This window comes from Streptomyces sp. NPDC050619, from assembly GCF_040654815.1.
Classification (GTDB): Bacteria; Actinomycetota; Actinomycetes; order Streptomycetales; family Streptomycetaceae; genus Streptomyces.
Genome location: NZ_JBFAIR010000039.1, coordinates 55,160 through 112,830, shown reverse-complemented (window position 1 = coordinate 112,830; position 57,671 = coordinate 55,160). Strand labels below are relative to the sequence as shown.

The following is a 57,671-nucleotide window of genomic DNA, read 5'->3' as shown; positions in this document are numbered from 1 at the left end:
GACCCGCCATGCGGGGAAGTTGGACAGGCCGGCGTGGAGGATCTTGCCGGAGCTGACCAGGTCGTCCAGTCCCCGCAGGATCTCCTCCATGGGCGTGAGGTCGTCGGGGAAGTGGACCCAGTACAGGTCGATGTAGTCGGTGCCGAGGCGCTTCAGGCTCGCCTCCAGCGAAGTGACCATGTTCTTACGGCTGTTGCCCGTCCTGGAGATGCCGGGCCGCGGGGATGCCCCGTTGGTGAACTTGGTGGCCAGGACGAAGTGGTCCCGGTCGGCGGCGACGAACTTCCCCACCAGTTCTTCGGACTCGCCGAACTGGTAGTTGTCCGCGGTGTCGAGGAACGTACCGCCGGCCTCGGCGAACCTGTCGAACATCCGGCGCGCTTCGTCCGGCTCGGCACCCGCACCCCAGCCGGTGCCGAAGTTCCCCGTGCCGAGTGCGTACTCGGAGACGCGCAGTCCGGTCCGTCGTCCGAAGGTCGTGTAACGCATCAGGTCTCCTTGGTGCTGATTTCGCATCGATAGCTCGGGCGGGCCGTGGCTAAGTAAGACGATCGGTTTACTTAAGCCACTACCGTATCTGGCCCACCGGCTTATGTAAAACGATCGGTATCCTTAAGGGCGTGACCGAATCTCACCCCGTACGTCGGCGTCGTGGGCGTGGCGCCCGGGAGCGGATCCTCAAAACGGCGACCGAGCTGTTCACGGCGCAGGGGATCAACGCGACCGGGATGGACCAGCTGTCGACCGTCGCCGAGGTGTCGAAACGCACTCTCTACACGCACTTCCCCAGCAAGGACGAGCTCGTCGGGGCATACCTGCACTCCCTGGTGGACGATCTCCTGCCCGTCCTCCGGTCGCCCGCCCAACCGACACCGGCACCGACACCGAGCCCGCGTGAGCAGTTGTTGGCCGTCTTCGACTGGAAGCTGCCGGAAACCACCGCTCCGTTCCGGGGATGCCCGTTCCTGAACGTCAGCGTCGAGGTACCCGACCCCGGGCATTCCGCCCACCGGCTGGCAGCGGCGTACAAGCGGGAATTCGCCCGCCGCCTCACGGACATCGCACGGCAGGCCGGGGCCGCCGCCCCGGAAACCCTCGGTGAGCAGCTGGCACTGCTCTTCGACGGCGCGGCCGCACGAGGCACCGCACTCAACAGCAGCGACACGGGCGCGTGCGCGCGATCCATCGCGGAGGCGTTGGTCGATGCCGCCCTCGTCGACGTCGGCCCGTCATCTCGTCGGAGGTCAGCCAGCATGTCCCCGCGGAACTGAAAGCAGCCCACCGACCCGCTGGTCCGCGTCACCGCGTCCTGCGGCTGCGGCAGCGCCTCAAGGTCCTCATCAAGCCCTGACCACAGGGCGCAACCCGCCACCGGAGAAGCGGCGGGGCCAGGGCCTGTCCCGCGCGGAAGCGCCCCGGCCATGTCGGCAAGTCGCTCCTGAGGAACCGTAAAGGGGGAGAAAAGTCTCCCTGCCACGAGCGTGGGCGGTGGTGCAAGACTGCCGATCTGAGCAGCCGCCACCGTCAAGGCGCGCGGTCGCCAGGGTCCCCGCGGTGATGAGGATCCCCCCTCCCGCTGTTGTGTACGACTGACCCGTTCTGTGATGCGAAGGCGTACGTATGTCTACTGAACTCCCTGAATCTGCCGTTCCACCCCCCACTGGATCCAGCGAGTCCTCCCCGGCCCCCACCCGGCGTACCTTCATCGCCACCAGCACCGCGGTCGGCGGTGCCGTCGTCGCGGGCGGCGTGGTCGCGGGCACGTTCCTCGCCGACTCGGATGAGGCGACGGCCGCGGAGAGCCCGCCCTCCAGCCGTGTCTCCCTGACGGTCAACGGCACCCGCCGGACCGTGACCGTCGACAACCGCACGTCGCTGCTGGACCTGCTGCGCGAGCACTTCGGGCTGACGGGTTCCAAGAAGGGCTGCAACGCTGGGGCCTGCGGCGCGTGCACGGTCCTCGTCGACGGGAGCCGGCACAATGCCTGCCTGACGCTCGCGGTGCGCCTGGAGGGCGCCGAGGTCACCACGGTCGAGGGCCTGGCCGACGGCGACGAACTGCACGCACTGCAACAGGCGTTCGTCGACCAGGACGCCTTCCAGTGCGGCTACTGCACTCCCGGCCAGATCGTGTCCGGTGTCGGCTGCATCCGGGAGGGCCACACCGGCTCGCCGGAGGAGATCCGCGAGTGGATGAGCGGCAACATCTGCCGCTGCGGCTGCTACGTGAAGATCGTGCGGGCGGTCGAACAGACCGCTCGCGGGAAATGAGGTTGAGCAGCCATGCATCCCTTCGCCTACACGCGAGTCTCCGACACCCGCGATGCCCTCAACGCCGGTCGCCACGGCGGGCGTTACATCGCCGGGGGCACCACGCTGGTCGACCTCATGCGCGAGACCGTAGAACGCCCCGGCACGCTGGTCGACATCAGCGCCCTGCCCCTGCGCGAGGTCACCGTCACCGAGCGCGGAGGCCTGCGTATCGGTGCGCTGGTGCGGATGGCCGAGGCCGCCGCCCATCCCAAGGTGCGCGCCCTGTACCCCGTCATCTCCCAGGCGCTGGAGCTGAGCGCATCCGCCCAGCTGCGGAACATGGCGACCATCGGCGGCAACATCATGCAGCGCACCCGGTGCACGTACTTCCGTGATGTGACCGCCGACTGCAACAAGCGTGAGCCCGGATCGGGTTGCGCGGCGCGGGAGGGCTTCAACCGCAGCCACGCGATCCTCGGCACCTCCGACTCCTGCGTGGCGACCCACCCCTCCGACGTCGCTGTGGCCTTCGCGGCGCTGGAGGCCCGGGTGCACCTGCTGGGCCCGGACGGGGAGCGGCAGGTTCCCTTCGCCGGCTTCCTGCTGCGACCGGGGAGTACCCCTCAGCATGAACAGGCCTTGCGACGAGGTGAGTTGATCACCGCAGTGGAGATCCCGGCTCACCCGCGTCCGCTCAAGTCCGGCTATCTGAAGGTCCGCGACCGGCAGTCGTACGAGTTCGCCCTGACCTCGGCGGCCGTCGCGCTGCACATCCGGGGCGGGCTGATCCGGGAGGCGAAGGTGGCCGCCGGCGGCGTGGGCACGGTGCCGTGGAAGCTGCCCGCCGTCGAGCGGCACCTCATCGGTGAACGCCCCTCCGAGTCCCTGTGGGCCGAGGCCGCCGAGCAGGCGACGGAGGGCGCCCGCCCTCTCCAACACAACCGTTTCAAGGTCGAGTTGCTTCAGCGGACCGTCGCACGCCAGCTGCGCATCGTAGGAGGTACCAAGTGAGCCCCCAGCCGCAGGCAGCCGTGGGTGCGCCGCTGTCGAGGGTGGATGGCCGGCTGAAGGTCACGGGTAAAGCGCTGTACGCCGCCGAGGAGGACATCGACGGAGCCGTGCACGCCGTCATCGTCGACGCCGCCATCGGCCGCGGCCGCATCACCTCGATCGACACCGGCGCCGCCGAAGCCCACTCGGGCGTGCTGCGGGTGATCAGCCATCGCAACGCGCCGAAGCTGCCGTACCGCGACAACCCCGGGTCCAACAACCTGCCCGGGCGCAGGCTGCGGGTCTTCCAGGACGACAAAGTCCTCTTCCACGGTCAGCCGGTGGCCGTCGTGGTCGCCACCACGCTGGAGGCCGCGCAGCACGGCGCGAGCCTGGTCAAGGTCGACTATGACGCCGAACAGCCCTCGACCGACCTGCACGAGGCCGAGCCGGACAAGCCGACGAACTACGCGCGCGGCGACGCCGAAGCCGGCCTGCGTTCCTCGGCGGTACGGCTGGATGTGACCTACGAGCTGGCGCGCAATCACCACAACCCGATGGAGCCGCACGCCACGATCGCCCGCTGGGACGGTGACAGGCTGACCGTGTGGGACAAGACCCAGTGGGTGATGGGCACGCACGACGAGCTCGCCGCCGTGTTCGACCTGCCCGCGGAAGCGGTGAGGGTCATCAACCCGTTTGTCGGCGGCGGTTTCGGCAGCGGGCTGCGCTGCTGGCCGCACACGGTCGTCGCCTCGGTGGCCGCGCGGGAGACGGGCCGTCCGGTCAAGCTGGTGCTGAGCCGTCGGCAGATGTACTTCGGCACCGGCTTCCGGCCCTCCTACGCATACCGTCTCCGGCTGGGCAGCGACCGGCGCGGCCGGCTGTCCGCCGCGGTGCATGACATCGACGCCGAGACATCGTCGTACGAGACGTTCACCGAGGCCGTCATGCCCGCGGGGCAGATGCTCTACAGCATGCCCGACGTGAGCCAGGCGTACCGGACGGTGCCGCTGGACGTGAACACCCCGATCTGGATGCGCGGCCCCGGTTTCGCCTCGGCGTCGTTCGTGATCGAGTCGGCCATGGACGAACTCGCGCACGAGCTCGGCCTCGACCCGATCGAGTTGCGCCGGCGCAACGAGCCGAACGAGGACGAGTCGAACAACCTGCCGTTCTCCACGCGCCGGCTCCGGGAGTGCTACACCGTCGGCGCCCGTGAGTTCGGCTGGCACCGCCGCAGCCCCGAGCCCCGCTCGACGCGTGACGGGGACTGGCTGATCGGCCTGGGCATGGCCGCCGGCGTCTACGACCCCGCGCGCTCCCCGGCGCAGGCCCGGGCCCGCCTGGCTGCCGAAGGCACCGCGGTGGTCGAGACCGCCGCCAGCGACATGGGGCCGGGCACGTACACCTCCCAGACCCAGGTGGCCGCCGATGCCCTCGGGCTGACCATGCGTACGGTCACCTTGCGGCTCGGCGACTCCCGCTTCCCGCCGACCCCGCCGCACGGCGGCTCCCAGACCATGGCCAGTGTCGGGTCCGCCGTCGTCGACGCGTGCGACCAGGTGCGGCGGCAGGCGATCAGGCTGGCCGTCGAGGACCGCGAGTCGCCGCTGTACGGCGTGGACGCCGACGACGTGGTGGTCCGCGGCGGCCGGCTGCACGTGCGGGGCAATCCGGCGCGCGGTGAGACCTACCGGAGCCTGCTGGCCCGCAACGACCGCTCCCACCTGGAAGCCCTCGGCTCCTACAACGGGCCGCCGAATCCCGCGTGGCGCTCCTACTTCGCCTACAACGCCACCTTCGCTGAGGTCGCCGTCGACGCGACCCTCGGTCTGGTCCGGGTGCGGCGGATGCTCGGCGTGTACGACGCCGGCCGCATCATCAGCCCCAAGCTCGCCGACAGCCAGGCCATCGGCGGCATCGTGGGCGGTATCGGCACGGCCCTGCTGGAGCACACCGTCACCGACCACCGCGACGGGCGGATCGTCAACGCCAACCTGGCCGACTACCTCGTACCGGTGAACGCCGATGTCCCCGAGGTCAGGGCGATCTATCTGGACGGCGAGGACAACGACGGCAACGCGCTCGGCGTGAAGGGGCTGGGCGAAGTCGTCCAGGTGGGTGTGGCGGCCGCGATCGGCAACGCGGTCTTCAACGCCACCGGCCGCCGGGTGCGCGAACTGCCCATCACCGCCGAGGCGTTGCTCTGACACGGGCAGTCCTCTCAGGGACGGGCCCATCGACCGGCCCGGCAGCCCGTACCCCCGTCGCTGCCGGACCGCCCAGGGCCGTCGCCGCGTATGCGCTCCCCGTCCGGCGCGGCGGCGGCCCGCCCCACCCCCTCGCACGGCGAACCACGGAGAACGACCCATGCTGAACATCGCGGACACACTGGACCACTGGTGCCGTGAGACACGCGCCTTCGCCCTGGCCACCGTCGTCGACGTCCGTGGCAGCGCGCCTCTGCCCGTCGGTACGTCGGTCGCGGTGGACGAGGACGGCAACGCGGTCGGCAGCATCTCCGGCGGCTGCGTCGAGGGAGCGGTCTACGAACTGTGCCGACAGGTGCTGCATGACCGGGGCGCGCCGCACCGCGCCTGGTTCGGCTACTCCGACGACGACGCCTTCGCCGTCGGCCTGACCTGCGGCGGCGAACTCGACGTCCTCGTCCAGCGCATGGATCCCGCGACTCGGCCGCACCTCGCCGCTGCCCTTGCCGAGGTGGTCCGGGGCGGACCGGTTGCCGTGGCACAGGTCGTGGAGGGTCCCGACGCACTCCTCGGTTCCACGTTGAGTGTGTTCGGCGACGACGGCCGGATCGCCGGCGGGACCGTGGACGGGGGGCCGATGGACCGGGCGGTGGCGGACCGGGCCGGGGCGCTGCTGCGGGCGGGCCGCACCGCTCTCGTCCCGCTCGGCGGCGACGCGGACACCTGCCCGGAGCAGCTGTCCGTTCTCGTCCACGTGGCCGCCACTCGTCCGCGCATGCTGATCTTCGGGGCCGTCGACTTCGCCGCCGCCCTCAGCCAGGTCGGCCGCTTCCTGGGCTACCACGTCACCGTGTGCGACGCTCGCCCCGTCTTCGCCACCGCGGAACGCTTCCCGCACGCGGACGAGGTGGTGGTCGACTGGCCCCACCGCTACCTGGAACAGACCCACGTCGACGCCCGTACCGTCGTGTGCGTCCTCACGCACGACGCCAGGTTCGACATCCCCCTGCTACGCCTGGCACTCGACCTGCCTGTCGGCTACGTCGGTGCGATGGGCTCACGGCGCACCCATGAGGAACGGCTGCGGCTCCTGCGTGAAGCCGACGTCACGCAGGACCAGTTGGCCCGACTGCGCTCCCCGATCGGCCTCGACCTCGGAGCCCGCACGCCCGAGGAGACGGCTGTGTCGATCACCGCGGAGATCATCGCCCACACCAACCAGGGCACGGGCCTGCCCCTGACCCGGATCACCGGCCCGATCCACCGACCAGCCGGGCGCGTCGACCAGCGGTCGGCTGTACCTGGCGGGAGTTCGTGACCGGCGGCCAGTGACAGCCGCACGGCGTGTCCTGTGTTCAGCCGCCTGTGATGCGCGCGTTGACGCGGCGCATCCAGTCCCGGTCGGTGTTCCACATGGGGTGGTGAGGTGCCGCGTTCGAGGTCGGAACGACACCCTTGAACCCGGCCTCCAGGCAACGGTCGACGACGAACTCCGCGATGTCCTTGCCGACGGCGTCCTCCTCGAAGCGGGTCAGCAGAGGGGTGTATCCCACCACGCCCTCGCCGAGGACGGCCGGGATCCCGCGGCGGCGGGCGAATCCGGCGACGGAGTCGACCCACAGGGCCAGGGTCTGCCGCATGGCCTCGCGGTGCGGAAGGTAGTTCTCGTACAGCCACAGGTCCCAGCGGTCGGGGTCGACCCAGTCGTGCGCGTAGAACAGTTCGCGCGGGATCCCGGTGGCCGCCAGCCGCCAGGGCTCGTCGGGCTGGTAGTCGGCGAAGGCGGGGGCGTCCGGGCGCAGCATGCGGGCCAGTTCGGGGGTGGGCCAGGTGGCCGAGGGGGGCGCCTGCTCGGTGCCGTGGCCGAGTCCGGCGGCCTGGTACAGCGCGCCGAGGACACCGTAGACGTAGAAGTGGAAGTGGGCGATCTGCGCCTGTTCCGGCAGCTCGTCGAGTTCGCGTGGCCAGGGCTCTCCCAGCGAGTACGTGACGGGGATGCCGGGGTGGCGCGCCCGCAGTAGCTCCACGGCGCGGCCGAGCGGGCCGCGCAGCCGGGAGTAGTGGGTGCCGCCGTCGTCCGGAACCAGGGAGCAGTTGTCGACCTCGTTGTGCACCTCGACGTAGGCGACCCGGTCGTCCAGTCCGCGCTCGGTGAGGAAGTCGGCCCAGGCACTTCCGCTTCGACCCCCGCGACCGCGGACTCGGCGAGGGCTGGCAGTCCCCGCGCCTCGACGACAGCGCATGGGACTTCATCGACGTCCCGGCGGCCTGGGACCTGCTGAACACGCCCGGATTCGCCACGGAGACCGCCACCTTCGGCACGGGCACGGCATGCGCCGACGGCTACGCCTGGTACCGCACCACCGTCGACGTTCCCGCGTCCTGGCCTGCCCGCCACGTGCGCCTTGCCTTCCTGGCCGCCGGCTACAGCGCCGACGTCTGGCTCGACGGCACCCACCTCGGCCAGCACGAAGGAGCGAACTCGCCCTTCGCGCTTCCGGCGGCGAGGGCGCTGCGGCCGGGGAAGCGGCAGACGATCGCGGTGCGAGTCTTCCGCCGGGCGCGCTACGTCGACTACACGGACCCGACCCCGCAGCCGGTCACCGACGACTACGAGATCCCGTACCAGCCGGTCGACCACTGGCCCTACGCGGGACTGACCCGGTCCGCCTGGATCGAGGCGGTTCCCCAGGTCACCATCGCGAAGCTGCTCACGGCCGGAGTGCGAGAGAGGCTGGAGGCACGGGCGGTCGTCGAGAACCACGGCACCACCGACTTCGAGGGCTACCTGACCCTGGACCCCGGTCGAGGGAGCGGCGGGCGACCGGTGGTCGTCGCGGCGCGGATCGCGGCGGGATCGGTCGGTGTGGTGCCCGTCTCGGTCTCCGTGCCCGGCGCGCCACGATGGGCCCCCGGCTCGCCGCACACGCTCACGGCCCGCGCCACGCTGAGCACCACGAAAGCCGGCGGCCCGCGCGTGGACGCCCTGTCCGCCGTCTACGGAATGCGTGACCTGTCCGTGGCGGGCGCGCAACTGCGGTTGAACGGCAGGCCGTTGTTCCTGAAGGGCCTCAACTGGTATGAGGAGACCAGCGAGCACGGCAGGGCGATGACCCCTGCCGAGTACGACAGGGAACTGGGCCACATCACCGCCCTGGGCGCCGACTTCATCCGCAACTGCGTCTACAACCGCCACCCGTACGTCTACGACTGGGCGGATGAGCACGGCGTGTACGTACAGGAAGTCCCACAGGATCGAGGCGATGACGCCGGGGACGCCGTACGGCAGGAAGTAGGCGGCACGCAGGACGTCCGCCCAGCGGTGGGAGAGCGTGTCGAGCGCCAGGGCCAGCGCGGTGGACAGCAGCAGCATCACCGGGATCTGCACCATGCCGAAGAGCAGCACCCGCGCGAAGCTCTCCAGGAAGGCCGACTGCTGAAGGGCGAGGGAGTAGTTGTCCAGCCCGGCGAAGCCGACGGTGGCCGGACCCAGGCCCAGCGAACCGGAGCGGACCGGGGTGAGCAGGCTCTGGTAGACGGCGTAGCCGAGCGGGAGGACGAAGGTGAACAGGAAGAGGGCGACGAAGGGGAGGAGGAACCCCCAGGCGGAGCGATCCGGGCGGGCGGAGCGCCCGCCGCCCGGTGCGGACTTCCTCGGCCGGCTGATCGCGGTGCTCATCGCGCGCTCCTCGCCTTGAGGCCTTTGGCCAGCAGGTTGTCCACGGTGCTTTGCTGAGCGTCGGCCAGCGACGAGGCGAGGGTGCCGTCCCCGGCCATGGCGGCGCCGAAGGAGTCCCCGAGCGCGGCGAAGTCGGCGTCCGTGGTGGGGGACCACTTCCAGGAGGTGTCGATGGCCCGGTCGGACGCGGTGAACACGTCGTTGTACCGCTGCCCGCCGAAGAACGGGTCGGGCTTGTCGAGTGCCGATCCGCGGAAGATGCCGGTGGCGGCGGGCCAGCCGTAGCCGACCGAGATGTTGAGGTCGACGGCCTTCGGGTCGGTGTTGACCCAGTGCGCGAACCGCAGTGCCTCACGCGGGTGGCGACTGCCCTGGAGGACGGCGGTGGACGATCCGCCCCAGTTGGCGGAGGCGTTCTCTCCCGGGGTCCACTGCGGCAGGGGAGCGCCCCGCCACTTCCCCTTGGTGCCCGGTGCGTTGCCGCGCAGCAGGGCGTCGCCCCACTGCGGCCCGACCCAGGCGGAGATCTGTCCGGTCTGGATCTGCCGGTACCAGGCGCTGTTCATGGCGACGACCCAGTCGTCGCCCTGGGCGCGTATCCAGCGTGCGCCGCGCTGCCAGCACATCGCGGCGAACCAGCCGGGCTGGTTGGGGTTGAACGTGGACAGCCGGGCGCCGCCGCCGCGGGCCTTGACCACGCGGGCGGCCTGTTCGAACTCAGCTCAGGTGGCGGGCGTTTCGATGCCCCACTTCTCGAAGAGGTCCTGGCGGTAGAAGAGCCCCATCGGGCCCGAGGCCTGCGGGATGGTACGGACCCGCCCGCCGAAGACGCCCTGGTTCCACTGCCACGGCACGTAGCTGTCGCGCAGCTCGTCGGCGCCGTACGCACTCAGGTCCGTCAGGCCGTTGACCAGCATGAAGCCGGGGAGCTCGTGGTACTCGACCTGCGCCAGGTCCGGGGGGTTCCCGGCGGTCAGCGAGGCGTGCATCTTCTGGTAGCCGCCCTGCACGTTCTGGGGGATGGTCTGCATCTCGACGTGGATGTCGGCTCCGTCGTTCCGACGGTCTGGCCGCAGGGCGGTCAGTGCGGGGGCGGCGGTGAGCGCCGCTGCCGCCCCGGCACTCCACCGGAGCGCGGACCTCCGCGAGGGTGGTGAGGTATTCATGTACGTCCCTTGTGTCCCTTTGTTACGGCCACGAACCGTCCGCTCTCGCCCGCCGGTCAGTCTTGAAGCGCTGTCGCACGCTCGTCAAGATATTTCCATTATTAATGGAAACAGCTAGGGTGACTCAGGACGAAAGGAGAGGGCTGCGATGACGGAATGCGGCAGGCTGACGGGGCGCGTAGCGGTGATCACCGGAGCCGCCCACGGGATCGGCGCGGCCACGGCCCGCAGGCTCGCGGCCGAGGGCGCGGCGGTCGTGATCACGGACGTGGACGACGCGGCCGGCAAGGCGCTCGCGACGGGCATCGTGGAGAGCGGGGACCAGGCGGAGTACGTACGCTGCGACGTGACCTCCGCCTCCGACTGGGAGCACCTGGCCCGCCACGTCGACCAGGTTCACGGGCGCATGGACGTGCTGCACAGCAACGCCTTCGCCCAGCTGAACAAGCCCGCCCACGAACTGAGCGAGGCCGAGTGGGACGGTCAGATGGCCGTGCTGCTCAAGCCGGCCTGGCGAGGGATGAAGACCTTCGCCGGCATGCTGCGCGAGGCAGCGGGGTCCGTCGTCCTCACCTCCTCGGTGCACGCGGTCATCGGTCTGCCCGGCCATGCCGCATACGCCGCGGCGAAGGGCGCGCTGTGCTCGCTGGGCCGCCAGCTGGCCGTCGAGTACGGTCCGTACATCCGCGTCAACACGGTGCTGCCCGGTCCCATCCTCACCGCGGCCTGGGACTCGATCCCCGAGTCGGAGCGGGCGCGCAGTGCGGCGGCCACGGCGGCCAAGCGGTTCGGGCAGCCGGAGGAGGTCGCCGCCGCGGTCGCCTTCCTGGCATCCCCCGACGCCTCCTATGTCACCGGCGCGAGTCTCGTCGTCGATGGAGGATGGAGCGTCATGAAGGAGTCCTCGTGAGCGACGCGCACCGTGCGGAGCCTGAGCGACCAGGACCAGAGCGGAAACGGAGAACGTGGTGACGCATCCCGGCAAGGGGCTGCACGGCCAGGCGGTGGAGGAGCTGGGCCGACGCATCATCCGCGGCGACTACCCCCCGGGCTCCGTGGTGGACCCGATCAAGTTCGAGACGGAGCTCGGCGTCAGCAAGACCGTGGTGCGCGAGGCGATGCGGGTGCTGGCCTCCAAGGGCCTCCTCGAATCGAAGCAGAAGCGCGGTACCACCATTCGGCCCCGTGCCGACTGGAACCTGCTCGACAGCGACCTGCTGCGCTGGCAGGGCAGCAGCGCTCCGACCGATGACTTCCTGGAGGACCTCGCCGAGGTCCGCGCCATAGTCGAGCCCGCCGGCGCCCGGCTCGCCGCGACCCGCCGCACCGAATCCGACCTGGTGGCGATACGGCTGGCGCTCGACGCCATGGCGGCGGCCGGAACGGACGCGGACGCGATGGTGGAGGCGGACCTCGCCTTCCACCGCGCTCTGCTGGACGCCGCCCACAACGAACTGCTCAGCCGCATGGAGGTCGTCATCGAGGCCGGCCTGCGCATCCGTGACCGGATCGTGCACGGTGCCCAGCACTTCTCCGACTCCGTACCGGTGCACCGGGAGCTGCTGCGAGCGATCGAAGCGGGCGATCCCGACGCCGCCGTGTCCGCCGTCGAGTCCCTGCTCACGCAGGCGTCCAAGGACTTGGCCGCCGCCGTGCAGCCCAAGGACGATCGCGACGAAGCCGCCACCGAGCCCCCGCAGGAGTAACCCCTTTGAAAATCATGAAAATCACCGGACTTGAGACGTTCCTGGTGGCGCCGCGCTGGCTGTTCCTGCGCATCACCACCGACGAGGGTGTCACCGGCTGGGGCGAGCCGGTGGTCGAGGGCCGTGCGGAGACGGTACGCGCCGCGGTCCACGAACTGGCCGACTACCTCGTCGGCCGGGACCCGCTGCGCATCGAGGACCACTGGCAGGTGCTCACCAAGGGCGGCTTCTACCGCGGCGGTCCGATCCTCTCCAGCGCCGTCGCCGGCATCGACCAGGCGTTGTGGGACATCGCCGGCAAGACCTACGGCGTCCCGGTGCACCGTCTCCTCGGCGGCCCGGTACGCGACCGCGTGCGGATGTACGCCTGGATCGGCGGAGACCGCCCGAGCGACGTGGCCGAGCTGGCCAAGGAACAGGCGCAGGCCGGCTTCACCGCGGTGAAGATGAACGCCTCGGCCGAACTCGCCGCGATCGACACCCCGGCACGTACCGCCGAGATCGTCGAACGCGTCGCGGCCGTGCGCGAAGTGCTCGGCGACGAGCGGGACATCGCCGTCGACTTCCACGGCCGCGTCTCCACCGCCATGTCCCGCCGCCTGCTGCCTCTGCTCGAACCGCTGCACCCGCTGTTCGTCGAAGAACCCGTCCTGCCGGAACACTCGGCCCACCTGCGCGGCCTGGTGGAGTCCACGAGCATTCCGCTCGCGACCGGCGAACGCCTCTACTCCCGCTGGGACTTCCGCGAGGTCATGACCAGCGGCATCGCCGTCGCCCAGCCCGACCCGTCGCACGCCGGCGGCATCTCCGAGGTCCGCCGCATCGCGGCCATGGCCGAGACGTACGACGTCGCCATGGCTCCGCACTGCCCGCTCGGCCCGATCGCGCTGGCCGCCAGCCTTCAGATCGCCTTCGCGGTTCCCAACTTCCTCATCCAGGAACAGAGCATGGGCATCCACTACAACCAGCAGCGTGACCTGCTGGACTACGTGATGGACCCGGAACCCTTCCGCTTCGACGGCGGCTATGCCGTCGCCGGCTCCCGCCCCGGACTGGGCGTCGAGATCGACGAGAAGGCCGTACGCCGCGCCGCCGAAACCGGACACCGCTGGCGCAACCCCGTATGGCGCGGCGCCGACGGATCGTTCACCGAATGGTGACCGACCGACCGTCCACACAATCACCCGCTCAAGGAGAGCACCGTCCCATGAACCTGGTGGAATCGCTTGGAGTTCACCGCCTGCTGGCGATCGTCCGAGGCAAGGACAGCGGCGCGGCTCTGCGCACCGTACTCACCCTCGCCGAGGAAGGGGTCGCGGCCATCGAGGTGTCGCTGACCACCGCCGATGCCCTGACGGTGATCAAGCAGGCGCGAGCCGAACTGGGCCCCGACGCAACTCTCGGCGCCGGAACCGTCCGCTCGGCCGCGGACGCCGCCCGCGCCGTCGACGCCGGAGCGTCGTACCTCGTCACCCCCGCACTGGTCGACGGGCTGGAGCCCTACGGCATACCCGTGCTGATGGGAGCCCTCACCCCGAGCGAGATCGAGGCCGCCCTCGCCAAGGGCGCCGACGCGATCAAACTCTTCCCCGGCTCCCTCGGCGGACCCGGCTATCTACGGGCCCTGCGCGACCCCTTCCCCGACGTGCCCTTCGTGCCCGTCGGCGGAGTGGACGCACAGGCCGCCCGCGACTACCTGGACCTCGGCGCCATCGCCGTCGGCGTGGGCTCACCACTCGTCGGCGACGCGGCCGACGGCGGTGACCTGGGCCAACTCCGCGGCCGTGCGACCGAGTTCCGCAAGGTGGCCGCAGGGGAGACGCCGTGACGACACCGGATCGCCAGGCCGCGCCCGAAGTGGTCACCTTCGGCGAGACGATGGCGGCACTACGGGCCCACAGCACGCTACGGCTGGGCGGAAATCTCGGCCTGTCCATAGCGGGAGCCGAATCCAACGTCGCCATCGGCCTCGCCCGGCTCGGACACCGAGTGCGCTGGGCCGGCCGGGTCGGTGCGGACGAACTCGGCGCGCTGGTGCTGCGCACACTGCGCGCCGAGGGCGTCGACACCGCGTACGCGGTCACCGACGACACCGGACGGCCCACAGGACTGCTGTTGACCGAACCCCGGCTGGGCACCCTGACCCGGGTGAGCTACTACCGCGCCGGTTCGGCGGGTTCGGCCGTCTCAGCGGCAGAGGTACTGCCCGCCCTGGCGTCCGGATCGCGCATCCTGCATCTCACCGGCATTACGCCGGCGCTCAGTTCGTCGGCGGCCGAGGCGGCTCTGGCGGCCGCGACGACGGCTCGCGCTGCCGGCATCACCGTATGCCTCGACGTCAACTACCGCTCCCGGCTGTGGACCGCTGACCGGGCGCGCACGGTGCTCCGGCCTCTGCTGGACCGCACGGACCTGCTCATAGCCTTCGAGGACGAGCTGCCGCTGATGCTGGGACGGCCCGACGCGGGCGAGCCCGAGGGCGTGCAGAGCCTCCTGGCCGCAGGAGTCAGCGAGGTGGTCATCAAGCGTGGCGCACGCGGGGCGACCACCTACACCGTCGGCGGCACGACCGACCGCTCGGCGCGAGAGGTCGACGCGGTCGATCTGGTCGGCGCGGGCGACGCCTTCGTGGCCGGATACCTGTCGGCACTCCTCCACGGCGCCGACATCCCGGCACGCCTGCACCGAGCCGTCACCACCGCGGCCTTCGCCGTCGGCACCCCGGGCGACTGGGAGGGCCTGCCGACGCAGGACGAACTCAGCCTGCTCGACCGACCGGACGGCACCACGATCCGCTGACGAGGAGAGCGACGATGACGTCCGCAGCGGCCGGCTCTTCGAACTGCACGACGGCACCGACCCGACCCCGTACCAACTGGCCCGACTCGAAGTGCCGCTCGGCGCCGTCGCACCGGTACACGACCAGCCGGACACTGGATCACCGCCGCGGACACCGGCATCGCGCTGCTCACCGCCGACGGCAAGCTGGAATGGCTGGACCGTCCCGAGGACCGCACCCCCGCGCCCAGCCGGATGAACGACGGCGTCGCGGACCCCGCCGGCCGCTGCTGGGCCGGCAGCATGCCCTACGACGGCACCCCCGGCGCGGGCTCGCTGTACCGCACGGACCCCGACGGCACAGTGGAACGCGTCCTCGACGGCCTCACCATCGTGAACGGACCGGCGTTCAACGCCGACGGCACGGTCCTCTACCTCGCGGACAGCGCGGCCGGCACCATTCACCGCCGGCGGGTCGACCCGGCCACGGGCGACCTCGGCGGGCATGAGATCTTCGCCCGCCTCCGAAGCGGCTGTGATGCGGACAAGTCGGGACGCCGGCCTCCCCGCTGATGCGATGGCGCAGAGTGGCGAGAGAGCGGAGCGGCACCGGAGATGTGGGCTGCGGGGCGGGCACGGCCGGCGTCGGGAGCAGGTGCCCGTCCAGGTGGTACCGGCGGACCGCGCCACCGCCCCACACGGCGACCCACAGGCAGTCCTCGTCGTCGACGGTCATTCCGTCGGGCCGTCTGCCTGCACCCCTCGGACTCCCGCCTCCTGATCACCACCGCCGGGCATGGCTTGCACCGGCCAACGGCGGCCTCGGGTGCGGTGCTCAGCGCCCGGGTAGGGCGGTGTTCACCGTGCGGCCGGGCTGCCCGGACTCCCGCACCAGGAGCGGGCTTGCGGTGACCGGGCTGTTGCGCCTGCCGGCGTTGGGACTTCACCCAGACCCTTCACCCTTCCAGCCCGTGGGCGGCGGGAGTCGTCGATGTGTGACTCACGTCTGCTCCGCGAAAGGACGTGTGGTCCCGCCCGCACCCCCGTGACCTGCGGGCTCTTTCGCTTCCGGGGCGCGGGGAACCAGCCCCACCAGCAGGGCGCCGATGACGCCGGGTACGGCGAGCGCGTAGAAGTTCCACTGGAACGCAAGCCCGGCTCCGATGATGAGCCCGAGCAGCGGCGGGGCGAGCATCGAGCCGATGCGGCCGAAGCCCAGCGTCCAGCCCATCGCTGTGGCGCCCATGCGTACCGGATAGTGCTTCGAGACATAGCCCCGACACCGCCCAGTGCGACGGCCGCGTACAGCACCGTCGTGGGCAGCCGCAGGCTGAGGAGTATCACGGACACGCTGAAGCGGGACCCGGTGGCCCTCCAGGCCGAGGGAATGGGTGAACTCGCCGTGCACCGGCGGCCCGGCTCACCCTTGCCGACGGACCGGTGGGCGGTCGACAACGCGCGGAGCGCCTTCGCGTTCGTCCTGCGTGCCGTACTCGCCGACGTCGCCGACTCCCCGGTCGACGACAGTCAACTCGTCCCGGTGGGCGGCACTTTGCAGAGGTTTCAGGCCCTGCCGGCAGGTGCTGTGGACGGAACAGCTGTGGACGGAAACGCTGTGGACGGGACCACACTCCACCCGCCCGTGGTCGTAACCCCGCGCACCACAGCCACCACACGGCCCATCCGCGCCTACCTCGAGGTCTGCCGCCTGAGCACGGTGGAGCTGCTGACCGCCGGAGCGCCGGGCATCGAGGCGGTGGCCGACCTGCGCCGCCGCTTCACTCCGGCCTGGCAGCCCTCGTGCCCGCTCCAGTCGCTGATCGGTCCTCCCCTGGAGCGCTGAGGAGATCGACACCGTCGTCGGGCGATATCCGAGTGAGTGGATACAGTGAAACCCCTCCTTGGAGCGGGATGTGCAGGGGCGGACCCGTCGGGGACTGCCCCTTACCGTTCTTCGCGTACAGAAGCTGCATACACCTGGGTAAACTCCTGGCATGACCAGGAGGAGGGGCCAGACCCCCGAGGAACCACGGCCGGCGGACGACGGCAGCGACAGCGGCGACACGCGGGTCACATTTGAGCCGATGGGTGGAACACCCGTGCAGCCCGGGGGTGGACGCCGACTCGCCCTGGACGTCCACGGACGCCTGCGGGAGATGATCCTCAGCGGTGAACTGCCGCCGGGGTCGGCGCTGCTCCAGGCCGAGATGGCACGGAATCTGGGCGTCAGCCGCACGCCGATGCGTGAGGCGTTCCGGCTGCTCCAGGAAGAAGGGCTCATCGACGCACGGCCCGACCAGCGAGCGCGCGTGCGGTCAGTGGACCCCGAGGACCTGGACGGTGTCTACGGCGCTCGCATCATGCTCGAAACGCTCGCTGTGAGCGTGACGGCCAAGTCGCTCGGGGCTGGGGACCTGGAGCGCATGGGCGAAGCCCTGAAGCGCATGCGGGAAACGGCGGGCAACGACCGGCCGGACGAGTGGCATGCCGCGCACAGGGAGTTCCACGGGATCGCGACCCGGGCCGTGGGGCCGCGGCTGCGGCGCATGCTCGAGTCGCTCGGCGAACACAGCGAGCGCTACATCCGGCTGGCCCAGCTGGGCGCACCCAGCTCATGGGGCCGGGCGCACACGGAGCACGAAGCGCTGCTGGAGGCGCTGCGCCTGAGTGACCCCAACGAGGCGGCACGCGTGGTTGCCCGTCATCTGGCACGCACCGCTTTGAACGTGCTGGCGGACATCGCCCCGGAGTACGAACCCGAGGCCACGCGGACCGCGCTGGGAATCGCGGGCAACGGTCAGTCCTGATGCCGCCTCAGCCCGGCTGGGCCGGCTCTGGTCGCGGTGACACAAGCACGAACCTGTGCCTGGCCACGGGTGTCAGGGCCTGCCTTATGCGTCCCAGTCCCCGGGACCGAGGGTGAGTGCCACCCGCCCGAGGCTGTTGTCGTCCTCCATGTAGCGGTGGGCGTCGGCGGCGCGGGCGATGGGGAACGTACGGTCGAGGACCGCGCGGAATCCGTGCTCGACCTGGATCCACAGTGCCTTGACCGAGGCAGCGTTTCCGGTGCGTACGCCGATGATGCGGTGGCAGTCGGAGTACAGGCGCCGCAGATCGATGCGGACGTCGCCGCCGAGGAACGCGCCGGAGGTGACCACGGTGCCGCCGCGGGCCAGGGTGTCGAGTGTGGCGTCCCAGATGGCGGGGTCGCCGAGGTTGTCGACGGCGATGTCGACGCCGTGACCGCCGGTGGCCTCGCGCACGCGATCGACGAAGTCCTCGGCGGTGGTGTCGAGTACGACGTCGGCGCCCGCCGCGGCCAGAGCCTTGCGCTTTTCCGGCGAGCGGGAGGTGGCGATGATCCTCGCGCCGAGGTGCTGGGCGTAGGCGCCGGTGGTGGAGCCGAGGGCGGAGGCGGCGCCCTGGATGAGCACCCACTGCCCGGGGCGCAGCCCCGCCTGGGCCAGCTGGTTGGCGGCCACCGCGCCGACGAGTGCCAGGGAGGCGGCCATCGCGGCCGGAATGCCGTCCGGGACCCGGTGGACGTTGCGGGCGGGCACCGCACAGTATTCGGCGTAGGCGCCGGGGCGATGGGTGCCGATCACGCCCAGGTCGGGGCAGACTTCCTCGCGGCCCGCCACGCAGAACGCGCAGCTCCCGCAGGCGACCGCGGGAAACACGGCCACCCGGTCCCCGACCCGGACGGACTCCACGCCGTCGCCCAGTGCGGCGACGACGCCCGAGTGGTCGGCGCCCAGCACATGGGGCGGCTTGATCTTGGCGTACGGGTGGTTGCCCGCCCGGGCCGTGAGGTCGAGCAGCCGGCCCAGGCCGACTGCCGCGACCTGCACGAGGACCTCGCCGGGGCCGGGGCGGGGAGTGTCGGTCGTGGCCTGTTCCAGGACGTCGGGTGGTCCGAACCGGTGGAACACCATGGCCCGCATCGCATCCGGCACGGGCAGCGGTTCCGGCCAGTCGGGTTCGGCAGCCGTGTCGTTCATGACGCCACCACCGTGTTCTCCAGACGGCCGATGCGCTCGATCTCGACGACGACCTCGTCCCCGGCGGTCAGGAACTCCCCACGCGCCACTCCGACGCCGGCCGGTGTGCCCGTGAGGATGACGTCCCCGGGTTCGAGTCGGGTCAAGCGGCTGGCCGCCGCGACCACTTCAGGTATCGGTACCATCATCCGCTGCGTGGACGAGTCCTGCTTGACCACGCCGTTGACACTCAACCGGATCCGCAGGTTCTGCGGGTCGGGGACCTGCCAGGCGGGCACGATTCCGGGGCCGAGCGGGCAGAAGCCGTCCTGTCCCTTGTGGCCGACCCAGTCGTACGCGAACGGCTCGCCGATCGGCTTCGCGGCGGTGAGCCGGTCTCTGGCCGAGATGTCGTTCGCCGCCAGATAGCCGGCCACATGATCGAGGGCCTGCGCGGGCGAGAGGTCGCGGCCGGTGCGGCCGATGACGACGGCGAGTTCCGCCTCCCAGTCGACGCGGGCGCCCGGGTAGGAGGGCAGCGGCACCGGGTCTCCCGGCCCCGTCACGGTGGTCGTGGGCGGCTTGAGGAAGAAGAACGGTTCACCCGGCTCGTCCGGGAGTTCGACGCCCATCTCGGCGCAGTGGTCCCAGTAGTTGGCGCCCGCGCACAGCACCTTGCCCGGAAACGTCAGCGGGGGAGCGAGCCGGGCGCCGGCGACGACGTCCGACAGGGCCGGGGTCCAGTCCCGAAGCAGCGGTGCGAGCAAGTCCCAACGGCCCAGCACCTCCATCAGCGTCTGGCCTTCGGTCCCGGGCGGCCCGTGGACGACGCTCCCGCCGGCGCTCACACCGACGGCGACCTTTTCCGAGTCGTCGACCCGGTACTGCACCAGCGACCATTCAGGCAATCTCATGTCTTCCTCCAACAGGCGGCTCTCTCAGTGCAGCAGAACCATAGTGGATACACATTGAGCTGAGAAGGGCGGGCTGTGCTCCAGGTCTAAGAGGAGTTTCCGCAAAAAGGTTTCATTGGACACCTGGACGTATGGACTGAAAGGTGCACACACTTAGGGAGGTGCGGCTCGTGAGGGACGCGAGTCCATCGGAACCATGAGGAGTGCACATGTTGCGTGTAAAAGGTCTCCTGCACTACGGGCTCCAGGTGCCCTCGCTGGATACCGGCGCGAGCTTCTACAGCGCGTTCGGACTGGAGACGGTGGAGCGTGGTAACGCGGTGGTGATCCGCTGCGACGGCCGGGAGCAGGACCAGACGGTGCTGATGGAAGGGCCGGTCAAGCGGATGCACCACGTGGCCTTCGCGGTAGAGCCGGACTCCCTTCCGCAGTGGCAGCGCCACATCGAGGGCATGGGGCTGAAGCTGCTGGACGCGCCGGCCGAGGTGCCCGGTGGACTGTGGTTGCGCGATCACGAGGGCAATCTGATCAACCTCCGGGACGAGGGGATCGCACCCTGGCGCGAGTTCGGTACCACGGACGGACAGGACGCCAACGTCGGCGACCGTGTCCGCAGGGTCGACCAGGCCCGCTGGCTGAACGCGGACGAGAAGCCCCGCCCCCAGCGCCTCGGACACATGCTGATCTTCAGCTCCGATCTGGACGCCTCCGAAGCCTTCTACGCCCGCGCCCTCGGACTCCGCCTGTCGGACCGCATCCCCGGCATCGCCACCTTCATGAACTCAGGGCCCGGCGACCACCACGTCTTCGGTTTCGTCCCGGCGGCCCACCCCGGTCTGCACCACTCCAGCTGGATGGTGTCCGACATCGACCGGATCGCCATGGGCGCGCGGAACATGGCCGCCGCGGGCTACTCCAAGGGCTGGGGCCTGGGCCGCCACACCCTCGGCTCGAACCTCTTCCACTACGTCCAGGACCCCTGGGGCAGCTGGATCGAGTACTCCAGCGACATGGACCGCATCACCGAGGACTGGAAGCCGAACGACTGGGACTGCCCGGCCGCCGTGTGGTGCCCCGAGATGCCGTCCGACTTCATCACCAACCAGGAAGAGAAGCCCGCCTGAGCTCGTAAGAGCTGCCTGGCTTCACCGGAGGTCACGAAGGTGCCCCTGGTGCCGGCCAGGAATCCTGGTCACACTGCAGGGGTGACGGCCTACCCGACAGGTGACCCGGGGCTGTTCGGACCGGACTCGGTGACCTGGCAGATGCACGGCGACCCGATGATGTGGGTCGCCGGCGTCCGCGCGCTCTACTTCCAGGCGCTGCACCCCCGAGCGGTGCGCGGCGTCATGCAGAACTCCGACTTCGAGCGGGACGCCTGGGGCCGGCTGATGCGCACCGCGAGCTTCGTCGGCACCACGACCTACGGCACCACCGAGGCCGCCGAGAAGGCGGGCGCCCGGGTCCGCAAGATCCACAGCATGCTGTCGGCGACCGATCCCGACACCGGCGAGCGCTACGGCGTCGACGAACCCGAGCTGCTGCTGTGGGTGCACTGCGCCGAGATCGACTCCTACCTACACGTCGCGCGCCGCTCCGGCTTCCCGCTCACCGACGCGCAGGCCGACCGCTACATCGGCGAACACCGCGTCAGCGCCCGCCTGGTGGGCCTCGACCCCGACGCCGTACCGGCCGACCAGGCCGAGATGAACGCCTACTTCGAGAAGGTGCGGCCGGAACTCGCCGCCGGAGAAGAGGCACGCGCGGTGGACGACTTCCTCCTCCGCCCGCCGACGCATCCCCTGCTCGTCCCGGCGCGCGAGGTGCTGTGGCGGCGCGTGGCGCATCTGGCGTACGCCGCCCTGCCGCCGTACGCCCACGAGCTGTACGGCAGAGCGGCTCCCGAACCCGCCACCGTCACCCGCCAGTTGCGTGCCACGGGCACCCTGCTGCGCCGCGTTCCCGCACGTCTGCGCTGGCAGCTCCCGCCCAAACACATCCTGCGCGCCATGGCCCGCCTCGGCCCGGGCTCCCGCCCCGCACCGTACAAACTCGGATGACAGCTCGCCATACTGGACGAGCCAGGGGAGGGCGGGTGACGTAGCGACGGGGGCGGGCGCAGGAGATGGGGGACAGCAGGATTGTCCAGGGCCGGTACCGGCTGCTCGATCTGATCGGGCGCGGCGGCATGGGCGAGGTGTGGCGGGCGCGGGACGAGTCGCTGGGCCGGCAGGTCGCCGTGAAGTGCCTCAAGCCGCTGGGCGGGCATCACGACCAGGCCTTCACCCGGGTCCTGCGGGAACGGTTTAGGCGCGAGGCCCGGGTCGCCGCCGCCCTCCAGCACCGCGGAGTGACCGTCGTCCACGACTTCGGCGAGTTCGACGGCGTCCTCTACCTGGTCATGGAACTGCTGGAGGGCCGCAACCTCAGCCAGCTGCTGGAGGACAACAAGCAGCACCCGCTGCCCGTACCCGATGTCGTCGAGATCGCCGACCAGGTCGCCGCCGCGCTCGCCTACACGCACCGGCAGGGCATCGTCCACCGCGACCTGAAGCCCGCGAACATCGTGCGGCTGACCGACGGCACGGTGAAGATCTGCGACTTCGGCATCGCCCGCCTCGGCCACGACATCGGCTTCACCTCCCGGCTGACCGGCACCGGCATCGCCATGGGCACCCCGCACTACATGTCGCCGGAACAGATCAGCGGCACCGAGGTCGACCAGCGCAGCGACCTGTACTCGCTGGGCTGCGTGCTGTACGAGATCGCCACCGGGGCACCGCCGTTCGACCTCGACGACGCCTGGGCCATCCTCGTCGGCCACCGGGACACGCCGCCCCGGCCGCCACGCAGCCACCGCTCCGACCTGCCCGAATACCTGGAGAAGGTCATCCTCGACCTGCTGGCCAAGCGGCCCGAGGAACGCCCCCACGACGCCCGTGAACTGGGGCGGCGGATCGGACTGGGCCGGGCCACACCGACGTACGTGCCGACCGTGGTGACCCAGCGGCCGCAGCTCCGCCCGCCCGAGCCCGCGCCCTTGCGCGAGGTGCGCCTGCCGTCCTGGACCCGGGGCATGACCACCGGCCACAAGGCCACCGGCGCCGGACTGCGCGTCACACCCCCGGACGCCGGAGCGGGCCTGACCGGCGAGTGGATCCCGCGGCCGGCGGCCGGGCGGCCCGAGGAACCCGTCCCCGAGCAACCGTCCGCCCCCTCCCCGGAGGCGGTCACCGCGCTGGCCGGGCGGCACAACGCCGGGCTCAGCCTGGGACGGCTGGGCCGCTGGGCGGAGGCCGGCGAGGTGCACCGCGCGGTCGCCGCCGAGCGTGAGCACCTGCTCGGCCCCGAGCACCCCGACACCCTCGCCAGCCGCTACGAGGTCGCCTTCACCCTCAGCCGCACCGGGCGCGCCGCCGACGCCCTGCGCGAGTACAAGCACGTCGCCCGCGCCAGGACCGCCGCCCTCGGTCCCGACCACCCCGACACGCTCGCCGCCCGCCAGGAAATGGCCTATGTCCTCGGCCAGTTGGGCCGTCACTTCGACGCCCATCAGGTCTACACCTCCGTGCTCGTCGCACGCGAGCGCATCATGGGCACCGACCACCCGGACACCCTGCGCTGCCGCCACAACCTCGCCTTCAGCCTGAGCCGGCTCGGCCGCCTGGAGGACTCGTACCGCATGGCCTGCGACGTGGCGGCCGCCCGCGCCCGGGTGCTCGGCCCTCAGCACCCCGACACCCTGGTCACCCGCTACGAGGTCGCCTACGCGCTCGGCCAGCTGGGCCGCTGGCCGGAGGCCCTGAAGACCTACCAGGAGGTCGCCGAGGCCCGTGCCCAGGCCCTCGGACCCGACCATGCCGACACCCTCGCCGCCCGCTACGAGGTCGGCATCAGCCTGGGCCGGCTCGGCCGCAGCGCGGAGGCGCTCCAGCTGTACCGCGACCTGATCGACGACCGCACCCGCGTTCACGGGCCCGCCGACCCCGAGAGCCTGCGCGCCCGCCACGGTCTCGGCGTCAACCTCGGCCGCCTCGGCCGCTGGGAAGAGGCCCTCGCGGAGTCCCGCGACGTGTGCGCGATCCGCGAGCGCGTTCTCGGCGCCGACCACCCGGACACCCTGGTCAGCCGCCGCGAGATCGCCGTCGGCCTAGGCTGGCTCGGCCGCTGGCCGGACGCGCTGACCGAGTACCGGCGCGTGGCCGCCGCCCGCGAGCGCGTCCTGGGCCCCGACCACCCCGACACCCTCGCCAGCCGCAACGACGAGGCCCACTGCCTGGAACAGCTCGGACGGGGCGCGGAAGCGGTGGAGCTGTACCGGAGAGTGGCCGTCCTGCGGCAGCAGCGCGCGACGGGCGGGTGGTGACAGAGGGACCCGAGGCGGTCCATCTCTGGCCGACGTAGATCATCCCGTGTTACCAAGAACCATGCCTGCACACGAGGGACACCCGGGACACCGGACGTACGACGCCGTCATCGTCGGCGGCGGCCACAACGGCCTCGTCGCCGCCGCCTACCTGGCCCGGGCCGGCCGGTCCGTACTGGTCCTGGAGCGGCTGGACCACACCGGCGGCGCCGCCGTCTCCACCCGCCCGTTCGCCGGCGTGGACGCACGCCTGTCCCGCTACTCCTACCTGGTCAGCCTGCTGCCGAAGAAGATCGTGCGCGATCTCGGCCTGGACTTCCGGATCCGCACCCGCACCGTCTCGTCGTACACCCCCGTCGAGCGGGCAGGCAGGCCGACCGGACTGCTGGTCGGCGGCGGCGAGCGACGCACCCGGGAGGCGTTCGCGCGGCTCACCGGAGGCGAGGGCGAGTACCAGGCCTGGCAGCGCTTCTACGGCATGACCGCCCACGTGGCCCAGCGGGTGTTCCCGACGCTCACCGAGCCGCTGCCCGCGCGTGACGAACTGCGCCGCCGGATCGACGACGAGGACGCCTGGCGGACCCTCTTCGAGGAGCCGATCGGGGCGGCGATCGAGGACCGCTTCGCCGACGACCTGGTCCGGGGCGTGGTGCTCACCGACGCCCTCATCGGGACGTTCGCCGACGCCCACGACCCCTCGCTGCGGCAGAACCGCTGCTTCCTGTACCACGTGATCGGCGGCGGAACGGGTGCCTGGGACGTGCCCGTCGGCGGGATGGGCGCCCTGACCGACGCCCTCGCCGCCGCGGCCCGCGAGGCGGGCGCCGTCCTCGCCACCGGACACGAGGCCGTGCGGATCGACACGGACGGACGCGGCGCCGAGATCACGTACCGGACCGCCGAGGGCGAGGGCACCGCCGCCGCCCGGCACGTCCTGGTCAACGCCTCCCCACGGGAACTGGCGGCCCTCACCGGCGACCAGCCGCCCGCCCCCGCCGAGGGCGCCCAGCTCAAGGTGAACATGCTGCTCAAGCGGCTTCCCATGCTCCGTGACGACTCAGTGGACCCGTACGAGGCGTTCGCCGGCACCTTCCACATCGCCGAGGGCTACGAACAGCTGGCCGTCGCCCACGCCCAGGCCGCGGCCGGCGCTCTGCCCACCGCCCCGCCCTCCGAGATCTACTGCCACTCGCTCACCGACCCGACGATCCTCGGCCCGGACCTCGTCGAGCAGGGCTACCAGACCCTCACCCTGTTCGGCCTGCACACCCCCGCCCGGCTCTTCGACCGGGACAACGACGCCGTACGCGAAGAGCTCCTGAAGTCGACGCTGGCCCAGCTGGACGCCCACCTCGCCGAGCCCCTCGCCGACTGCCTGGCCACCGACGCCGACGGGCGGCCCTGCATCGAGGCGAAGACCCCGCTGGACCTGGAGCGGGACCTGCGGCTGCCCGGCGGCAACATCTTCCACCGCGAGCTCTCCTGGCCCTACGCACAGGAGGACACCGGCCGCTGGGGTGTGGAGACCCGGCACCCGAACGTGCTGCTGTGCGGGGCGGGCGCGGTGCGCGGGGGAGGGGTGAGCGGGGTGCCGGGGCACAACGCGGCGATGGCGGTGCTGGAGGCACTCGGCGGTTGAAGCTCAGGCCCGCATGCCTCCGTCGACCCGCAGAACCGTCCCGGTGACGTAGGAGGCGCGGTCGCTCAGGAGCCACAACGCGGCCTCGGCGACCTCCTCCGGGGCGGCGGACCGCCCCAGCGGAGTCTGCGCGTTGAGCTGCTCGACGATGCCGGGGGAGTTCGACTCCCACTCGTCGATCATCTCGGTCAGCGTGGTGCCGGGCGCGATGCCGTTGACGCGGATGCCTTCGGGGCCGTACGTGACCGCCGCCGACGCGGTCAGGCTGTTCAGCGCCCGCTTCGCCGCGCCGTACGCGGGCAGCGCGGGGTTGGCCCGCAGACTGCCGACGCTCGATGTGTTGACGATCGCCCCGGTCCCGGCGGTGGCGCGGATCGCGGCGATCTCGGCGTTCATGGCCAGCCAGGGGCCCTTGAGGTTGACCGCGTAGACGTGGTCGAACTTGCTCTCCGGCAGCTGGTCCATCGGGCCGGGCCGCTGGATCGTGGCCGCGTTGTTGAAGGCGACGTCGAGTCGGCCGTACAACTCGACGGCCGCGTCGACGGCGGCGCGGACGCTCGCCGGGTCGGCCATGTCGCACCGCACGTACTCCGCGGTGCCGCCGGCCGCACGGACCTCCTCGGTCACCGCCTTGAGCTGGGTCTCGGTCCGGGCCGCGAGGAGCACGCGGGCGCCCTCCCGGGCGAACAGCCGCGCCGCCGCGGCGCCGATGCCGCGCCCCGCACCGGTGATGAAGGCGACCTTGTCGGTCAGCAGGCCCGAGGTCGTGGTGGTGGATGTGATCGGTGTGTCGGTCATGCCGAGGAGCCTGCGCCCGGCCGCGTGGCGTATCCAGGCATCGGCGGTACCTGGCTGGGCGTCCGGCGGACGCCGCACACTGGGAACGTGGATCGACAAGAACTCGCCGACTTCCTGCGCAGCCGACGCGAGCGCATCACCCCCGCCGACGTGGGGCTGCCCGCCGGGCAGCGCCGCCGCACCCCGGGCCTGCGCCGCGAGGAGGTGGCACACCTGGCGTTCATGTCCACCGAGTACTACACGCGCCTCGAACAGGCCCGCGCCCCGCACCCCTCCCGCGAGGTGCTGGCCCAACTCGCCCGCGCCCTGCGCCTGTCGGACGCCGAACGCGACCACCTCCACCACCTCGCGGGTACGCCCCCGGGGCCGCCGCCCGGGCCCTCGCGCGAGGTACGGCAGAGCATCGCCGATCTGCTGCACCGGCTGCCGCAGGCCGCGGCGATCGTGGTGTCGGCGACGTACGAGGTCATCGCCTGGAACGAACTGGCGGCCGCCCTCATGGAGGACTTCTCCGCCCTGCCGCGCCATGAGCGCAACCTGGCACGGCGGGCCTTCCTGGAGCCGTACCCCAGCGGCCGACGGCTGTACAGCGTGTCGGACGCCGACGAATTCGCCCGGACGGTGGCCCAGCACCTGCGCGCCGCCGCGGGCCGCTACCCCGACGACCCGGAAGTGACCGGACTGGTCGACGAACTCCTGGCCGGGAGCGAGGAGTTCGCCCGGCTGTGGGCCGCCCACGACGTGGCCTCGCGCCCCACGCTCTGCAAGACCTTCGACCACCCAGTCGTCGGCCCGATCAGCGTCAACTGCGACGTCCTGGACATCGCCGACCGGGACCAACGGGTCGTCATCTACACCGCCGCCCCGGGCTCTCCGTCCGAGGAGGCGCTCCGGCTGCTGTCGGTGGTCGGCACCCAGCGCCTGGACGTTCCCGGCTGAGCGGTCAAGTCCGTGGCCGTCAGTCCGTCAGCCCGTGCCCGTCAGTCCGTGTCCGTCAGCCCGTGGCGGTCGTCAGCCCGTGCCCGTCAGTCCGTGTCCGTCAGTCCGTGGCAGTCGTCAGTCCGTGCCTGTCAGTCCGTGGCGGTCGTCAGTCCGCGGACGTCAGCCCGAGACCGTCAGTCCGTGGACGCAGTCCAACCCCTCGCCTCGATCCGCGCCGCGTCCGCCGGGCGCGCCTCGTCGAAGAGGACGGCGTCCGCCGCCTCGACGCGCAGCCCGTCGACGTAGGCACCCCGGCCGACGTACAGCCGATCGGTCGCGTACCGCCAGCGCAGCGCGACCTGCCGGGCCGCCGGGAGGTCCGCCGCGAGACTGTGCCAGACGCGCCCCGACCAGCCGGTGACGGTGCCCGCCGGATGCTCCTGTGGACGGTCGCGGCGACGGGCGGTCGTGAACGGGACGGCCCGCCAGGTCGTGCCGCCGTCCGTCGTGACCTCCAAGGCGAGGACATCGGCCTGCGGTTCGGTGTCCCACCACAGCGCGCAGCGCAGCCGGGCGCCGCCCGAGGACGTGTCGAGCGCGGGCAGCGCGAGCGTGGCGGTCGTGGAACTGGCCATGCCCGAGAACCATGCGGTACGTCCGTGCGCGGGACGGACCGTCACGGCGCGCGCCATGTCGTTGCCGGCGGCGACCCGGGGCGCCGAACCCGACCGCCAACTACGCACCGGATGCACCGAGTTGCCGAGCACGACCAGGAAGGAGTCGGTCGTCGGGTCGAGCACCAGCGAGGTACCGGTGAAGCCGGTGTGCCCCGCCGTGCGCGGTGTGGCCATCGCGCCCATGTACCAGTGCTGGTAGAGCTCGAAGCCGAGGCCGTGCTCGTCGCCGGGGAAGGCGGTGTTGAAGTCGGTGAAGAGCAGCTCCACCGACTCCGGCCGCAGAATGCGGGTTTGGCCGTAGGCGCCGCCGTTGAGCAGCGTCCGGCCGAGGACCGCCAGGTCCCAGGCGGTGGAGAACACCCCCGCGTGCCCCGCGACCCCGCCGAGGCTGAACGCGTTCTCGTCGTGCACCTCGCCCCACACCAGTCCGCGCTCCAGACCCGACCAGGGTGCCCGCGCGTCCTCCGTCGCGGCGATCTTCGGTTTCCAGGATGCGGGCGGGTTGTAGCGGGTGCGGCCCAGGCCCAGCGGGCCGGTGACCTCGTCGTGCAGAAGCGTGTCCAGGGCGCGGCCCGTGATCTTCTCCAGCACCAACTGGAGCGAGATCAGGTTCAGGTCCGAGTAGAGGTACGTCGAGCCCGGCGGGTTGAGCGGCGCCTCCTTCCAGATGAGCTGGAGCTTCTCCTCGTACGTGGGGACGCTGTACAGCGGGATCCAGGCGCGGAACCCCGAGGTGTGGGTGAGGAGCTGACGGATCGTGATGTCCTGCTTGCCCGCGCCGCCGAAGTCCGGTAGATACGCGGCGACCTTCCCCTCCAGATCGAGCGCGCCCCGCTCGATCTGCTGCACGGCCAGGAGCGAGGTGAACAGCTTCGACACCGAGGCGAGATCGAAGACGGTGTCCTCGGCCATGGGGATCTGCTGGTCGGCAGGGAACTCGACGCCGGTGTCGGTCTTCTCGTCGTACGACGCATAGCGCACCGCCATGCCGATCGGCTGATGCAGGGCCACCGTGCCGCCGCGCCCGGCGAGCAGCACGGCGCCCGCGTACCAGGGGTGCTTGGGGGAGGGGCCGAGGAACGTCTCGGCGTCGGTGACGAGTTGACGCAGCGGGGCGGGGAGCAGGCCGGCGCGCTCGGCGGAGCCGTGGCGCAGGACGCGCTGAGCGCTCGACGCAGTGGCGGCCGCCGGTCCCGCCGGGAAGGGGGCGATGGCGAGGGCGCCGCCCAAGGCGAGGACTCCGCGGCCCAGTTGACGACGGGTGCATCCGTTCGTGCTGTCCTCGGCCATCGAGATCCTCCCGTATGAATCTTGAAAGTATCATTCCCAGTCTTCATGAGCGCAGAAATCTGACGGAGCATCAGAAAACCTCTTCCGTCGTCCGGAGGACTGCGGCATCCTGCGCCCATGCAGACGGAGCTGAGCAAGAAACTCGGAGTCGAGCACGCCGTCTTCGGCTTCACGCCGTTCCCCGCCGTCGCCGCGGCCATCAGCCGGGCCGGCGGCTTCGGGGTGCTCGGCGCGGTCCGCTATACGGCCCCCGACGACCTCAAACGCGACCTCGACTGGATCGAGGCGCACGTCGACGGCAGGCCGTACGGCCTGGATGTCGTCATGCCCGCGAAGAAGGTCGAGGGCGTGACCGAGGCCGACGTCGAGGCGATGATCCCCGAAGGGCACCGGCAGTTCGTCAAGGACACCCTCGCCAAGTACGGCGTGCCCGACCTCGCCGAGGGCGAGGCGTCCGGCTGGCGCATCACCGGGTGGATGGAACAGGTCGCCCGCACCCAGCTCGACGTCGCCTTCGACTATCCGATCAAGCTGCTCGCCAACGCCCTCGGCTCACCACCCGCCGACGTGGTGTCCCGCGCCCACGAGCAGGGCGTGCTCGTCGCCGCGCTCGCGGGCAGCGCCCGGCACGCGCGCAAACACGCCGAGGCGGGCATCGACATCGTCGTCGCCCAGGGATACGAGGCCGGCGGCCACACCGGCGAGATCGCCTCCATGGTGCTCACGCCCGAGGTCGTCGACGCCGTGGCCCCGCTGCCCGTACTGGCGGCCGGTGGCATCGGCAGCGGTCAGCAGGTGGCTGCCGCGCTAGCCCTCGGGGCCCAGGGTGTGTGGACGGGCTCCATATGGCTGACCACCACAGAGGCCGACCTCCACTCGGCCGCCCTGACCCGCAAACTGCTCGCCGCCGGCTCCGGCGACACCGTCCGCTCCCGCGCCCTGACCGGAAAACCGGCCCGCCAGTTGCGCACCGAGTGGACCGAGGCCTGGGACGACCCCGACGGTCCCGGCACCCTCCCGATGCCCTTGCAGGGCCTGCTCGTCGCCGAGGCGGTCTCCCGCATCCAGAAGCACGAGGTCGAGCCGCTGCTGGGCACGCCGGTGGGCCAGATCGTCGGCCGGATGACCAGCGAACGCAGCGTGCAGGCCGTCTTCGACGACCTCACCCGGGGTTTCGAGCGGGCCGTCGACCACATCAACCGCATCGCCGGAAGGAGCGGCCAGTGACGAGCACACCTCCCGCGGGCTTCTGGGCCCAGGCCACCGCCGACCCCGACCGTACGGCCCTCATCGCGCCGGACGGCGAGGTGTGGAGCGCGGGCCGCCTGCACGCCGCGGCCAACCGGCTCGTGCACGGCCTGCGCGCGGCCGGGCTGGAACGCGGCGACGCCTTCGCGGTGGTCCTGCCGAACGGACCCGAGTTCTTCACCGCGCATCTCGCCGCCACCCAGGCCGGGTTCTACCTGGTCCCCGTCAACCACCACTTCGTCGGCCCCGAGATCGCCTGGATCGTCGCCGACTCCGGAGCCAAGGTGCTCCTCGCCCACGAGCGCTTCGCCGACCCCGCCCGCCAGGCCGCCGACGAGGCCGGCCTCCCGGCCGGTCAGCGGTACGCCGTCGGCACCATCGACGGCTTCCGGCCGTACGCCGAACTCCTCGACGGGCAACCCGAGTCGGCGCCCGCGGACCGCACGCTCGGCTGGGTGATGAACTACACCTCGGGCACCACCGGCCGCCCGCGCGGCATCCGGCGCCCGCTGTCCGGCAAGCTCCCCGAAGAGGCCTATCTGGGCGGCTTCCTCGGGATCTTCGGGATCCGGCCGTTCGACGACAACGTGCACCTCGTCTGCTCGCCGCTCTACCACACCGCCGTACTCCAGTTCGCGGGCGCGTCCCTGCACATCGGCCACCGTCTGGTGCTGATGGACAAGTGGACGCCTCAGGAGATGCTCCGCCTCATCGACACCCACAAGTGCACGCACACCCATATGGTCCCGACCCAGTTCCACCGGCTTCTGGCCCTCCCGGACGACATCAAGGCGCGCTACGACGTCTCGTCCATGCGGCACGCCATCCACGGCGCCGCCCCCTGCCCCGACCACGTCAAACGGGCCATGATCGACTGGTGGGGGAACTGCGTGGAGGAGTACTACGCGGCCAGCGAGGGCGGCGGGGCCTTCGCGACCGCCGAGGACTGGCTGAAGAAGCCCGGCACGGTCGGCAAGGCCTGGCCCATCAGCGAACTCGCGATCTTCGACGACGACGGCAACCGGCTCCAGCCCGGCGAACTCGGCACCGTCTACCTGAAGATGAACACCGGCGGCTTCTCCTACCACAAGGACGAGGCCAAGACGCGGAAGAACCGCATCGACGACTTCTTCACCGTCGGCGACCTCGGACTGCTCGACGAGGACGGCTACCTCTTCCTCCGCGACCGCAAGATCGACCTGATCATCTCGGGCGGGGTCAACATCTACCCGGCCGAGATCGAGTCCGTCCTGCTCGCCCACCCCGCCGTCGCCGACGCCGCCGCCTTCGGCATCCCGCACGACGACTGGGGCGAGGAGGTCAAGGCCGTCGTCGAACCGGCCCCCGGCCACGAGCCCGGTCCCGCCCTCGCCGCCGCGCTCCTCGACCACTGCGCCGAGCGACTCGCCGGCTACAAACGGCCCAAGACCGTCGACTTCATCGCCGAGATGCCACGCGACCCCAACGGCAAGCTGTACAAGCGGCGGCTGCGCGAGCCGTACTGGGAGGGGCGCACCCGGCCGGTGTGACGCGGGCCGACTGACGAGAACCGGCCATGTGTCTCAGTGGCGAACGGTGTGGTCCCGCCACATGGGTGAGGTGACCACCCCGTCGTCACCAGCGCTCCCCTCAGCCTTGACCTCCTCCGGCGTCGGCCCGAGGATCATGTGTCATGACGCCCGGACACGGCAGCACGGTGGACGGGGTGCTGCGCCGCAGCGCCCGACGCACTCCGGCGCGCGTCGCGGTGGAATACGCCGACCGCGCCTGGACGTACGAAGAACTCGACGAGGCCGTCTCCCGCGCGGCGAGCCTGCTGCGCGGGCAAGGCCTCGACCCCGGCGACCGGGTCGGCGCCTACGGCCACAACTCGGACGCGTATCTGATCGGCTTCCTGGCCTGCGCCCGCGCGGGCCTGGTGCACGTACCGGTCAACCAGAACCTGACCGGCGACGACCTCGCGTACATCGTGGGCCAGTCCGGCAGCGCCCTGGTCCTCACCGACCCGGACCTGGCCGGTCAACTCCCCGACGGCGTCCGTACGTTGCCCCTGCGCGACGCCGACGGCTCACTGCTGGCACGGCTGGCGGCCACACCCGCGTACGACGGTCCCGAGCCGCGCGGCGAGGACCTGGTGCAGCTGCTGTACACCTCCGGGACGACGGCTCAGCCCAAGGGCGCGATGATGACGCACCGCGCCCTGGTGCACGAGTACCTGAGCGCGATCACCGCCCTCGACCTCAGCGCGGGCGATCGGCCGGTGCACTCGCTGCCGCTGTACCACTCGGCCCAGATGCACGTGTTCCTGCTGCCGTACCTCGCTGTGGGGGCGACCAACGTCATCCTCGACGCGCCGGACGGCGACCGGCTCTTCGACCTGATCGAGACCGGCCGCGCGGACAGCCTGTTCGCCCCGCCCACGGTATGGATCGGCCTGTCCAACCGCCCCGACTTCGCCACCCGCGACCTCGGCGGACTGCGCAAGGCCTACTACGGCGCGTCGATCATGCCGGTGCCCGTCCTGGAGCGGCTGCGCGAACGGCTCCCGAAACTGGCCTTCTACAACTGCTTCGGCCAGAGCGAGATCGGCCCCCTGGCCACGGTCCTCGCCCCCGACGAGCACAAGGGCCGGATGGACTCCTGCGGCCGGCCCGTGCTCTTCGTCGACGCCCGCGTGGTCGGCGAGGACGGCAAGGACGTTCCCGACGGCACACCGGGCGAAATCGTCTACCGCTCCCCGCAGTTGTGCGAGGGCTACTGGGACAAGCCCGACGAGACGGCCGAGGCCTTCCGCGACGGCTGGTTCCACTCCGGCGACCTCGCGGTGCGCGACGCCCACGGCTACTTCACGATCGTCGACCGCGTGAAGGACGTCATCAACTCCGGTGGAGTACTGGTCGCTTCACGCCAGGTCGAGGACGCGCTGTACACGCACGACGCCGTCGCCGAGGTCGCCGTGATCGGCCTGCCCGACGAGCGGTGGATCGAGGCCGTCACGGCGGTGGTCGTCCGGCGCGGCGAGGCCACCGAAGCGGAACTGATCGCCCACGCCCGCGAGAATCTCACCCACTTCAAGGCGCCCAAGCGCGTGCTGTTCGTGGACGAGCTGCCGCGCAACGCGAGCGGGAAGATCCTCAAACGGGAGCTCAGGGACCGGTTCACCGACGCCTAGCGGGGCCTGTGACGCATTGCGGGGCCTGTGCGACGACGGATCACCGGTCCGCCGCCATCGCCACCTCCCGCGCCCACCGGTAGTCCGCCTTGCCGCTGGGCGAGCGCCGGAGGGTCTCCGCGATCACCAGCTGGCGCGGGATCTTGTATCCGGCCAGACGCGAACGGCAGTGCGCCTGGATGTCCTCCAGGGACGGCCGGGCCGCGCCCCCGCGCAACTCCACGACGGCCGCCACATGGTGGCCCCACTTGGCGTCCGGCACACCGGCCACCAGCGCGTCGTACACGTCCGGATGCGACTTGAGCGCCTGCTCGACCTCCTCCGGATACACCTTCTCGCCGCCCGTGTTGATGCACTGCGAGCCGCGGCCGAGGACGGTGACCACGCCCTCCTCGTCGACGGTGGCCATGTCCCCGAGCAGCGCCCACCGTTCGCCGCTCTTCTCGAAGAAGGTCTCGGCGGTTTTGCGCGGGTCGTTGTAGTAGCCGAGCGGCACATGGCCGCACTGGGCGACGCGGCCCACCTCCCCGACGGCGACCGGCTCGTACGTCGCCGGATCGACCACCTGCGTACGGGAGTTGACGCGGATGCGGAAGCCACGCTCGGGGCCGGAGTCCTCCGTCGCCGTGCCGTTGAAACCGGACTCCGAGGAGCCGAAGTTGTTGAGCAGCATCACATGCGGCACGAGCGCCTGGAACTGCCTGCGCACCGTGTCCGACATGATCGCCCCCGACGACGACACGCTGAACATCGACGACATGTCGGTGCCCTTCAACGGGCCTTCGAGGGCGTCGATCAGCGGACGCAGCATCGCGTCGCCCACCAGCGACATGCTGGTGACCTTCTCCTTCTCGATCGTCCGCAGCACCTCCTCGGGCACGAACTTGCGGTGCAGCACGACCCGTTGGCCGAAGTTGAACCCGATGAACGCCGTGAGGGTCGAGGTGCCGTGCATCAACGGGGGAGCGGGGAAGAAGGTGATCCCCGCCCCGCCGGCCGCGACCCGTTCGGCCAGCTCCTCCGGCTTCTTGACCGGCTCACCGGTCGGCGCGCCACCGCCGAGCCCCGAGAAGAACAGGTCTTCTTGACGCCACATCACACCCTTGGGCATCCCGGTGGTGCCCCCGGTGTAGATGATGAACTGGTCATCGCCCGAGCGCCCCGGGAACCCGCCCTCCGGGGACGCCGCCGCCTCGGCATCGCCGAAGGCCACGGCGGGGAGATGGTCCGCCTCCGGCGCCCCGACCCGCACCAGGTGCCGTAACGCGTCCGTGTGCGGCAGCGCCGCCGCCACCCGGTCCGTGAACTCCGCGTCGAAGACCAGGGCCACCAGATCGGCGTCCCGGTAGAGATAGACCAACTCCTCTTCCACATAGCGGTAGTTGACGTTGACCGGGACGATCCGCGCCTTCAGGCAGCCCAGCACCGTCTGCAAGTACTCGACGCCGTTGTACAGATGAAGGCCGAGGTGCTCGCCAGGGCGTATCCCGCTGTCCAGGAGGTGGTGGCCGATGCGATTGGCGGCCGCGTCCAGTTCGGCGTACGTCAGACGGCGCTCCGCGCCCGTGCCGGGGTGGTCGATGTACACGAGCGCCTCGCGGTCGGGGACCACGTCGACAACCGATTCGAACAGGTCGGCAAGGTTGTACTCCACCGCTCCTCCTGACCTCGGACGGCATGGCTCTGCGACGGTTCGCGGTCATCAGAGCAAAGGGCGCCGCAACTGTGAAGGGTCCGCGTCGAAGAAATCTGACTGAGTGTCAGAAAACTCTTGAAGTGCCTCGTCGCCTCCTGCAACCTGTTCTCGTTCTTTCAGAGGGGAGATGGGCGATGGGTGGGACCGAACACCTCACCGTGCGGCGCGAGGGCGCCACACTGGTGCTCACGCTCAACCGGCCGGAGGCCAAGAACGCGCTCTCGCTGTCCATGCTGGTCGGCCTGTACGACGGCTGGGTCGAGGCCGACGAGGACGACGCCGTGCGCTCGATCGTGCTGACCGGCGCGGGAGGTGCCTTCTGCGCCGGGATGGATCTCAAGGCCCTGGCCGGACAGGGCATGGAGGGAGAGCACCACCGCGACCGGCTCAAGGCCGACCCGGACCTGCACTGGAAGGCGATGCTGCGCCACCACCGCCCCCGCAAACCCGTGATCGCCGCCGTCGAGGGGTACTGCGTCGCGGGCGGCACGGAGATCCTCCAGGGCACCGACCTCCGGGTCGCGGGCGAGTCGGCGACCTTCGGCCTGTTCGAGGTCAGGCGCGGTCTCTTCCCGATCGGCGGCTCCACGGTCCGCCTCCAGCGCCAGATCCCGCGCACCCACGCCCTGGAGATGCTGCTCACCGGCCGCCCCTACAGCGCCCGCGAGGCCGCGGACATCGGCCTGATCGGCCACGTCGTCCCCGACGGCACGGCACTGGCCAAGGCCCTGGAGATCGCCGAACAGATCAACGCCTGCGGACCACTGGCCGTCGAGGCCGTCAAGGCCTCCGTGTACGAGAGCGCGGAGCTGACCGAGGCCGACGGACTCGCCGCCGAACTCGAGCGGGGCTGGCCGATCTTCGACACCGCCGACGCCAAGGAGGGCGCCCGCGCCTTCGCGGAGAAACGACCGCCCGAGTACAAGCGCGCCTGACCCCGCCCTCAGAAGGAGACAACCAGGATGCCCGAAGTCCTCGAAGCGCCGCTAGTCGTCGAGTTCCCCTTCACCCGCTCCCTCGGCCCCGTCCAGAGCGCCTTCCTCACCGGCCTGCGCGACCGCGTCGTCCTCGGCGTGCGCACCGGCGACGGCCGCGTCCTGGTCCCACCCGTCGAGTACGACCCCGTCACCGCCGAGGAGATAGGCGACGGCGGCCTTGTCGAGGTAGCCCCCACCGGCACCGTCACCACCTGGGCCTGGAACCACGCCCCGCGCCGCGGCCAGCCCCTGTCCACCCCGTTCGCCTGGGCCCTGGTCCGCCTCGACGGCGCGGACACCGCCCTCCTGCACGCCCTCGACGCCCCCGGCCCCGACGCCGTGCACACCGGAATGCGCGTGCGTGTCCGCTGGGCCGAGGAACGCTCCGGCGCCATCACGGACATCGCCTGCTTCGAGCCGTACGAGGGTGAGCCGGCCGAACCAACGGGCCACAGCGGCGAGTTCGCCGACCCGGTCACCGGCATCGTCGCCCCGGCCCGCCTCGACTACACCTACTCGCCCGGCCGCGCCCAGTCCGCCTACCTGCACGCGCTCGCCGGCCGGCGGATGGTCGGCGAGCGGTGCCCGTCCTGCCGCAAGGTGTACGTCCCGCCGAGGGGTGCGTGCCCCACCTGTGGCGTGGCCACGGCGGAACAGGTCGAGGTGGGTCCGCGCGGCACGGTCACCACCTTCTGCATCGTCAACATCAAGGCGAAGAACCTCGACATCGAGGTCCCGTACGTCTACGCGCACATCGCTCTCGACGGAGCCGACCTCGCCCTGCACGGCCGGATCGCGGGCATCCCCTACGACCAGGTGCGCATGGGCCTGCGCGTCGAGGCGGTATGGACGGAAGGCGCCCGCCACCCCGACCACTACCGGCCGAGCGGCGAGCCGGACGCGGACTACGAGACGTACAAGGAGCTTCTGTGACCCGGGAGATCGCCGTAGTCGCCTTCGCGCAGACCGACCACGGCCGCGCCGGCCACGAGCTCTCCGAGGTGGAGATGCTCATGCCGGTCCTGCACGAGGTGCTGGACCGGACCGGCATGAAGACCGCCGACATCGACTTCACCTGCTCCGGCTCCAGCGACTACCTCGCCGGCCGCGCCTTCTCCTTCACCCTCGCCCTCGACGGGGTGGGCGCCTGGCCGCCGATCTCCGAGTCGCACGTCGAGATGGACGGCGCCTGGGCCCTGTACGAGGCGTGGACCAAGCTCCTGACGGGCGAGGCCGACACCGCGCTCGTGTACTCCTACGGCAAGTCCTCGGCCGGCTCCGTGCGCGACGTACTGACCCGGCAGCTCGACCCGTACTACGTGGCCCCCCTGTGGCCCGACTCCGTCGCCCTCGCCGCCCTCCAGGCACAGGCGCTCATCGACGCCGGCGACACCGACGAGCCCGCGCTCGCCGCCGTAGCGGCCCGTAGTGGCAACTCCCAGGCACGCGCGGCGGCACCGGGCGACTACGTCGTACGGCCCCTGCGCACCGGCGACTGCCCACCCGTCGGCGACGGCGCCGCCGCCGTGATCCTCGCCGCCGGGGACCGCGCCCGCGAACTGTGCGAGCGGCCCGCCTGGATCCGGGGCATCGACCACCGCATCGAGGCGCACGGCCTCGGCGTCCGCGACCTGACCGACTCGCCCTCCACCCGCCTGGCCGCCGAGAAGGCGGGCGCCTTCGAACGGCCCGTCGACACCGCCGAGTTGCACGCGCCCTTCAGCTCACAGGAGGTCGTCCTGCGCAAGGCGCTCCGGCTGGACGACGACGTGCGCGTCAATCCCTCCGGCGGAGCGCTCGCCGCCAACCCGGTCATGGCCGCCGGGCTCAGCCGCGTCGGCGAGGCCGCCGCCCGCATCCACCGCGGCGAGTCCGACCGGGCGCTCGCCCACGCCACGTCCGGCCCCTGTCTGCAACAGAACCTGGTCGCCGTACTCGAAGGGGATCCACGATGAGCAAGGAGCCCGTGGCCGTCGTAGGGATCGGCCAGACCAAGCATGTCGCGGCGCGCCGGGACGTGTCGATCGCCGGGCTCGTCCGGGAAGCCGCCCGCCGCGCCCTCGACGACGCCGAGCTGACCTGGGCGGACGTCGACGCCGTCGTCATCGGCAAGGCGCCCGACTTCTTCGAGGGCGTCATGATGCCGGAGCTGTACCTGGCCGACGCGCTGGGCGCGGTGGGCAAGCCCATGCTGCGCGTGCACACCGCCGGCTCCGTCGGTGGGTCGACCGCGCTGGTCGCCGCCAACCTGGTCGCGGCCCGCGTGCACGGCACGGTGCTGACGCTGGCCTTCGAGAAGCAGTCCGAGTCCAACGCCATGTGGGGGCTGTCCCTGCCGATCCCCTTCCAGCAGCCCCTGCTCGCCGGAGCGGGCGGCTTCTTCGCCCCGCACGTACGCGCGTACATGCGGCGCAGCGGCGCGCCCGACACGGTCGGCTCGCTGGTCGCGTACAAGGACCGGCGCAACGCGCTGAAGAACCCCTACGCGCACCTGCACGAGCACGACATCACCCTGGAGAAGGTCCAGGCCTCGCCCATGCTGTGGGATCCGATCCGCTACTCGGAGACCTGCCCCTCCTCGGACGGCGCCTGCGCGATGATCCTCACCGACCGCGCGGGAGCCGCCCGCGCCCCGCGCCGGCCCGCCTGGGTTCTCGGCGGCGCCATGCGCAGCGAGCCCACCCTCTTCGCCGGCAAGGACGCCGTGTCGCCGCGGGCCGGCCAGGACTGCGCGGCCGACGTGTACCGGCAGGCCGGGATAACCGACCCGCGCCGGGAGATCGACGCCGTCGAGATGTACGTACCGTTCTCCTGGTACGAGCCCATGTGGCTGGAGAACCTCGGCTTCGCCGACGAGGGCGAGGGCTGGAAACTCACCGAGTCCGGGGTGACCGAGCTGGACGGAGACCTGCCCGTCGACATGTCGGGCGGTGTCCTGTCGACCAACCCCATCGGCGCCTCCGGCATGATCCGCTTCGCCGAGGCGGCGCTCCAGGTGCGCGGACAGGCCGGAGAACACCAGGTGGAAGGCGCACGGCGGGTCCTCGGGCACGCCTACGGAGGCGGATCCCAGTTCTTCTCGATCTGGCTCGTGGGATCGCTGCCACCCGACTCCTGAAAGGTCCCCCTCACGTGGCCTGTCGGCGCCAGGGACCGAAAGCTAGGCTGGCCGCGGACGACGCAATCGGGAGGAGCACGGACGTGGCCGAGACCACCATCCAGCAGCAGCCGCTCATGGGCTGGGACAAGCCCGAGCTGGACCTCAGCAACGCCGAATGGCACTCCAGCAGCCGGGGCCTGGGGGATGTCCAGATCGCCTTTGTCGAGGGATTCATCGCGATGCGCAACAGCGGCCGGCCCGAGAGCCCTTCCCTGATCTTCACACCGGCGGAGTGGGGCGCGTTCGTGTCAGGCGCGAGGGAAGGGGAGTTCGACCTCACGTGACCCGCGTGAGCTGACGGGCCGATCCGGCGGTGTTCCGACCGTTTTTCCGGACACGCGACCTTACGCGCTCTCCTGGGACCGACGCCTGAGCCAGGCTGACGCCCAGGAAGCGGAAGGTTGTACTCCGGAGGTGAGGAACGCATGAGCACACTGCCGGTGATCGCGGCGGTCGACGGTTCGGACGACAGCCTGCGCGCCCTGGACTGGGCCCTCGACGCCGCCCGTCGGCGCGAGGCGCCGCTGCGGGTGGTCCATGTGCGGCAGTACGCCTCCTGGGCGCAGCCCGACGTCCTGGTCGCCGGGGCCGCCGACGCGGGCGACGATCCGGTGCTCGACCAGGCGCGCACGCACCTGGCCGCGCACACCGACCGGCCGCTCACCGAGTACCTCGCCCTGGACGGCGCGCCGGGCGCCCTGCTGCCCGAACTGGGCGCCACCGCCCAGCTGTTGGTCCTCGGCTCCCGAGGCCGCGGCGGCTTCGCCAGCCTGCTGCTCGGCTCCAACGGCATGACCGCGGCCCGCGACGCGGAGTGCCCCGTCGTCGTGGTGCCCCGCCCCGGTCGCGAGGTGCACGGCGAGGCACCGGCCGAACCCGGCCCGCGCGTCGTCGTCGGCCTCCATGTGGACAGCCCCGACGAGGCCACCCTCGCCTTCGCCTTCACCGAGGCCGCGCTGCGCGGCGTGCGGCTTCAGGTCGTGGCCGCCTATCCGTGGCCGGTCCAGACCTGGGCGGCCCCCGGCGAACTCGTACCGCCGATGATCGATCAGGACGTCGTCGAGAACGAGACACGGACCCTCGCCGAGGGCTTCCTCGCCCCGCACCGCACCCGGCACCCCGAGGTCCGGGCCGAGCCGTACGTGGTCCCGGGCGACGCGGCCGGTCACCTCGTCGCGGCGTCGAGGGACGCCGACCTGGTCGTCGTGGGCCGTCACCGACGGCGCCTGCTGGCACCCGCCCGCCTGCTGGGATCCGTCACCCACGCCGTCCTGCTGCACGCGGCGAGCCCGGTCGCGGTGGTACCGCCGGCGCCGCCGGAGGAGTGAGACACCCCTGGATCCGCGCGCGAAAACCCCCAGGAGTGAAGAACCGCCCGCACGTCACACGACGGTCCCGGGCACGTACCATGGCGACATGTCGTTCCTCCGCCGCCGTAGCGCCACTCCCGCCGGGCCCGACTTCGACGTACTGGCCATGGACCCGACCGACTGGCCCGGCAATCTGGGCGCGGGCCTGCTGCCCGCCCCCGACGGCACCTGCCAGGGCGTGTACCTGCGGTACGACCTGTTCGGCGGCCGGGGCCCCGCGATGATCATCGGCAATCTGCCGCAGGGCTCCCCGGCCCGCGAGGTCGCCGAGGGCGAGGTCCCCTTCGAGGTGGCCCAGCTGCTGCTGGCCCTGGAGAACGACGAGGAGGTCACCGTCGTCGGCGCCGAGGACATGCCGGTGATGCAGGGCGACAACCTCCTGATCGTGCGCCGCCTGAAGCTCTCCGAGAGCCGGATCGCCTGCGTGCAGTTCGACCGCAGCGACAACGTCCTGGTGACCATCGCCGCATGGGACCGCCCCATCACCGACGATCTGTACGCCCTGCTGAAACCGCTCCCCGCGGAGCTTTTCCAGCAGGGCTGACCGGGCTACGAGGCCGACGACACCACCCGCACGTCCGCGGCCCGCACGAACGCCACCCGGTGGCCGAACTGGATCTCGTAGTACAGATCCTTGCCGACCACGACCTTGTGCGAGTCGGCGGTGAAGGTGGCCGCGTAGTAGTACTCGCCCGGCACCTTGTCTCCGACCACGTACTTCTGGCCCGCGAGCAGCTTGTACGGCAGCGGCGACACCGCCTGGGCGGGCACCCCCGCCGGATAGGCCGACGCCTCCGGGTACGCGCGCCCGTACACCGGCACGCTCGCCAGGTCCTTCTTGGGCGTCACCACGAAACCGGTCGCGTTCACCGCCGTCGGGCTCTTCGCCGGGTTCTTGAACCAGGCCTTCTGACCGAGATACCAGATCGCCGTCCAGTCGCCGTGACGGTCGGCGACCGCGTACTGCTGGCCGGTGGAGACCCGCGAGGACACATCGTTCACGCCCGTGCTCGGCGTCGTGCCCAGGCCCACGTCCTTGATCAGGGCGGACTTCGTGTCGTGGTCGGAGTACAGCCGCACCTCGCTGGAGCCGTGCGCCGCGCAGGGCTCGCCCTGGGTGACGCAGCCCGTGTACCCCGGCCGATTGGCGGCGTAGTCCGGGCGGATCGTCACCAGGCCGCCGTCCTTGCCGGCGGTGGGCTCGAAGGGGCGGCCCAGCAGGGCGAAGTAGTGGCTCCAGTCCCAGTACGGGCCCGGGTCGGTGTGCATACCGCCGACCGTCGCGGTGGTCGGCCCCGGCACGTTGTCGTGGCCCAGGATGTGCTGGCGGTCCAGCGGGATGTCGTACTTCTCGGCCAGGTACGTCACCAGCCGCGCCGACGACCGGTACATCGCCTCCGTGTACCAGGCGTCCGGGTTCGCGAGAAAGCCCTCGTGCTCCAGGCCGATCGACTTCGCGTTGACGTACCAGTTGCCCGCGTGCCAGGCGACGTCCTTCGCCTTCACGTGCTGGGCGATGTGGCCGTCCGTGGAGCGCAGCGAGTAGTTCCACGACACGTAGGCCGGGTCCCGCACCAGGTTGAGGACCTCGTCCCAGGCGCCCTCCGTGTCATGGATGACGATGTAGTCGATGCTCTGGGACGCCGGACGGTCGCCCAGATCGTGGTTGCCGTAGTCGCCCTCGCCGAACTCCTCGTAGGGGGCGGGGATCCACTCGCAGGACACGGTCTTCGGGCACTCCGCGCCGTCCGCGTCGAGCGTGCGCAACCCGGTCCGCGCGAGCGGTGCGGTGTCGGGGGCGAGGTCCGGCCGGGCGGCCAGGGCCACGTGCTGGCCGGCGTCGGTGGTGCGCTCCTCGCCGGTGCGCAGTACGTCGTAGACGTCGTCGGCGTACGCGGTCGCCGTCGCGCTGTCGTCCGCGCCGGAGAAACGGGCCACCGCCCCGTACCAGTCCGCCGGATCCTTGCTCGGCGGTTCGCCCAGGTCCTGCTGGGCGGCGGCCAGGAGGGCGGCGCCGCCGGCCACGTTCGCCGCGGGATCGGTCCGCAGTTCCTCGGCGCTGAGCCCGGTCAGCTCGGCCGCCTTCGGCAACGTCCTGAGGCGGGCGGGGAGTTGGGAGGCCCGCGGCACCTTCGCCGCCGGGTGTAGCGGCGGGCGGGCGCTGTCTCCGCGCGCGTCCTCCGTGCCCTCGCTGTGGTGGGGCCGTGCGTCGGCGAGCGCGGTGCGGGCGTCGGTGAGGTGCATCGGGCCGTAGCCGCCGGTCACACTCGGCGCTCCGGCGTGCGCGTCCCAGCGGGACTGGAGGTAGGAGACGGCCAGGAGGACGCTCCGCGGTACGTGGTACTCGGCGGCCGCGGAGGCGAACGCCAGCTGGAGACGGTCGGCGGGCGTCTGCGCGCCGGACGGGGCCGCGCCGAGCAGCGGCAGCAGCAGGGCGGCCGAGGCCACCGCTTCTGCCGATCTTCGGATACGTCTGTGACCGGCGGCTGTGTCGGTGGCGGTGGCGGATCCTCGCAATGCAGCCTCCTGGGACGGATCGAGCGCGATGAGCCGTACGGGGCCGGGCGTGTGTCAGTGGTACCGGCTTGCCGACGGTCCGTCAATGATGCCCAGGGGCAGAGGATTTCCCTCGTCAATCGGGGTTCACGGGAGTTTCGTGGCGGAGGTGCCCGGGTCGAAGAGGGGGTCATACAAAGATCCGCGGTGCGCCGTTTCCCCGAGCGCACCGCGGATCCTCGTCCCCGTCAGCGAGTGCCGACCGCCGCGCGCACGGCCCGGCGCGCCAGCTGGCAGTCGTCGTGCAGCCGCCTGAGCAGCAGCCGCTGTTCCTCGCCGGACGGCGCAGCACCCGGGTGGGCCACTCCCGGTGCCGCCGGGGTCACGTCGTGCATCGAACGCTGCACGGCCGTTTCGTAGGTACGGATCTCACGGGTCAGCACGAGCATCAGGTTCACCAGGAAGGCGTCCCGCGAGACAGGTCCCGCTGACTGGGCGATCTGGCTGATCTGCCGCCGGGCCACGGGCGCGTCGCCCAGGACGGACCACAGGGTCGCCAGGTCGTAGCCCGGCAGGTACCAGCCCGCGTGCTCCCAGTCCACCAGCACTGGACCGGCCGGTGACAGGAGGATGTTCGACAACAGCGCGTCGCCGTGGCAGAACTGGCCCATGCCCTGGCGGCCCGCGGTCGCCGCGATGCCGTGCACCAGCTTCTGGAGGTCGCCCATGTCCCGGTCGGTGAGCAGCCCCAGCTCGTGATACCGGGAAATGCGGGCGGCGTAGTCCAGCGGGGCCTCGAAGGTGCCCACCGGCGGCCGCCAGGAGTTCAGCCGGCAGATCGCGCCGAGTGCCGCCCTGATGTCCGCGCGCGGCGGGGCCTCGGCCGGGTGCCGGTGCAGTGCCGCCACCCGGCCCGGCATCCGCTCGATCACGAGAGTGCAGTTGTCCGGGTCCGCCGCGATCAGTCTCGGCACGCGCACCGGAGGCCGGTGCCGGACGAACGAGCGGTATGCGGCTATCTCGTGGCGGATCCGCTCGGCCCACGCCGGTGAGTGGTCCAGTAAACACTTGGCGACGGCGGTGCTGCGTCCTGTCGTGCCGACCAGGAGTACGGAGCGTCCGTTGCGGCGCAACACCTGCACCGGGGTGAACTCCGGGCAGATCCGGTGCACCGACGCGATCGCCGTGCGCAGCTGGGCGCCCTGAGGGCCGGACAAGTCGAGTCTCCCGCTGAGCGGTTGAGGGCCGAGGCCCGGGGCGCGCCGCGTCCTGCCCGCACCCAGCACGGGGGCAGCCGGACGCGCGGGGTCGAGGTAGGGGCCGCCACCCGCCGGGCGGGGAAGCAGCGACCGGGGAGGAGCGGACACGGAGGACGATGCTGTGTACATGGGCGAGACAGATCCCTTCGTGTGCCTGCTGTGCCTTGCGTAAGCGCGCTCCCCGGCCCGGTCTCCCGGGTACACCCTGGGGAATGCACCCGTTGTTCCTGGAAGGTGTTCCAGGAAGGCGACCGGGTCGGGGTGGCGCGTTCCTACCTGACACCCGTTGCCCAGTGGCACACCATCTGGCGTGCCCTGGCGAACCCTGGCGAATAGTCGCCCGGCAACTCTCACCGGGCTACTGTCAACTCAGCCGAGAACCTGGGGGCTTGACGTGAGCGGAGAACCCAACACCCGCCTGTCGGACCTGTTCGGCCTGGCCGGCTGGTCCAAGGGCGAACTCGCGAGGCTGGTCAACCGGCAGGCGGCGGCCATGGGCCATCTCCAGCTGGCGACCGACACCTCCCGGGTGCGGCGTTGGATCGACGTGGGAGAGATCCCGCGCGATCCGGTGCCGCGGGTGCTGGCAGCTCTGTTCACCGAGCGTCTCGGCCGTGTCGTGACCATTGAGGACCTCGGTCTGGTCCGGCACGGGCGCACGGGGAAACGGCCACGCGGCGGGAGTGCGGAACATCCCGACGGAGTGCCGTGGGCGCCCGAGCGGACTGCTGCGGTCCTCACCGAATTCACGGGAATGGACCTCATGCTCAACCGACGCGGTTTGGTGAGCGCGGGTGCCGTGCTCGCCGCGGGATCAGCACTCAGCAGCGCCATGTACGACTGGCTGCACACCGATCCGGCCCTGACCGCCGACGCCCCCCAGTTCGACGATCCTCTGCACGCCGACCCCGCTGGGTTCGACCGCTACGAGGCCGCCCCCATCGGGTCGCAGGAGATCGAGGAACTGGAGGGCTCGGTGGAGGTGTTCCGGGCCTGGGACGCGGCCCGCGGCGGCGGGTTGCAACGCAAGGCAGTCGTGGGCCAGCTCAACGAAGTGGGCGGCATGCTCGCCTACCGTCACCCCGACCATCTCCAGCGGCGCCTGTGGGGCGTCGCCGCCAATCTCGCCGTCCTCGCGGGCTGGATGTCGCACGACGTCGGCCTGGAGCCCACGGCCCAGAAGTACTTCGTCATCGCCGCCCATGCCGCGAGAGAGGGCGGCGACCGGCCCCGCGCCGGGGAGGCGCTCTCCCGAGCGGCTCGCCAGATGGTGCACCTGGGCCGGCCCGACGATGCGCTCGACCTGATGAAGCTCGCCCAGTCCGGTTCCGGCGAACAGGTGCTGCCCCGCACCAAGGCCATGCTCTACACCATCGAGGCCTGGGCACAGGCCTCCATGGGCAAGGGCCAGGCCATGCGCCGCACCCTCGGACAGGCCGAGGACCTCTTCGTCTCCGACCGGGGCGACGTACCGCCGCCCAGCTGGATGCAGACCTTCAAGGAGGAGGACCTGTACGGCATGCAGGCCCTGGCCTACCGCACGCTGGCCGAGCACGATCCGGGCGCGGCCGTGCACGCCCAGCACTTCGCGGAGAAGGCCCTGGCCCTGCGGGTCGACGGACGGCAGCGGTCGAAGATCTTCGACTACCTGTCCATGGCCTCCGCCTGCTTCATCGCGGACGACCCCGAACAGGCCGACCGCTACGCGCGGCTGGCCCTGGTGTCGATGGGCTCCAACTCGTCCCATCGCACCTGGGACCGGCTGCGCCAGATGTACCGGCTGACCGCCGAGTACTCCGGCTCTGTGAAGATCAACGAACTGCGGGAGGAGATCAGGCTGGCCCTGCCCAAGCCGAAGGGCAGGGGCGGCAACAGCGCACCCGCCTAGGGTGCCGCGCTGTGGTCATGAAGTCACCCTGGCGATGAGCACGCAGGCGTCGTCCTCGCGCTCGGTGTCGTCGAACTCCTCCACGACCGTCCGCACGCAGTCCTGTGCGGTGCGCGCCTCGCCGAATCGGGGGGCCAGGGCGAGGAGACGGTTCACGGCCCCTGTTCCGCTGTGTCCGGGCACCAGCCCGTCCGTGTGCAGCAGCAGCAGATCGCCTGCTTCGAGGGTCTCTTCGGCCTGCTCGTAGGAGGCACCGGGGGTCGCGCCGAGGAGCACGCCGTCCGGTGCGCGCAGCCTGCGCCCCGTCCCGTCGCGGAACAGCAGCGGGACGGGGTGTCCCGCCTGCGCCCACACCAGGGTGCGGGTTCCGGGCCGGTAGCGGCAGCAGACCGCGCTGCCGAGCGCCGGCTGCACGGTGGCGTCGAGCAACTGGTTGAGCCAGGCCATGAGTTGGGCCGGTTGGGCGCCGGCCATCGCCATACCGCGTACGGCACCCAGCAGCGTGGCCATGCCCGAGGTCACGGCGACGCCGTGTCCGGTGAGGTCGCCGATGCTGAGCAGTGTCTCGCCGTCGGCGAGTTCCAGCGCGTCGTACCAGTCGCCGCCGATCAGCGCGCTCGACGACGACGGCAGATAGTGGGCCGCGAGGTCGAGCGTCTCGGGTCCCTGGCGCGGGAGCCGCAGGGAGCCGCGCCACGGCGGCAGCACGGCTTCCTGCAGCTCGACCGCGAGCCGGTGCTCGGTCTGCGCGCGGTGCCGGTGACGCTGTAAGGAGTCACGGGTCTCGCTCACAGCCCGCTGGCTGCGGCGCAGTTCGCTGACGTCCCGCACCACGGCCCACATCGAGGCGGTGCTGCCATCAGTGTCGAGCACGGGCTCGCCCATCATGTGCACGGTCCGGACCTCGCCGTCCGGGCGTACCACGCGGAACTCCCCGTCAATGGGCTTGGCGTCGACGAGGCAGTCGGTGACCATCGCCGTCAGCTTCGGCCGGTCCTCGTCGAACACCAGGGACGGCAGCTCGTCGAGGGTCAGCGGGGGAGCGGCGGGGTCGCGGCCCAGGATCTGGTAGAGCTCGCCGGACCAACTGGCCTCGTCGGTCAGCAGGTTCCACTCCGCGCTGCCGACCCGGCTGAGCAGCGAGCCGCGCCGGGGAGCGGGCGCCGCGGTTTCGGCGGCGGGCACCGCCTCGGGCGACTCGGGCACGGGCGGCGGGCCCTCCCGCAACTGCGCCAAGTGCTCGTCCAGGTCGTTGAGTTGGTGCAGGGCCAGGTCGCACAGCGCGCGCTGCCACCGGTCCTGCGGGTCCGAACCGTCGCTCTGTGTGTCCCGCCGTACGGCGTCCACGTCGCCCTTGAGCCGTCGTGCCTGCGATATGAGCGCGTCGACCGAGCCGCGTCCGGGCGGCTGGGCGGCTGAGCGGTCCGCGGAGAGGGGGGACGGCATGACGCACTCCGATGCGGGACGGTACGACCAAGGCGGAAGGAAGGACCGTTACGACTCTTGCACAGCCCGCGACGCGCTGTAAGGGATTTGGCAACACACGAGACGAGGTTGCTTCTGGCATATGCCACAGTCTTCGGAGAGCGGTCCGGCTGTGCGTCCGGCGTACGGTGACTGGTGGGTCAAGTCGTAGACGGCGTACGGGATTTGACGGATCGCCGAGATGGCCGGCGCGTACTCAAGTATGTGTTCGACGACCCTGTGTTCTAGTCCTGTGTTCGAGGGATTGTGGCACACGTGGATCGGGCCGAGCCAGAGGCGGGCGGGCCTCAGTACCGCAGCACGCCGGCGATCCCATCAGCCTCGCCCAGGGCGCCGTCCGGTACGAAGCGGACGTCGGCGCCGGTCTCCAGGCACTGCTCGACGATCTCGTCCACGATGTCCTCGCGGGCGTCCAGGTCACCGCTCTCGGCCGGGATCAGGTGGGCGCCGCCGTCGTCACGCACCGTCACCCGGTAGTTCTCCTCGACGGCCAGCAGCCCTACCCGGCCCTCGCGGGCGTTCTGCCAGACCTCGTCGACGCCGGCCGCGAACGCCCGTCGGCCACGCGCCGTCTCGAGTTCGCGGGTCACGGAGTCGGTGCTCTTGCGGGCCTCGGCGGCGACCAGCGGCCGGACCGCCTGCCACACGGACTCGGCGGTGCCGTGCGCGAGACCTCCGTGCGGCACGCGGACGGCGTCCTTGGTGACGCTGCCGATCTCGTCCAGGAGGGACAGTGCGGCCGGCTCGCCGGTGACGTACAGCGGCCTGGTGTCCTCGCGCAGGACCGCGCTCATCAGGGAGTCGGCCTCGCGCACGAAGTGGCGGGTGTCCTCGTCCAGGAAGGCGCTGGGCAGGTCGCCGATCCGCTCCTGGCGTTCGGCGTCGAAGTTCTCGCGGCTCCTGGTCAGCGGGAAGCCGTCGGCGCGGTGCTCGGTGACGCGGTCCGTGCCGCCGTTCCACAGGGAGACGTGGTCGGGGGAGAGCGAGAGCACCCAGAAGGGTCGTTCGGCGGCCTGCGCCGAGACGAGGTTGCGGGTCAGGAAGGTGTCCGAGAGCACCACGCGTTCGGGTACGGACCGGGCCAGCGACCACACCTGGTGCTCACCGGGAGCGGCGAAGATCACCAGGCCGTCCTCGGTGTGCGCCAGGTCGATCTCGGCGAGGGCCTGGTCCAGCTGCCGGGCGACGTCGGCACGCCGCTCCCGGGGGACCGAGGGGTCGGCCTCCAGCTGCTTCTTGGCCTCGGCCACCACATTGCGCAGCCGCACCCGGTCCTGGGCGTTCTCGGGTTCGCGGCGGTGCGTGGGCGTCAGTACGGACACCGCGGGATAGGGGCGCGGGCGGCGCAGTTCGGCGAGGGTCGCGGGGCTGAGTGCGTGCTCCATATCAGCACCATAGGGCGGATTCCGGGATGCGGCATTTGGGGGTTTCGTACGGAGTCGAACTGTCACATGGGGAAGTCTTTGCTGATGGCCGATTCCTGACCGGGGTCACCCTGCATGCGGCGGATCCGCGGATATCGCGCATGCAAAGTCCGGCTGAAAGTGCGGGGTTCCGGGATCGGAGCCAGTTACATCCGTGTTGACCGGCATCCGGGCGTGACACACGCTCGACATATAAGTGCTAGTTACAACTTATTCGTCGGTGGGCGGGCGCCCTGGTGGGAAACCGCAGGTGAACAGGGGTGCTCGCCGCGGACTGGACGCAGGAGGTACATATGTGTGGCATCACCGGATGGGTCTCCTTCGGCCGCGACTTGCGCGTCGAGGGCGCGACATTGGATGCAATGACCGAGACGATGGCCTGCCGCGGCCCGGACGACCGTGGCGTCTGGGCCGAGGGGCCCGCGGCCCTCGGACATCGCAGGCTCGCGATCATCGACCTGCCCGGCGGCCGGCAGCCCATGACCGCCGACACTCCGCACGGCACGGTCGCGCTCGTCTACTCGGGAGAGGCCTACAACTTCACCGAGCTGCGCCGCGAACTCGCCGCGCGGGGCCACCACTTCACCACCGACTCCGACACCGAGGCCGTACTGCGCGGCTACCTCGAGTGGGGCGACGCCGTGGCCGAGCGACTCAACGGCATGTACGCCTTCGCCGTCTGGGACGGCCGCGCCGACAAGCTCGTGATGGTCCGCGACCGCATGGGCATCAAGCCCTTCTCCTACTACCCGACCCCCGACGGAGTCCTCTTCGGCTCCGAACCCAAGGCGATCCTCGCCAACCCGCTGGCCACCGCCCGGGTGCGCCTCGACGGCCTGCGCGAACTGTTCACCGTGATCAAGACGCCCGGGCACGCCGTGTGGGACGGCATGCGCGAGGTCGAGCCGGGCACCGTCGTCACCGTCGACCGCTCGGGCCTGAGCCGCCGTGTCTACTGGGAGCTGGAGACCCGCCCCCACACCGACGACCGCGACACCACCATCGCCACGGTCCGCGAACTCCTCGACGACATCGTGCGCCGCCAGCTCGTCGCCGACGTGCCCCGCTGCACGCTGCTCTCCGGCGGGCTCGACTCCTCGGCGATGACCGCGATCGCCGCCCGGCAACTCGCCGGGCACGGGGAGAAGGTCCGCAGCTTCGCCGTCGACTTCGTCGGACAGGCCGACCGCTTCGTCGCCGACGCACTGCGCGGCACCCCCGACACGCCCTTCGTGCACGACGTGGCCCGAGCCTCCGGCACCGACCATCAGGACATCGTCCTCGACGCACAGGCCCTCGCCGATCCCGACGTACGCGCGAAGGTCATCCAAGCCCGCGATCTGCCCATGGGTTTCGGCGATCTGGACTCCTCGCTGTACCTGCTGTTCCGGGCCATCCGCGAACACTCCACGGTCGCCCTGTCCGGCGAGTCCGCCGACGAGGTCTTCGGCGGCTATCTGCAGTTCTTCGACGAGGAGGCCCGCCACGCCGACACCTTCCCCTGGCTGGTGCGGTTCGCGAGGCACTTCGGGGAGGACGCCGACGTCCTGCGCCCGGACCTGACCAAGGCCCTCGACCTGGAGTCGTACGTCGCCGACGGCTACCGCACGGCAGTGTCGGGCATCCACCGCCTCGACGGCGAGAGCGACTTCGAGTACCGGATGCGCCGGATCTGCCACCTCCACCTGACCCGGTTCGTGCGGATCCTGCTCGACCGCAAGGACCGCGCCAGCATGGCCGTCGGCCTGGAGGTGCGCGTGCCGTTCTGCGACCACCGGCTCGTCGAGTACGTGTACAACACGCCGTGGGCGCTGAAGTCCTTCGACGGGCGGGAGAAGAGCCTGCTCAGGGAGGCGACCGCGGACGTGATCCCGAAGTCCGTGTACGACAGGGTCAAGAGCCCGTACCCGTCCACGCAGGACCCCCAGTACGCGGCCGCCCTCCAGGACCATGTCAAGGACCTCCTGGCCCGGCCCGGCCACCCGGTCTTCGACCTCGTCGACCGGGAACGGGTCCGGCGGGCCGCCCACCGCGACGCGCCCATGAGCACCCAGGCGGCACGGCGCGGCCTGGAGCGGACCCTCGACCTGGCGCTGTGGCTCGACCTCTATCAGCCGGAGCTCGCTCTCGACGACTCTCTCTGAGTACAGACACCCATTGAGTACAGAGTCCCTTTGAGTACAGAGTCCTCTTGAGACAGCCGACGCTGCCCGCCGTGCCTCAGCGGCCGTCGTCCTCCGGCCCGCAGGAACTGCCGTCGGGCGGGAGCGAGCCGTACAGCAGGAACGCGTCGACCTTCCGGTGCACGCACTTGGAGGACGTGTAACCGGTGTGGCCCTCGCCCTTGTTGTCGAGTACGACCGCCGAGTCGCCGAGGCGCTTCGCGGTCTGCACGGTCCAGTGGTACGGCGTCGCCGGATCGCCCCGGGTGCCGACGAGGAGCATCTTCGGCGTGCGGACGTCACGCACCTTCTCGCGGATGAAGTCGGTGCCCTTGGGGCGGCCGTAGCACATCAGATATTCGGTGAGCCGGTAGCGGCCGAAGACCGGCGACGCCCGCTCGTACTCGGCGCGCAGCCGGCCGAGGTCCTGGGCGATCCGGTCGGCGCCGGGGCGGTCGGGATCGTCGGCGCAGTTGATCGCCATCAGCGCCGCCGGAAGATTGTCGAGCGGAACGTCCTCGTGATCCACCAGGCCGCCGTCCGTACCGCTCCCGGCGCGGAGCCCGGCTCCGCCGCCGGAGAACCCGAGCAGCGCCCGCGCGTCACCGTCCTCTACCAGCGAGGCGAGCGCCCGCTCCAGCGACGGCCACATGTCCTCGCTGTACAGGCCCTGCGCGAGGGCGGCCACGAGGTCCTGCCCGGTGAACTCCTCGCCGAAGTCGGTCGGCAGCGGGTCCTGGTCGAGCGAGGCGACGAGCTGTTCGACCTGCTCCCGGCCCGAGCGCGCGTCCGTCCCGAACGGACAGGCGATGTCCTCCGCACACCAGTCGACGAAGTCCTCCAGCGCCGTCTGCTGTGCCTTGGCGCCCGCCATGCCCTGCTGGGACAGCGGTTCGGTGAGCGTGTCCACACCGTCGAGCACCAACCGGCCGACGTTCTTGGGGAACTGGGCCGCGTACACCGCGCCGAGCCGGGTTCCGTACGAGAAACCCAGGTAGTTGAGCTTCTTGTCGCCGAGGGCCTGGCGCATCACGTCCAGGTCGCGGGAGGCGTTCACCGTGCCGATGTGGGGGAGGACGGGTCCGGAGTGCTCGGCGCAGGCGGCGGCCGCCTTCCGCAATCGCTTGAGGACGGAGTGCGGGCTGTGGCCGACGTCCGTGTCCTCGTCCGTCGCCGCCGCGGCCTCGTCCGTGCCGTCGCCGCAACTCACCGGCGAGGACCTGCCGACGCCGCGGGGATCGAAGGCCACCACGTCGTAGCCGTTGGTCAGGCCCATGAAGTCCTTGGCTCCGGCGGCGAGTTCGCTCACCCCGGCGCCGCCGGGACCGCCGAAGTTCAGCAGCACCGAACCACGCGACTTGCCGGTCGCCCGGTAGCGGGCGAGGGCCAGATCGAGGGTGCCCGCCCGCGGCTTCGCGTAGTCGAGCGGGACGGTGACCTTGCCGCACTGGAGATCCGCGGGTGCGTCCATGCCGTCGCACTTCGACCAGGCGACCTGCTGCCCGTAGAACCGCGACAGATCCGGCTCGGAGCCGTCCGCGATGATCGCGGGCAGTCCCGCGCCGAGCAGGGCCAGTCCGGCCGCCGAGGTGATCGCGCGGCGCCGGACCTTGGGCCGCGCCGACAGCTTGGCCAGCATCGATGCCTCCAGGGACGCCCGCCAGGGACCGGTAAGTCGGCGCCCTCGATCACGATAGGCGGCCCTCGCGGGACCCGCCTCCGGGCGAGCGGGACCGCACGCGGTGCCTTACCCTTCGGCCCGGAGCGGACGGCGACCCCTGCCGGGGACGTCTTCGAACGGGTGCTGTCGATCTCGCGAGGAATATGCGGCTGCCGCGCACCTTGGGGCGGCTGTACGGTCCGTCCGGTCGCCGGTCGGCGCTCCTCGTCAAGCGCGTTGCGGAGCGTGCAACGGGCTCGGCCGGGTTCAGTTGGTGCTGCGATGGAACCGGTGGTGCAACGCGCGTACCTCGTCGGTCAGTTCGGGCACCGGGCCCTCCACCACCACACCCGGCGCCACCTCGCTGACGGGCAGGGTTCGCACCGGCGGCGCGGGCACCCCCAACTCCGAGAGCCAGGAGGCGAGTTGCTCGGAGGAGGCTACGTACACGATGCGTCCGAGGCCCACCCAGGCGTGCGCGGCCGCGCACATCGGGCAGTGCTCGCCGGAGGTGTACACGGTCGCGGCCGCGCGCTCCTGGGGTGTCAGGTGGGCCGCTGACCAGCGCGCCAGCTCGAACTCGGGATGCCGGGTGCGGTCGCCGGAGGCCACCCGGTTGTGATCCTCGCCGAGCACCCTGCCGTCCCCGCCCACCAGCACCGACCCGAACGGTTCGTCCCCGGCCTCCAGCGCCTCGGTCGCCAGCGCGACGCAGCGGCGCAGGTACGGCAGCTCGGTGTCCTTCACGACCATGGCGTACGGCCCCCTCTTCGTGTCCCCGGAGTGAGCCTACGTTCGGTGCCGTGAAGGCCGTTGCCACGGGGGCGTCGGGATGGTGGAGTGAGTGCATGGATCATGCTGCCGTACTCGCCCTCTACGACCGGGACATGCGCGAGGGTGCGCAGCCGGACGGCCCCGGAGCCCGGATCGAGCGGCCCGGGCGGGTGGTCCGCCAGGTCTCCTCGGCGCACGGCTGGAACGGCGTCGTCTGGTCCGACCTCGACGCGGCGAGCGCCGACGCGGCGATCACCGAGCAGATCGCCCACTATTCCGGGCTCGGTCGCGAGTTCGAGTGGAAGCTCTACGGGCACGACCTGCCTGTCGACCTCGGAAAGCGCCTCGCGGCCGCCGGGTTCACGCCCGAGCCCGAGGAGACGTTGATGATCGCCGAGGTCGCCGACCTGACCCTGGATGCCGCCGCGCCCGAGGGCATTCGCGTCCTCCCCGTCACCGACCGGGCGGGCGTCGACCTCGTCGCGGACGTGCACGACAAGGCGTTCGGCACCGACAGCTCCCGGCTGCGCCACCAGTTGCTCGCCCGTCTGACGGACGAGCCGGACACCGTGGTCGCCGTCGTCGCGCTGGCCGGCGACACACCGGTGAGCGCCGCCCGTATGGAACTCGTGCCGGGCACCCGCTTCGCCGGACTGTGGGGCGGCGGCACCGTCGAGGAGTGGCGCGGCCGGGGCATCTACCGCGCGCTCGTCGCCCACCGGGCCCAGGCCGCAGTGGAGCGCGGCTACCGCTATCTCCAGGTCGACGCCGTCAGCCGGAGCCGCCCCATTCTCGAGCGCCTCGGCTTCCAGCCACTGACGACCACCACGCCGTACGTGTACGTGCCGTAGGACCCGTCACGTGTCGTAGAGCCCCGTCGTCTCCCTTCCCGATCTCGGAAAACAACCCCTAGCGAGCGGGCTGACACCCCGCTCTTGCTACCGGCAATCGTAAGAGTTACAGTCTCTAACAGAAGTGAGGATAGTTCACGCACTCTTGGGGAGAAGGAATCGCCATGACCGGCTCGCTGCACACCGTCCTCGGCTCGGGCCCCGCAGGGACCACGCTCGCCCGGGAGTTGGTCCGCCGCGGCCACTCCGTACGCCTCGTCGACCGGAAGGGCGACGGGCCCGCGCTCGACGGGGTCGAGCGGTACGCCGCCGACGTCAGCACGGCCGACGGTGCGCGGGCGGCCACGGCGGGAGCCGCCGTCGTCCACCACTGCGTCAACGTCGGCTATCACCTCCAGGTCGAGGTGATGCCCCGCATCCAGGAAGCTGTCCTCGGGGCCGTCGAGGCCTGTGGCGCGCGGCTGGTCGTGCTCGACACCCTCTATCCGTACGGCGAGACCGGGGGAGCGGTGATGACCGAGGGCTCCCCGTGGCAGGCGACCAGCCGCAAGGGCCGGATGCGCGCCGAACTCGACGAGAAGTACCTCGCCGCGCACCGTGCGGGCCGCGCCCGGGTCGCCCTCGGCCGCTCCGCCGACTTCGTCGGCCCCGGCGTGCTCAACTCCTCCCTCGGCGCGGCCGTGTTCCCGGGCGCGCTCACGGGCGGACAGGTACTCGGCCTCGGGGACGTCGACCTGCCGCACAGCTACACGAGCATCGCCGACGTGGCCCGGGGCCTGGCGACCCTCGGCGAGCGCCCGGAGGGCGACGGTCGGGTCTGGCACCTGCCCACCGCGCCCGCTGTCAGTACACGCGAGGTCCTCACCATGATCGAGAAGCGGGTCGGCCAGTCGCTGGATATCGTGATCCTCTCGGAGCTGCGCCCCTTCGGACCCTTCGACCAGCAGTTCGTGGCCGAGTACGCGGAGATGTTCTACCAGCACACGGAGCCCCAGATCATGGACTCCTCGGCCTTCGAGCAGGCCTTCGACGTGACACCGACCCCGCTCGCCGAGACGCTGGACGCCACCCTGGCCTGGTACGGGGAGTGGCTCGCCCGACAGTGACGCGGATCGTCGCCGCCCGAATGTCACATCCGCGGCGGCCCGATCCGTCGCATGGTCATGGCGACGAACCAGACGGACCAGGCGAACCAGGCGAACCAGACGGACCAGACGATGAACCAGAACCAGAGCATCCTCCTCGCGGGCGCGAGCGGCGTCCTCGGCCGACACGTCACCCGCGCCCTGACCGAGGCCGGCCATAAGGTCACCGGACTCGGCAGAGGGCGAGGGAGCGGCGTGCGGGCCGACCTCATGGACCGCGAGGCACTGCTGCGCGCCGTCGACGGACACCACTTCGACACGGTGATCTACGCCGCGACCGCCCTGCGGAAGCCGCCCATGCGCCACCGCGACATGCACGCCACCAACGCCCTGCGCATCGCCGGCACCGCCCACCTCGTGGAGGCCGCGCAGTCCGTCGGCGCGCGCCGTGTGGTGGCCGAGTCGATGGTCTTCGGATACGGCTACGGGGACCACGGTGACCAGTTGGTCACCGAGGACGACCCCTTCGGCCCGCAGGGCGGCTCGCCCGAGCTGGAACGGCACATCGCCGGCATGCGCGTCAAGGAGCAACTCACCTTCGAGGCCAAGGGGTTGGAGGGCATCGCGCTCCGCTTCGGCCTGTTCTACGGGCCCGGCGGCACCGACGCCCTGCTTCCCCTGCTGCGCAGACGGCAGCTGCCCCTCCCCGCCGACCGGGGCCGGGTCCTGCCGTGGGTGGAGCTCACCGACGCGGCTCGCGCGGTGGTCGCCGCCGTCGAACACGGCCGCCCCGGCCAGGCGTACAACGTCGCGGACCGCACCCCGCTGGGCTTCAGGGCCCATGTGCTGGAAGTGGCCGAGGAGTTCGGACTGCCGAAGCCGATGACCGTACCCCTGCGGCTGATGAAACCGATGTCGTACGCGCACACGGTGATGTCGACGACCTTGCGGGTCTCCACGGCGAAGGCGGAGCGGGAGCTGGGCTGGACGCCGGCGTATCCGTCCGTCCGGGACGGACTGGCGGCGATGCGGGCAGCCACCCGCTGACCGACATGACAGGCGCGCCGGCCTACAGGTCGAACCGGTACTCCACCGTCCGGTGCGGCGGCAGGTACCCGAGCGTGTCGTTGACGGCGCGCATCGGCGCGTTGCCGTCGGCGGTGCCGGTGCGCAGTCCGGCGAGCCGGGGTGCCGTTCTCGGGCCCGGCGGATGGACGCCGCCTTCATCCAGCGGGCGAGGCCGTGACCGCGGTGTTCTGGGAGTACGGCGCTGCCGTGGTGCCGCCCGTCGCCCCGGCCGTCTCCCGGACGACGAGTTCGCAGAATCCGACCGCGGTCCCGTCACAGGCGTCGACGGCAGCCACGGTGTGCAGCAGGTCCCCGCGCTTCGCGACCGCCTCGGCCGCACTCGGTCAACCGGTAGCCACGGCACGGGCGTTGGGTCCGCTTCTCGATCGCCGGGAGGTCCGCGTCGGCCGGCGACAGCCGGGCGTACGTCAGACCCAGGACCCGGCGAAAGCCCCGCGCCGCCAGAAACAGATCGGCGGCAGAGACCCTGCTCGGCCTGCGCGAGGACCGACCGCCGCCCCGCCGC

General features: G+C 71.2%; 48 protein-coding genes and 4 pseudogenes (2 of these 52 running past the window's edge). 35 read left to right on the top strand and 17 right to left on the bottom strand.

From position 1 onward, the window contains the following. On the bottom strand, positions 1-489 hold the start of the coding sequence (locus AB0I77_RS43185) for an aldo/keto reductase (protein WP_363288340.1). It extends 567 nt beyond the left edge of the window; only the first 489 of its 1,056 coding nucleotides appear in the window; the start codon lies at positions 487-489; its stop codon lies beyond the left edge, outside the window. Between the two features lie 131 nt (positions 490-620). On the opposite strand from AB0I77_RS43185, the gene AB0I77_RS43180 reads away from it, so the two are divergent. The 5 genes from AB0I77_RS43180 to AB0I77_RS43160 all read left to right on the top strand — a co-directional run bounded on the left by AB0I77_RS43180 (position 621) and on the right by AB0I77_RS43160 (position 6,774). Beyond that, a complete protein-coding gene (locus AB0I77_RS43180; RefSeq protein WP_363288339.1) occupies positions 621-1,271 on the top strand; it encodes a TetR/AcrR family transcriptional regulator in 651 nt (216 codons plus the stop codon). A gap of 349 nt (positions 1,272-1,620) precedes the next feature. Continuing rightward, positions 1,621-2,271, top strand: a complete 651-nt coding sequence (locus tag AB0I77_RS43175; protein ID WP_363288338.1) for a (2Fe-2S)-binding protein — start codon at positions 1,621-1,623, stop codon at positions 2,269-2,271. A 12-nt stretch (positions 2,272-2,283) separates the two neighbouring features. Next, a complete protein-coding gene (locus tag AB0I77_RS43170) occupies positions 2,284-3,264 on the top strand; it encodes a xanthine dehydrogenase family protein subunit M (RefSeq protein ID WP_363288337.1) in 981 nt (326 codons plus the stop codon). Continuing rightward, positions 3,261-5,456, top strand: coding sequence for a xanthine dehydrogenase family protein molybdopterin-binding subunit (locus tag AB0I77_RS43165; RefSeq protein WP_363288336.1), 2,196 nt, complete (start codon positions 3,261-3,263; stop codon positions 5,454-5,456). Before AB0I77_RS43170 ends, AB0I77_RS43165 begins: the two co-directional genes overlap by 4 nt. Positions 5,457-5,616: 160 nt before the next feature. Next, on the top strand, positions 5,617-6,774 hold the full coding sequence (locus tag AB0I77_RS43160; protein ID WP_363288335.1) for an XdhC/CoxI family protein: 1,158 nt from the start codon (positions 5,617-5,619) through the stop codon (positions 6,772-6,774). Between the two features lie 37 nt (positions 6,775-6,811). Here the strand turns inward: AB0I77_RS43160 and AB0I77_RS43155 are convergent, their stop codons facing one another. Next, positions 6,812-7,096, bottom strand: a complete 285-nt coding sequence (locus AB0I77_RS43155; RefSeq protein WP_363288348.1) for a cellulase-like family protein — start codon at positions 7,094-7,096, stop codon at positions 6,812-6,814. Positions 7,097-7,686: 590 nt separating this feature from the next. On the opposite strand from AB0I77_RS43155, the pseudogene AB0I77_RS43150 reads away from it, so the two are divergent. After that, a pseudogene (locus AB0I77_RS43150) lies at positions 7,687-8,064 on the top strand (sugar-binding domain-containing protein); the annotation flags it as partial. 396 nt (positions 8,065-8,460) lie between these two features. After that, entirely contained in the window at positions 8,461-9,192 is a 732-nt protein-coding gene (locus tag AB0I77_RS43145) for a glycoside hydrolase family 2 TIM barrel-domain containing protein (RefSeq protein ID WP_363288347.1), read from the top strand. Here AB0I77_RS43145 and AB0I77_RS43140 read toward each other — a convergent pair. Further along, positions 9,132-10,301, bottom strand: a pseudogene (locus AB0I77_RS43140) (extracellular solute-binding protein). The gene AB0I77_RS43145 and the pseudogene AB0I77_RS43140 overlap by 61 nt on opposite strands. 148 nt (positions 10,302-10,449) lie before the next feature. Here AB0I77_RS43140 and AB0I77_RS43135 point away from each other — a divergent pair. The 6 genes from AB0I77_RS43135 to AB0I77_RS43110 all read left to right on the top strand — a co-directional run bounded on the left by AB0I77_RS43135 (position 10,450) and on the right by AB0I77_RS43110 (position 15,358). Beyond that, positions 10,450-11,211, top strand: coding sequence for an SDR family oxidoreductase (locus AB0I77_RS43135; protein ID WP_363288334.1), 762 nt, complete (start codon positions 10,450-10,452; stop codon positions 11,209-11,211). 55 nt (positions 11,212-11,266) lie between these two features. Continuing rightward, the gene (locus AB0I77_RS43130; RefSeq protein ID WP_363288333.1) at positions 11,267-12,007 is read left to right on the top strand and encodes a FadR/GntR family transcriptional regulator; all 741 of its coding nucleotides are present in this window, start codon (positions 11,267-11,269) and stop codon (positions 12,005-12,007) included. A gap of 14 nt (positions 12,008-12,021) precedes the next feature. Next, positions 12,022-13,167 carry a galactonate dehydratase gene (dgoD, locus tag AB0I77_RS43125; protein ID WP_363288346.1) on the top strand — a complete coding sequence of 382 codons (1,146 nt, stop codon included), beginning with the start codon at positions 12,022-12,024 and terminating at the stop codon, positions 13,165-13,167. A gap of 47 nt (positions 13,168-13,214) precedes the next feature. Then, entirely contained in the window at positions 13,215-13,835 is a 621-nt protein-coding gene (locus AB0I77_RS43120) for a bifunctional 4-hydroxy-2-oxoglutarate aldolase/2-dehydro-3-deoxy-phosphogluconate aldolase (protein ID WP_363288332.1), read from the top strand. Continuing rightward, positions 13,832-14,806: a sugar kinase gene (locus AB0I77_RS43115; RefSeq protein ID WP_363288331.1), complete on the top strand. Its 975-nt coding sequence runs from the start codon at positions 13,832-13,834 to the stop codon at positions 14,804-14,806. Before AB0I77_RS43120 ends, AB0I77_RS43115 begins: the two co-directional genes overlap by 4 nt. A gap of 138 nt (positions 14,807-14,944) precedes the next feature. Then, positions 14,945-15,358 (top strand): SMP-30/gluconolactonase/LRE family protein, encoded by a 414-nt coding sequence (locus AB0I77_RS43110; protein ID WP_363288345.1) that lies wholly within the window; start codon positions 14,945-14,947, stop codon positions 15,356-15,358. 46 nt (positions 15,359-15,404) lie between these two features. Here AB0I77_RS43110 and AB0I77_RS43105 read toward each other — a convergent pair. Both AB0I77_RS43105 and AB0I77_RS43100 read right to left on the bottom strand, forming a co-directional pair. Next, positions 15,405-15,530: pseudogene (locus tag AB0I77_RS43105) on the bottom strand (SMP-30/gluconolactonase/LRE family protein); the annotation flags it as partial. 255 nt (positions 15,531-15,785) lie between these two features. Further along, positions 15,786-16,031, bottom strand: a complete 246-nt coding sequence (locus AB0I77_RS43100) for a hypothetical protein (protein WP_363288330.1) — start codon at positions 16,029-16,031, stop codon at positions 15,786-15,788. Between the two features lie 69 nt (positions 16,032-16,100). Here AB0I77_RS43100 and AB0I77_RS43095 point away from each other — a divergent pair, with 69 nt between their 5' ends. Then, a complete protein-coding gene (locus AB0I77_RS43095; RefSeq protein WP_363288329.1) occupies positions 16,101-16,628 on the top strand; it encodes a hypothetical protein in 528 nt (175 codons plus the stop codon). A 151-nt stretch (positions 16,629-16,779) separates the two neighbouring features. After that, a complete protein-coding gene (locus tag AB0I77_RS43090; RefSeq protein WP_363288328.1) occupies positions 16,780-17,592 on the top strand; it encodes a GntR family transcriptional regulator in 813 nt (270 codons plus the stop codon). Between the two features lie 84 nt (positions 17,593-17,676). Here AB0I77_RS43090 and AB0I77_RS43085 read toward each other — a convergent pair whose 3' ends face one another. Beyond that, positions 17,677-18,786: a zinc-binding dehydrogenase gene (locus AB0I77_RS43085; protein ID WP_363288327.1), complete on the bottom strand. Its 1,110-nt coding sequence runs from the start codon at positions 18,784-18,786 to the stop codon at positions 17,677-17,679. Next, entirely contained in the window at positions 18,783-19,679 is an 897-nt protein-coding gene (locus AB0I77_RS43080) for a fumarylacetoacetate hydrolase family protein (RefSeq protein ID WP_363288326.1), read from the bottom strand. Before AB0I77_RS43080 ends, AB0I77_RS43085 begins: the two co-directional genes overlap by 4 nt. Positions 19,680-19,888: 209 nt before the next feature. Here AB0I77_RS43080 and AB0I77_RS43075 point away from each other — a divergent pair, with 209 nt between their 5' ends. From AB0I77_RS43075 to AB0I77_RS43060, 4 genes are all read left to right on the top strand, one after another. After that, positions 19,889-20,803, top strand: coding sequence for a VOC family protein (locus AB0I77_RS43075; protein WP_363288325.1), 915 nt, complete (start codon positions 19,889-19,891; stop codon positions 20,801-20,803). Between the two features lie 141 nt (positions 20,804-20,944). Beyond that, entirely contained in the window at positions 20,945-21,739 is a 795-nt protein-coding gene (locus AB0I77_RS43070; RefSeq protein WP_363288344.1) for an oxygenase MpaB family protein, read from the top strand. A 65-nt stretch (positions 21,740-21,804) separates the two neighbouring features. Further along, positions 21,805-24,045: a tetratricopeptide repeat protein gene (locus AB0I77_RS43065; protein ID WP_363288324.1), complete on the top strand. Its 2,241-nt coding sequence runs from the start codon at positions 21,805-21,807 to the stop codon at positions 24,043-24,045. Between the two features lie 61 nt (positions 24,046-24,106). Next, the gene (locus AB0I77_RS43060; RefSeq protein ID WP_363288323.1) at positions 24,107-25,684 is read left to right on the top strand and encodes an NAD(P)/FAD-dependent oxidoreductase; all 1,578 of its coding nucleotides are present in this window, start codon (positions 24,107-24,109) and stop codon (positions 25,682-25,684) included. Between the two features lie 3 nt (positions 25,685-25,687). On the opposite strand, the gene AB0I77_RS43055 is transcribed toward AB0I77_RS43060, so the two are convergent. Next, complete coding sequence (locus tag AB0I77_RS43055; protein ID WP_363288322.1) at positions 25,688-26,482, bottom strand: glucose 1-dehydrogenase; 795 nt, start codon at positions 26,480-26,482, stop codon at positions 25,688-25,690. An 87-nt stretch (positions 26,483-26,569) separates the two neighbouring features. On the opposite strand from AB0I77_RS43055, the gene AB0I77_RS43050 reads away from it, so the two are divergent. Further along, positions 26,570-27,421 (top strand): helix-turn-helix transcriptional regulator, encoded by an 852-nt coding sequence (locus AB0I77_RS43050; protein ID WP_363288321.1) that lies wholly within the window; start codon positions 26,570-26,572, stop codon positions 27,419-27,421. A 176-nt stretch (positions 27,422-27,597) separates the two neighbouring features. On the opposite strand, the gene AB0I77_RS43045 is transcribed toward AB0I77_RS43050, so the two are convergent. Continuing rightward, positions 27,598-29,370, bottom strand: a complete 1,773-nt coding sequence (locus AB0I77_RS43045) for a serine hydrolase (RefSeq protein WP_363288320.1) — start codon at positions 29,368-29,370, stop codon at positions 27,598-27,600. A 117-nt stretch (positions 29,371-29,487) separates the two neighbouring features. Here AB0I77_RS43045 and AB0I77_RS43040 point away from each other — a divergent pair, with 117 nt between their 5' ends. From AB0I77_RS43040 to AB0I77_RS43030, 3 genes are all read left to right on the top strand, one after another. Then, positions 29,488-30,597 (top strand): nitronate monooxygenase family protein, encoded by a 1,110-nt coding sequence (locus AB0I77_RS43040; RefSeq protein ID WP_363288319.1) that lies wholly within the window; start codon positions 29,488-29,490, stop codon positions 30,595-30,597. Beyond that, positions 30,594-32,147 carry an acyl-CoA synthetase gene (locus AB0I77_RS43035; protein ID WP_363288318.1) on the top strand — a complete coding sequence of 518 codons (1,554 nt, stop codon included), beginning with the start codon at positions 30,594-30,596 and terminating at the stop codon, positions 32,145-32,147. The genes AB0I77_RS43040 and AB0I77_RS43035 overlap by 4 nt, the downstream gene beginning before the upstream one ends. 143 nt (positions 32,148-32,290) lie before the next feature. Then, positions 32,291-33,790: an acyl-CoA synthetase gene (locus AB0I77_RS43030; protein ID WP_363288317.1), complete on the top strand. Its 1,500-nt coding sequence runs from the start codon at positions 32,291-32,293 to the stop codon at positions 33,788-33,790. A 40-nt stretch (positions 33,791-33,830) separates the two neighbouring features. On the opposite strand, the gene AB0I77_RS43025 is transcribed toward AB0I77_RS43030, so the two are convergent. Beyond that, positions 33,831-35,444, bottom strand: coding sequence for an acyl-CoA synthetase (locus AB0I77_RS43025; RefSeq protein ID WP_363288316.1), 1,614 nt, complete (start codon positions 35,442-35,444; stop codon positions 33,831-33,833). 176 nt (positions 35,445-35,620) lie between these two features. Here AB0I77_RS43025 and AB0I77_RS43020 point away from each other — a divergent pair, with 176 nt between their 5' ends. From AB0I77_RS43020 to AB0I77_RS42990, 7 genes are all read left to right on the top strand, one after another. Further along, on the top strand, positions 35,621-36,421 hold the full coding sequence (locus AB0I77_RS43020; RefSeq protein WP_363288315.1) for a crotonase/enoyl-CoA hydratase family protein: 801 nt from the start codon (positions 35,621-35,623) through the stop codon (positions 36,419-36,421). 27 nt (positions 36,422-36,448) lie between these two features. Continuing rightward, positions 36,449-37,396, top strand: a complete 948-nt coding sequence (locus AB0I77_RS43015; RefSeq protein WP_363288314.1) for an OB-fold domain-containing protein — start codon at positions 36,449-36,451, stop codon at positions 37,394-37,396. Further along, entirely contained in the window at positions 37,393-38,418 is a 1,026-nt protein-coding gene (locus AB0I77_RS43010) for a thiolase domain-containing protein (RefSeq protein ID WP_363288313.1), read from the top strand. The genes AB0I77_RS43015 and AB0I77_RS43010 overlap by 4 nt, the downstream gene beginning before the upstream one ends. Then, the gene (locus AB0I77_RS43005) at positions 38,415-39,581 is read left to right on the top strand and encodes a thiolase domain-containing protein (RefSeq protein ID WP_363288312.1); all 1,167 of its coding nucleotides are present in this window, start codon (positions 38,415-38,417) and stop codon (positions 39,579-39,581) included. The genes AB0I77_RS43010 and AB0I77_RS43005 overlap by 4 nt, the downstream gene beginning before the upstream one ends. Positions 39,582-39,664: 83 nt before the next feature. Continuing rightward, the gene (locus AB0I77_RS43000; RefSeq protein WP_030676326.1) at positions 39,665-39,907 is read left to right on the top strand and encodes a DUF397 domain-containing protein; all 243 of its coding nucleotides are present in this window, start codon (positions 39,665-39,667) and stop codon (positions 39,905-39,907) included. Positions 39,908-40,048: 141 nt separating this feature from the next. Then, positions 40,049-40,951: a universal stress protein gene (locus AB0I77_RS42995; protein ID WP_363288311.1), complete on the top strand. Its 903-nt coding sequence runs from the start codon at positions 40,049-40,051 to the stop codon at positions 40,949-40,951. An 88-nt stretch (positions 40,952-41,039) separates the two neighbouring features. After that, entirely contained in the window at positions 41,040-41,537 is a 498-nt protein-coding gene (locus AB0I77_RS42990; protein ID WP_363288310.1) for a hypothetical protein, read from the top strand. Positions 41,538-41,542: 5 nt separating this feature from the next. Here the strand turns inward: AB0I77_RS42990 and AB0I77_RS42985 are convergent, their stop codons facing one another. Together AB0I77_RS42985 and AB0I77_RS42980 are read right to left on the bottom strand one after the other, a co-directional pair. Beyond that, the gene (locus AB0I77_RS42985; protein ID WP_363288309.1) at positions 41,543-43,510 is read right to left on the bottom strand and encodes an N-acetylmuramoyl-L-alanine amidase; all 1,968 of its coding nucleotides are present in this window, start codon (positions 43,508-43,510) and stop codon (positions 41,543-41,545) included. A 227-nt stretch (positions 43,511-43,737) separates the two neighbouring features. Next, a complete protein-coding gene (locus AB0I77_RS42980; RefSeq protein ID WP_363288308.1) occupies positions 43,738-44,877 on the bottom strand; it encodes an aminoglycoside phosphotransferase family protein in 1,140 nt (379 codons plus the stop codon). A 265-nt stretch (positions 44,878-45,142) separates the two neighbouring features. On the opposite strand from AB0I77_RS42980, the gene AB0I77_RS42975 reads away from it, so the two are divergent. Next, on the top strand, positions 45,143-46,636 hold the full coding sequence (locus AB0I77_RS42975) for a hypothetical protein (RefSeq protein ID WP_363288307.1): 1,494 nt from the start codon (positions 45,143-45,145) through the stop codon (positions 46,634-46,636). 15 nt (positions 46,637-46,651) lie between these two features. Here AB0I77_RS42975 and AB0I77_RS42970 read toward each other — a convergent pair whose 3' ends face one another. Together AB0I77_RS42970 and AB0I77_RS42965 are read right to left on the bottom strand one after the other, a co-directional pair. Beyond that, complete coding sequence (locus AB0I77_RS42970) at positions 46,652-48,082, bottom strand: SpoIIE family protein phosphatase (RefSeq protein ID WP_363288306.1); 1,431 nt, start codon at positions 48,080-48,082, stop codon at positions 46,652-46,654. Between the two features lie 326 nt (positions 48,083-48,408). Then, positions 48,409-49,506: a chemotaxis protein gene (locus AB0I77_RS42965; protein ID WP_363288305.1), complete on the bottom strand. Its 1,098-nt coding sequence runs from the start codon at positions 49,504-49,506 to the stop codon at positions 48,409-48,411. 332 nt (positions 49,507-49,838) lie between these two features. Here AB0I77_RS42965 and asnB point away from each other — a divergent pair, with 332 nt between their 5' ends. Further along, on the top strand, positions 49,839-51,689 hold the full coding sequence (gene asnB / locus AB0I77_RS42960) for an asparagine synthase (glutamine-hydrolyzing) (protein WP_363288304.1): 1,851 nt from the start codon (positions 49,839-49,841) through the stop codon (positions 51,687-51,689). A 76-nt stretch (positions 51,690-51,765) separates the two neighbouring features. Here the strand turns inward: asnB and AB0I77_RS42955 are convergent, their stop codons facing one another. Then, entirely contained in the window at positions 51,766-53,346 is a 1,581-nt protein-coding gene (locus tag AB0I77_RS42955; RefSeq protein ID WP_363288303.1) for an alpha/beta hydrolase, read from the bottom strand. A 288-nt stretch (positions 53,347-53,634) separates the two neighbouring features. Further along, complete coding sequence (locus tag AB0I77_RS42950) at positions 53,635-54,120, bottom strand: nucleoside deaminase (protein WP_363288302.1); 486 nt, start codon at positions 54,118-54,120, stop codon at positions 53,635-53,637. Positions 54,121-54,215: 95 nt separating this feature from the next. On the opposite strand from AB0I77_RS42950, the gene AB0I77_RS42945 reads away from it, so the two are divergent. The 3 genes from AB0I77_RS42945 (at position 54,216) to AB0I77_RS42935 (ending at position 57,124) form a co-directional block, all read left to right on the top strand. Further along, a complete protein-coding gene (locus tag AB0I77_RS42945) occupies positions 54,216-54,992 on the top strand; it encodes a GNAT family N-acetyltransferase (RefSeq protein ID WP_363288301.1) in 777 nt (258 codons plus the stop codon). A gap of 164 nt (positions 54,993-55,156) precedes the next feature. Next, on the top strand, positions 55,157-56,098 hold the full coding sequence (locus AB0I77_RS42940; protein WP_363288300.1) for an NAD-dependent epimerase/dehydratase family protein: 942 nt from the start codon (positions 55,157-55,159) through the stop codon (positions 56,096-56,098). Positions 56,099-56,155: 57 nt separating this feature from the next. Further along, positions 56,156-57,124 carry an NAD(P)-dependent oxidoreductase gene (locus AB0I77_RS42935; RefSeq protein WP_363288299.1) on the top strand — a complete coding sequence of 323 codons (969 nt, stop codon included), beginning with the start codon at positions 56,156-56,158 and terminating at the stop codon, positions 57,122-57,124. A gap of 22 nt (positions 57,125-57,146) precedes the next feature. Here the strand turns inward: AB0I77_RS42935 and AB0I77_RS42930 are convergent. Beyond that, positions 57,147-57,671 (bottom strand): annotated as a pseudogene (locus AB0I77_RS42930) (GNAT family N-acetyltransferase) (it continues 231 nt past the right edge of the window).

Coding starts and splice junctions, on each gene's coding strand:
- AB0I77_RS43175 (WP_363288338.1), top strand. CDS start 1,621: ATGTCTACTGAACTCCCTGAATCTGCCGTTCCACCCCCCACTGGATCC.
- AB0I77_RS43170 (WP_363288337.1), top strand. CDS start 2,284: ATGCATCCCTTCGCCTACACGCGAGTCTCCGACACCCGCGATGCCCTC.
- AB0I77_RS43160 (WP_363288335.1), top strand. CDS start 5,617: ATGCTGAACATCGCGGACACACTGGACCACTGGTGCCGTGAGACACGC.
- AB0I77_RS43155 (WP_363288348.1), bottom strand. CDS start 7,096: ATGCGGCAGACCCTGGCCCTGTGGGTCGACTCCGTCGCCGGATTCGCC.
- AB0I77_RS43145 (WP_363288347.1), top strand. CDS start 8,461: ATGCGTGACCTGTCCGTGGCGGGCGCGCAACTGCGGTTGAACGGCAGG.
- AB0I77_RS43135 (WP_363288334.1), top strand. CDS start 10,450: ATGACGGAATGCGGCAGGCTGACGGGGCGCGTAGCGGTGATCACCGGA.
- dgoD (WP_363288346.1), top strand. CDS start 12,022: ATGAAAATCACCGGACTTGAGACGTTCCTGGTGGCGCCGCGCTGGCTG.
- AB0I77_RS43120 (WP_363288332.1), top strand. CDS start 13,215: ATGAACCTGGTGGAATCGCTTGGAGTTCACCGCCTGCTGGCGATCGTC.
- AB0I77_RS43100 (WP_363288330.1), bottom strand. CDS start 16,031: ATGGGCGCCACAGCGATGGGCTGGACGCTGGGCTTCGGCCGCATCGGC.
- AB0I77_RS43090 (WP_363288328.1), top strand. CDS start 16,780: ATGACCAGGAGGAGGGGCCAGACCCCCGAGGAACCACGGCCGGCGGAC.
- AB0I77_RS43085 (WP_363288327.1), bottom strand. CDS start 18,786: ATGAACGACACGGCTGCCGAACCCGACTGGCCGGAACCGCTGCCCGTG.
- AB0I77_RS43080 (WP_363288326.1), bottom strand. CDS start 19,679: ATGAGATTGCCTGAATGGTCGCTGGTGCAGTACCGGGTCGACGACTCG.
- AB0I77_RS43075 (WP_363288325.1), top strand. CDS start 19,889: ATGTTGCGTGTAAAAGGTCTCCTGCACTACGGGCTCCAGGTGCCCTCG.
- AB0I77_RS43070 (WP_363288344.1), top strand. CDS start 20,945: ATGCACGGCGACCCGATGATGTGGGTCGCCGGCGTCCGCGCGCTCTAC.
- AB0I77_RS43065 (WP_363288324.1), top strand. CDS start 21,805: ATGGGGGACAGCAGGATTGTCCAGGGCCGGTACCGGCTGCTCGATCTG.
- AB0I77_RS43060 (WP_363288323.1), top strand. CDS start 24,107: ATGCCTGCACACGAGGGACACCCGGGACACCGGACGTACGACGCCGTC.
- AB0I77_RS43055 (WP_363288322.1), bottom strand. CDS start 26,482: ATGACCGACACACCGATCACATCCACCACCACGACCTCGGGCCTGCTG.
- AB0I77_RS43045 (WP_363288320.1), bottom strand. CDS start 29,370: ATGGCCGAGGACAGCACGAACGGATGCACCCGTCGTCAACTGGGCCGC.
- AB0I77_RS43040 (WP_363288319.1), top strand. CDS start 29,488: ATGCAGACGGAGCTGAGCAAGAAACTCGGAGTCGAGCACGCCGTCTTC.
- AB0I77_RS43030 (WP_363288317.1), top strand. CDS start 32,291: ATGACGCCCGGACACGGCAGCACGGTGGACGGGGTGCTGCGCCGCAGC.
- AB0I77_RS43020 (WP_363288315.1), top strand. CDS start 35,621: ATGGGTGGGACCGAACACCTCACCGTGCGGCGCGAGGGCGCCACACTG.
- AB0I77_RS43015 (WP_363288314.1), top strand. CDS start 36,449: ATGCCCGAAGTCCTCGAAGCGCCGCTAGTCGTCGAGTTCCCCTTCACC.
- AB0I77_RS43005 (WP_363288312.1), top strand. CDS start 38,415: ATGAGCAAGGAGCCCGTGGCCGTCGTAGGGATCGGCCAGACCAAGCAT.
- AB0I77_RS42995 (WP_363288311.1), top strand. CDS start 40,049: ATGAGCACACTGCCGGTGATCGCGGCGGTCGACGGTTCGGACGACAGC.
- AB0I77_RS42990 (WP_363288310.1), top strand. CDS start 41,040: ATGTCGTTCCTCCGCCGCCGTAGCGCCACTCCCGCCGGGCCCGACTTC.
- AB0I77_RS42980 (WP_363288308.1), bottom strand. CDS start 44,877: ATGTACACAGCATCGTCCTCCGTGTCCGCTCCTCCCCGGTCGCTGCTT.
- AB0I77_RS42970 (WP_363288306.1), bottom strand. CDS start 48,082: ATGCCGTCCCCCCTCTCCGCGGACCGCTCAGCCGCCCAGCCGCCCGGA.
- AB0I77_RS42965 (WP_363288305.1), bottom strand. CDS start 49,506: ATGGAGCACGCACTCAGCCCCGCGACCCTCGCCGAACTGCGCCGCCCG.
- asnB (WP_363288304.1), top strand. CDS start 49,839: ATGTGTGGCATCACCGGATGGGTCTCCTTCGGCCGCGACTTGCGCGTC.
- AB0I77_RS42955 (WP_363288303.1), bottom strand. CDS start 53,346: ATGCTGGCCAAGCTGTCGGCGCGGCCCAAGGTCCGGCGCCGCGCGATC.
- AB0I77_RS42950 (WP_363288302.1), bottom strand. CDS start 54,120: ATGGTCGTGAAGGACACCGAGCTGCCGTACCTGCGCCGCTGCGTCGCG.
- AB0I77_RS42945 (WP_363288301.1), top strand. CDS start 54,216: ATGGATCATGCTGCCGTACTCGCCCTCTACGACCGGGACATGCGCGAG.
- AB0I77_RS42940 (WP_363288300.1), top strand. CDS start 55,157: ATGACCGGCTCGCTGCACACCGTCCTCGGCTCGGGCCCCGCAGGGACC.
- AB0I77_RS42935 (WP_363288299.1), top strand. CDS start 56,156: ATGGCGACGAACCAGACGGACCAGGCGAACCAGGCGAACCAGACGGAC.